65 protein-coding genes and 5 tRNA genes (2 of these 70 running past the window's edge) are annotated in these 54878 nt (G+C 60.2%); 59 read left to right on the top strand and 11 right to left on the bottom strand.

The annotated features are described in order from the left end of the window. From CFB17_RS06125 to CFB17_RS06070, 12 genes are all read left to right on the top strand, one after another. Positions 1-565 carry the 3' portion of a glutathione S-transferase family protein gene (locus CFB17_RS06125; protein WP_133063854.1) on the top strand. 212 nt of this gene lie to the left of the window's left edge, so 565 of the gene's 777 nt are visible here — the last part of the coding sequence; the start codon falls outside the window, past its left edge; it ends in the stop codon at positions 563-565. Positions 566-581: 16 nt separating this feature from the next. Then, positions 582-929: an outer membrane protein assembly factor BamE gene (locus tag CFB17_RS06120; protein ID WP_165769450.1), complete on the top strand. Its 348-nt coding sequence runs from the start codon at positions 582-584 to the stop codon at positions 927-929. Positions 930-942: 13 nt separating this feature from the next. Beyond that, on the top strand, positions 943-1683 hold the full coding sequence (locus tag CFB17_RS06115; protein ID WP_088560507.1) for a gamma-glutamyl-gamma-aminobutyrate hydrolase family protein: 741 nt from the start codon (positions 943-945) through the stop codon (positions 1681-1683). Positions 1684-1697: 14 nt separating this feature from the next. Beyond that, positions 1698-2513 (top strand): pseudouridine synthase, encoded by an 816-nt coding sequence (locus CFB17_RS06110; RefSeq protein ID WP_088560599.1) that lies wholly within the window; start codon positions 1698-1700, stop codon positions 2511-2513. Between the two features lie 6 nt (positions 2514-2519). Further along, positions 2520-3077 carry a 16S rRNA (guanine(966)-N(2))-methyltransferase RsmD gene (gene rsmD / locus CFB17_RS06105; protein WP_088560506.1) on the top strand — a complete coding sequence of 186 codons (558 nt, stop codon included), beginning with the start codon at positions 2520-2522 and terminating at the stop codon, positions 3075-3077. A 56-nt stretch (positions 3078-3133) separates the two neighbouring features. Then, positions 3134-3868 (top strand): gamma-glutamylcyclotransferase, encoded by a 735-nt coding sequence (locus CFB17_RS06100; RefSeq protein WP_088560505.1) that lies wholly within the window; start codon positions 3134-3136, stop codon positions 3866-3868. A 75-nt stretch (positions 3869-3943) separates the two neighbouring features. Further along, complete coding sequence (locus tag CFB17_RS06095) at positions 3944-4816, top strand: ATP-binding cassette domain-containing protein (RefSeq protein WP_243389759.1); 873 nt, start codon at positions 3944-3946, stop codon at positions 4814-4816. A 45-nt stretch (positions 4817-4861) separates the two neighbouring features. Then, positions 4862-5731, top strand: coding sequence for an ABC transporter permease (locus CFB17_RS06090; protein WP_407642387.1), 870 nt, complete (start codon positions 4862-4864; stop codon positions 5729-5731). 18 nt (positions 5732-5749) lie between these two features. Then, on the top strand, positions 5750-6652 hold the full coding sequence (locus CFB17_RS06085; protein WP_243389758.1) for a histone deacetylase family protein: 903 nt from the start codon (positions 5750-5752) through the stop codon (positions 6650-6652). 167 nt (positions 6653-6819) lie between these two features. After that, a complete protein-coding gene (locus CFB17_RS06080; protein ID WP_088560503.1) occupies positions 6820-7473 on the top strand; it encodes a DUF1345 domain-containing protein in 654 nt (217 codons plus the stop codon). Positions 7474-7984: 511 nt separating this feature from the next. Beyond that, positions 7985-9337, top strand: a complete 1353-nt coding sequence (locus CFB17_RS06075) for a polysaccharide pyruvyl transferase family protein (protein ID WP_088560502.1) — start codon at positions 7985-7987, stop codon at positions 9335-9337. A gap of 156 nt (positions 9338-9493) precedes the next feature. Then, positions 9494-9937 (top strand): hypothetical protein, encoded by a 444-nt coding sequence (locus CFB17_RS06070; protein ID WP_133063853.1) that lies wholly within the window; start codon positions 9494-9496, stop codon positions 9935-9937. Between the two features lie 52 nt (positions 9938-9989). Here CFB17_RS06070 and CFB17_RS06065 read toward each other — a convergent pair. Further along, a tRNA-Thr gene (locus CFB17_RS06065) sits at positions 9990-10065 on the bottom strand. A gap of 35 nt (positions 10066-10100) precedes the next feature. Continuing rightward, positions 10101-10832: a 23S rRNA (guanosine(2251)-2'-O)-methyltransferase RlmB gene (gene rlmB, locus CFB17_RS06060; RefSeq protein ID WP_165769449.1), complete on the bottom strand. Its 732-nt coding sequence runs from the start codon at positions 10830-10832 to the stop codon at positions 10101-10103. Positions 10833-10975: 143 nt separating this feature from the next. Here rlmB and CFB17_RS06055 point away from each other — a divergent pair. The 45 genes from CFB17_RS06055 to CFB17_RS05835 all read left to right on the top strand — a co-directional run bounded on the left by CFB17_RS06055 (position 10976) and on the right by CFB17_RS05835 (position 46598). Next, positions 10976-11061 (top strand) — tRNA-Tyr (locus tag CFB17_RS06055). 38 nt (positions 11062-11099) lie between these two features. After that, positions 11100-11173: transfer RNA gene (locus CFB17_RS06050), tRNA-Gly, on the top strand. 67 nt (positions 11174-11240) lie between these two features. Further along, positions 11241-12431, top strand: a complete 1191-nt coding sequence (gene tuf / locus CFB17_RS06045) for an elongation factor Tu (protein ID WP_088560488.1) — start codon at positions 11241-11243, stop codon at positions 12429-12431. A gap of 188 nt (positions 12432-12619) precedes the next feature. Continuing rightward, positions 12620-12695: transfer RNA gene (locus tag CFB17_RS06040), tRNA-Trp, on the top strand. A 65-nt stretch (positions 12696-12760) separates the two neighbouring features. Continuing rightward, on the top strand, positions 12761-12958 hold the full coding sequence (gene secE / locus CFB17_RS06035; RefSeq protein ID WP_088560499.1) for a preprotein translocase subunit SecE: 198 nt from the start codon (positions 12761-12763) through the stop codon (positions 12956-12958). Between the two features lie 15 nt (positions 12959-12973). Then, positions 12974-13504 carry a transcription termination/antitermination protein NusG gene (nusG, locus tag CFB17_RS06030; protein ID WP_088560498.1) on the top strand — a complete coding sequence of 177 codons (531 nt, stop codon included), beginning with the start codon at positions 12974-12976 and terminating at the stop codon, positions 13502-13504. Between the two features lie 120 nt (positions 13505-13624). Next, entirely contained in the window at positions 13625-14056 is a 432-nt protein-coding gene (gene rplK, locus CFB17_RS06025; RefSeq protein WP_088560497.1) for a 50S ribosomal protein L11, read from the top strand. A gap of 5 nt (positions 14057-14061) precedes the next feature. Then, positions 14062-14757 (top strand): 50S ribosomal protein L1, encoded by a 696-nt coding sequence (rplA, locus tag CFB17_RS06020; RefSeq protein ID WP_088560496.1) that lies wholly within the window; start codon positions 14062-14064, stop codon positions 14755-14757. A gap of 288 nt (positions 14758-15045) precedes the next feature. Further along, on the top strand, positions 15046-15561 hold the full coding sequence (gene rplJ / locus CFB17_RS06015) for a 50S ribosomal protein L10 (RefSeq protein WP_088560495.1): 516 nt from the start codon (positions 15046-15048) through the stop codon (positions 15559-15561). Positions 15562-15637: 76 nt separating this feature from the next. Next, entirely contained in the window at positions 15638-16021 is a 384-nt protein-coding gene (gene rplL, locus CFB17_RS06010; protein WP_088560494.1) for a 50S ribosomal protein L7/L12, read from the top strand. Positions 16022-16412: 391 nt separating this feature from the next. Next, on the top strand, positions 16413-20513 hold the full coding sequence (gene rpoB, locus CFB17_RS06005) for a DNA-directed RNA polymerase subunit beta (protein WP_088560493.1): 4101 nt from the start codon (positions 16413-16415) through the stop codon (positions 20511-20513). Positions 20514-20596: 83 nt separating this feature from the next. After that, a complete protein-coding gene (gene rpoC / locus CFB17_RS06000) occupies positions 20597-24778 on the top strand; it encodes a DNA-directed RNA polymerase subunit beta' (RefSeq protein ID WP_088560492.1) in 4182 nt (1393 codons plus the stop codon). A 300-nt stretch (positions 24779-25078) separates the two neighbouring features. Continuing rightward, on the top strand, positions 25079-25450 hold the full coding sequence (gene rpsL / locus CFB17_RS05995) for a 30S ribosomal protein S12 (protein ID WP_088560491.1): 372 nt from the start codon (positions 25079-25081) through the stop codon (positions 25448-25450). A 27-nt stretch (positions 25451-25477) separates the two neighbouring features. Continuing rightward, entirely contained in the window at positions 25478-25945 is a 468-nt protein-coding gene (gene rpsG / locus CFB17_RS05990) for a 30S ribosomal protein S7 (protein WP_088560490.1), read from the top strand. Between the two features lie 24 nt (positions 25946-25969). Continuing rightward, positions 25970-28060, top strand: a complete 2091-nt coding sequence (gene fusA / locus CFB17_RS05985; RefSeq protein WP_088560489.1) for an elongation factor G — start codon at positions 25970-25972, stop codon at positions 28058-28060. A 77-nt stretch (positions 28061-28137) separates the two neighbouring features. Continuing rightward, positions 28138-29328 carry an elongation factor Tu gene (gene tuf, locus CFB17_RS05980; RefSeq protein ID WP_088560488.1) on the top strand — a complete coding sequence of 397 codons (1191 nt, stop codon included), beginning with the start codon at positions 28138-28140 and terminating at the stop codon, positions 29326-29328. Between the two features lie 269 nt (positions 29329-29597). Further along, positions 29598-29906 (top strand): 30S ribosomal protein S10, encoded by a 309-nt coding sequence (gene rpsJ / locus CFB17_RS05975; RefSeq protein WP_088560487.1) that lies wholly within the window; start codon positions 29598-29600, stop codon positions 29904-29906. Positions 29907-29916: 10 nt separating this feature from the next. Beyond that, a complete protein-coding gene (rplC, locus tag CFB17_RS05970; RefSeq protein ID WP_088560486.1) occupies positions 29917-30636 on the top strand; it encodes a 50S ribosomal protein L3 in 720 nt (239 codons plus the stop codon). A 4-nt stretch (positions 30637-30640) separates the two neighbouring features. Continuing rightward, positions 30641-31264 carry a 50S ribosomal protein L4 gene (rplD, locus tag CFB17_RS05965; protein ID WP_088560485.1) on the top strand — a complete coding sequence of 208 codons (624 nt, stop codon included), beginning with the start codon at positions 30641-30643 and terminating at the stop codon, positions 31262-31264. Continuing rightward, entirely contained in the window at positions 31261-31554 is a 294-nt protein-coding gene (locus CFB17_RS05960) for a 50S ribosomal protein L23 (RefSeq protein WP_088560484.1), read from the top strand. Before rplD ends, CFB17_RS05960 begins: the two co-directional genes overlap by 4 nt. Positions 31555-31558: 4 nt before the next feature. After that, positions 31559-32404 carry a 50S ribosomal protein L2 gene (gene rplB / locus CFB17_RS05955; protein WP_088560483.1) on the top strand — a complete coding sequence of 282 codons (846 nt, stop codon included), beginning with the start codon at positions 31559-31561 and terminating at the stop codon, positions 32402-32404. Between the two features lie 2 nt (positions 32405-32406). Then, positions 32407-32685, top strand: a complete 279-nt coding sequence (gene rpsS, locus CFB17_RS05950) for a 30S ribosomal protein S19 (protein WP_088560482.1) — start codon at positions 32407-32409, stop codon at positions 32683-32685. Positions 32686-32688: 3 nt separating this feature from the next. Further along, positions 32689-33075, top strand: coding sequence for a 50S ribosomal protein L22 (gene rplV / locus CFB17_RS05945; RefSeq protein ID WP_088560481.1), 387 nt, complete (start codon positions 32689-32691; stop codon positions 33073-33075). Continuing rightward, positions 33075-33755, top strand: coding sequence for a 30S ribosomal protein S3 (rpsC, locus tag CFB17_RS05940; protein ID WP_088560480.1), 681 nt, complete (start codon positions 33075-33077; stop codon positions 33753-33755). Before rplV ends, rpsC begins: the two co-directional genes overlap by 1 nt. A gap of 18 nt (positions 33756-33773) precedes the next feature. Then, complete coding sequence (gene rplP, locus CFB17_RS05935) at positions 33774-34199, top strand: 50S ribosomal protein L16 (protein ID WP_088560479.1); 426 nt, start codon at positions 33774-33776, stop codon at positions 34197-34199. Then, the gene (gene rpmC, locus CFB17_RS05930; protein ID WP_088560478.1) at positions 34196-34408 is read left to right on the top strand and encodes a 50S ribosomal protein L29; all 213 of its coding nucleotides are present in this window, start codon (positions 34196-34198) and stop codon (positions 34406-34408) included. The genes rplP and rpmC overlap by 4 nt, the downstream gene beginning before the upstream one ends. A gap of 7 nt (positions 34409-34415) precedes the next feature. Then, entirely contained in the window at positions 34416-34685 is a 270-nt protein-coding gene (gene rpsQ / locus CFB17_RS05925) for a 30S ribosomal protein S17 (protein ID WP_088560477.1), read from the top strand. Between the two features lie 12 nt (positions 34686-34697). After that, positions 34698-35066 carry a 50S ribosomal protein L14 gene (gene rplN / locus CFB17_RS05920; RefSeq protein ID WP_088560476.1) on the top strand — a complete coding sequence of 123 codons (369 nt, stop codon included), beginning with the start codon at positions 34698-34700 and terminating at the stop codon, positions 35064-35066. Next, the gene (gene rplX / locus CFB17_RS05915; protein WP_243389770.1) at positions 35063-35383 is read left to right on the top strand and encodes a 50S ribosomal protein L24; all 321 of its coding nucleotides are present in this window, start codon (positions 35063-35065) and stop codon (positions 35381-35383) included. The genes rplN and rplX overlap by 4 nt, the downstream gene beginning before the upstream one ends. A gap of 12 nt (positions 35384-35395) precedes the next feature. Then, a complete protein-coding gene (gene rplE / locus CFB17_RS05910; RefSeq protein ID WP_088560474.1) occupies positions 35396-35935 on the top strand; it encodes a 50S ribosomal protein L5 in 540 nt (179 codons plus the stop codon). A 5-nt stretch (positions 35936-35940) separates the two neighbouring features. After that, positions 35941-36246 carry a 30S ribosomal protein S14 gene (gene rpsN, locus CFB17_RS05905; RefSeq protein WP_088560473.1) on the top strand — a complete coding sequence of 102 codons (306 nt, stop codon included), beginning with the start codon at positions 35941-35943 and terminating at the stop codon, positions 36244-36246. 16 nt (positions 36247-36262) lie between these two features. Then, positions 36263-36661 carry a 30S ribosomal protein S8 gene (gene rpsH, locus CFB17_RS05900; protein ID WP_088560472.1) on the top strand — a complete coding sequence of 133 codons (399 nt, stop codon included), beginning with the start codon at positions 36263-36265 and terminating at the stop codon, positions 36659-36661. Between the two features lie 2 nt (positions 36662-36663). Beyond that, the gene (gene rplF / locus CFB17_RS05895; RefSeq protein WP_088560471.1) at positions 36664-37200 is read left to right on the top strand and encodes a 50S ribosomal protein L6; all 537 of its coding nucleotides are present in this window, start codon (positions 36664-36666) and stop codon (positions 37198-37200) included. 2 nt (positions 37201-37202) lie between these two features. Beyond that, a complete protein-coding gene (rplR, locus tag CFB17_RS05890; protein ID WP_088560470.1) occupies positions 37203-37565 on the top strand; it encodes a 50S ribosomal protein L18 in 363 nt (120 codons plus the stop codon). A gap of 17 nt (positions 37566-37582) precedes the next feature. Next, positions 37583-38146, top strand: coding sequence for a 30S ribosomal protein S5 (gene rpsE / locus CFB17_RS05885; RefSeq protein WP_088560469.1), 564 nt, complete (start codon positions 37583-37585; stop codon positions 38144-38146). A 1-nt stretch (position 38147) separates the two neighbouring features. Next, complete coding sequence (gene rpmD, locus CFB17_RS05880) at positions 38148-38339, top strand: 50S ribosomal protein L30 (protein WP_088560468.1); 192 nt, start codon at positions 38148-38150, stop codon at positions 38337-38339. 115 nt (positions 38340-38454) lie between these two features. After that, positions 38455-38946, top strand: a complete 492-nt coding sequence (gene rplO / locus CFB17_RS05875) for a 50S ribosomal protein L15 (protein ID WP_088560467.1) — start codon at positions 38455-38457, stop codon at positions 38944-38946. 11 nt (positions 38947-38957) lie between these two features. Beyond that, positions 38958-40304, top strand: coding sequence for a preprotein translocase subunit SecY (gene secY, locus CFB17_RS05870; RefSeq protein WP_088560466.1), 1347 nt, complete (start codon positions 38958-38960; stop codon positions 40302-40304). After that, on the top strand, positions 40301-40972 hold the full coding sequence (locus CFB17_RS05865) for an adenylate kinase (RefSeq protein ID WP_088560465.1): 672 nt from the start codon (positions 40301-40303) through the stop codon (positions 40970-40972). The genes secY and CFB17_RS05865 overlap by 4 nt, the downstream gene beginning before the upstream one ends. Positions 40973-41115: 143 nt before the next feature. Then, entirely contained in the window at positions 41116-41496 is a 381-nt protein-coding gene (rpsM, locus tag CFB17_RS05860) for a 30S ribosomal protein S13 (RefSeq protein ID WP_088560464.1), read from the top strand. A gap of 4 nt (positions 41497-41500) precedes the next feature. Then, the gene (gene rpsK, locus CFB17_RS05855) at positions 41501-41893 is read left to right on the top strand and encodes a 30S ribosomal protein S11 (RefSeq protein ID WP_088560463.1); all 393 of its coding nucleotides are present in this window, start codon (positions 41501-41503) and stop codon (positions 41891-41893) included. A 174-nt stretch (positions 41894-42067) separates the two neighbouring features. Then, a complete protein-coding gene (locus CFB17_RS05850; RefSeq protein ID WP_088560596.1) occupies positions 42068-43084 on the top strand; it encodes a DNA-directed RNA polymerase subunit alpha in 1017 nt (338 codons plus the stop codon). A gap of 120 nt (positions 43085-43204) precedes the next feature. Next, positions 43205-43630, top strand: a complete 426-nt coding sequence (gene rplQ / locus CFB17_RS05845; protein ID WP_088560462.1) for a 50S ribosomal protein L17 — start codon at positions 43205-43207, stop codon at positions 43628-43630. 23 nt (positions 43631-43653) lie between these two features. Next, on the top strand, positions 43654-45162 hold the full coding sequence (locus CFB17_RS05840; protein WP_243389757.1) for a Do family serine endopeptidase: 1509 nt from the start codon (positions 43654-43656) through the stop codon (positions 45160-45162). After that, complete coding sequence (locus CFB17_RS05835) at positions 45159-46598, top strand: replication-associated recombination protein A (protein ID WP_088560460.1); 1440 nt, start codon at positions 45159-45161, stop codon at positions 46596-46598. The genes CFB17_RS05840 and CFB17_RS05835 overlap by 4 nt, the downstream gene beginning before the upstream one ends. Here CFB17_RS05835 and CFB17_RS05830 read toward each other — a convergent pair. The 8 genes from CFB17_RS05830 to CFB17_RS05795 form a co-directional block, all read right to left on the bottom strand. After that, complete coding sequence (locus tag CFB17_RS05830; RefSeq protein ID WP_088560459.1) at positions 46505-46939, bottom strand: DUF3775 domain-containing protein; 435 nt, start codon at positions 46937-46939, stop codon at positions 46505-46507. The two genes, CFB17_RS05835 and CFB17_RS05830, sit on opposite strands and share 94 nt — an antisense overlap. Positions 46940-46999: 60 nt before the next feature. Beyond that, a complete protein-coding gene (locus CFB17_RS05825; protein WP_088560458.1) occupies positions 47000-47446 on the bottom strand; it encodes an iron-sulfur cluster assembly scaffold protein in 447 nt (148 codons plus the stop codon). An 11-nt stretch (positions 47447-47457) separates the two neighbouring features. Next, complete coding sequence (locus tag CFB17_RS05820; protein WP_088560457.1) at positions 47458-48666, bottom strand: aminotransferase class V-fold PLP-dependent enzyme; 1209 nt, start codon at positions 48664-48666, stop codon at positions 47458-47460. Next, positions 48663-50294 (bottom strand): NTP transferase domain-containing protein, encoded by a 1632-nt coding sequence (locus CFB17_RS05815; RefSeq protein ID WP_088560456.1) that lies wholly within the window; start codon positions 50292-50294, stop codon positions 48663-48665. The genes CFB17_RS05820 and CFB17_RS05815 overlap by 4 nt, the downstream gene beginning before the upstream one ends. A 50-nt stretch (positions 50295-50344) precedes the next feature. Beyond that, a complete protein-coding gene (locus tag CFB17_RS05810) occupies positions 50345-51043 on the bottom strand; it encodes an XdhC family protein (protein ID WP_088560455.1) in 699 nt (232 codons plus the stop codon). Next, positions 51040-51357, bottom strand: a complete 318-nt coding sequence (locus CFB17_RS05805) for an XdhC family protein (RefSeq protein WP_088560454.1) — start codon at positions 51355-51357, stop codon at positions 51040-51042. The genes CFB17_RS05810 and CFB17_RS05805 overlap by 4 nt, the downstream gene beginning before the upstream one ends. 206 nt (positions 51358-51563) lie before the next feature. Next, on the bottom strand, positions 51564-52577 hold the full coding sequence (locus CFB17_RS05800) for a bile acid:sodium symporter family protein (RefSeq protein WP_088560453.1): 1014 nt from the start codon (positions 52575-52577) through the stop codon (positions 51564-51566). A 399-nt stretch (positions 52578-52976) separates the two neighbouring features. Continuing rightward, the gene (locus CFB17_RS05795) at positions 52977-53546 is read right to left on the bottom strand and encodes an SRPBCC family protein (RefSeq protein ID WP_243389756.1); all 570 of its coding nucleotides are present in this window, start codon (positions 53544-53546) and stop codon (positions 52977-52979) included. Between the two features lie 173 nt (positions 53547-53719). Here CFB17_RS05795 and CFB17_RS05790 point away from each other — a divergent pair, with 173 nt between their 5' ends. Beyond that, positions 53720-54376 carry an RluA family pseudouridine synthase gene (locus CFB17_RS05790; protein WP_243389755.1) on the top strand — a complete coding sequence of 219 codons (657 nt, stop codon included), beginning with the start codon at positions 53720-53722 and terminating at the stop codon, positions 54374-54376. A 105-nt stretch (positions 54377-54481) separates the two neighbouring features. Next, positions 54482-54569: transfer RNA gene (locus CFB17_RS05785), tRNA-Ser, on the top strand. Positions 54570-54651: 82 nt separating this feature from the next. Here the strand turns inward: CFB17_RS05785 and rfbB are convergent. Then, positions 54652-54878, bottom strand: the final stretch of a protein-coding gene (gene rfbB / locus CFB17_RS05780) for a dTDP-glucose 4,6-dehydratase (RefSeq protein WP_088560451.1). It continues 826 nt past the right edge of the window; the window shows 227 of its 1053 coding nt (coding positions 827-1053); the start codon falls outside the window, past its right edge — the gene reads right to left on this strand; it ends in the stop codon at positions 54652-54654.

Here is a 54878-nt window from a genome sequence, read left to right as displayed (position 1 = left end):
GGGCAAGCTGCCCTTCATCGTCGACGGCGGCCAGGAAATCGGTGATTCGACGCTTATCATCGAACATCTAAAGGCCACGCGCGGAATCGATCCCGACGCGGGATTGGATCGTCACGCATTGGCGACGGCTTGCGCGTTCCAGCGGCTGTTCGAGGATCATCTCTATTATATCATCGCCTATAGTCGCTGGGTTGATCCTGAAGGCTGGAGCGCCACCGCGCCGGCCTATTTCACGAGCCTGCCAGCGGCACTGCGTCCCTTCGGCAAACTCTTCATCCGCAACGCCATACGCCGTCAACTCTATGCCCAGGGTATCAGCCGGCATCGGCCGGACGAGGTCTACGACATGGCGCGCCGCGATTTCGAAGCGGTGGCGGCCCAGCTCAACACCCATACCTTCTTTCTAGGTGAACAGCTGACGACCATCGACGCCGTGGCCTATGGATTTCTCGCTAATATCGTGAAGGTGCCGGTCGAGACAGGTCTCAAGCGCGCTGCTCTGGAATTCCCCGAGCTCGTTCAATGGTGCGAGACCATGGAAGGTGGTCTTTACGGCGACCCTTGAACCGGCCATGCATCGATTGAGCATCGAACAGATCGGAGCCCGTTTGGAAAACTCCCGACTCGTGCGCCTTTTCGTCGTGGGCTTGGCCACGTCTACCGTTTCTGCCGGTTGCACCACCGCGCCCACCGGTCCGCTGACCTCGGCGACCGCGGCCGATATCAAGGTCGGCACGACACGAGAACAGGTTCTATCGACCGCCGGCCAGCCTCTGGCTGAAACGACACAATCCCCTGGCCGCTGCCTCGACTACCAGACGAAGGGCGCCGATGAGGCGCTCCAACCGTTTCACGTAGTGCTGACGCCGAATGAGCGTGTCTATGAGACGGGCGACGGCAATTGCGCCAGCGTCGCCGTGCACGGCTGAGGTTCCGACAATCATGCGCCCACGGATCGGGATCACGCTCGACGCCGAATTGCCGGGTGGCTATTCGAAGCTGCCCTGGTACGCGTTGCGCGAGAATTACTGCGATTCGATCAGTGAAGCGGGCGGTTTGCCCCTCCCACTGCCGCACGAGCCCGAACTCGTCGCCGAATACCTAGATCTCATTGACGGTTTGTTCGTCACCGGCGGCGCCTTTGATGTCGATCCCGCACTCTATGGGGAAGGAGAGAAGCACGAGACCGTTATTCTCAAACCCCGACGCACCCGATTCGAGCGGGCAATCATTGAGGGTGCGCTGGTTCGCGACCTCCCGATCCTTGGGATCTGCGGTGGTCAGCAACTCCTAAACGTCGTCTTGGGCGGCACGTTGATCCAGCATCTGCCGGACGCCGTTCAGAGCGATATCCAGCACGAACAGCCCAATCCGCGCACCGAGCCCGGCCATGACGTCCTGATCGAGCCACATTCGCTTCTAGCCCGCATCACAGGCGCCGATCGATTGCCCGTAAATAGCGCGCACCATCAAGCCGTGGCCCATGTGGGCCCGGGGGTGGAAGTGACCGCACGGGCACCAGATGGTGTCGTCGAGGCGATCGAGCATCCGGGCAAGAGCTTCTGCCTGGGCGTCGAGTGGCACCCCGAATACCATATCAGCTACGGCGATCGAGCAATCCTTAGATCCTTCGTGTTGGCGGCGTCCGAAGGACGTCGAAACACCCTTCGACCCCAGCAGTAGTGACAGGCAGCGATATGGCAACGGCCAGTGACCACAAGCCGGCCTCGGTGGAGGGATCCAAGGGATCGGGCGAGCGGATCGCCAAGCGCATCGCGCGGGCCGGGCTCTGTTCGCGGCGCGAGGCCGAGGCATGGATCAAGGATGGCCGGGTCAAGGTCGATAACCGCGTGATTAATAGCCCGGCTCTCGACGTCCGGGCGGGCCAGTTGATCATGGTCGACGGCAGGCTGCTTCCGGAAGCCGAGCCGCCTCGGCTCTTTCGCTACCACAAGCCGCGAGGTGTCCTGACGACAGCGCGTGACGAGATCGGGCGGCCAACCCTTTACGACACCTTGCCGCCGGGTCTGCCGAGGTTGATGCCGGTCGGGCGGCTTGACCTCAACTCGGAGGGCCTGCTCCTCCTTACCAACGATGGCGAGCTGAAGCGGCGGCTTGAGTTGCCGGTCACGGGCTGGGTGAGGCGCTACAAGGTCCGGGCCTATGGTCTGACCGACGACCAGACACTGGGCCGTCTTGCCAAGGGGATCGCAATCGAGGGCGTGGCGTATGGACCCATCGAGGCCAGGCTCGAGCGTTATCAAGGTGATAATGCGTGGATCACGATGTCGTTGCGAGAAGGCAAGAACCGCGAGATCCGCCGCGTGCTCGACTATCTGGGTCTTTCGGTCAATCGGCTCATTCGTCTGGCCTATGGGCCCTTTCAGCTGGGGGCTCTAGCCAAGCGTGGCATCGAGGAGGTGCCGCGCAAGGTGCTCAATGATCAACTCGGGCTCAACATCGAGTCGCCGCATCGCGCGCGGACGAGTGCCGCCAGTCGCGCAAAGGGCTAGAGGCGGATGCGAATCATTGCCGGCACGGCACGCGGACGGCGATTGGAGGCACCGCGCGATACGTTAGTGCGTCCAACCAGCGATCGAGCGCGCGAGGCGCTCTTCGGCATTCTCGCTCATGGAACGCCATCCCTTGACGGCGCGCGCTTTCTCGATCTTTTCGCCGGTACAGGCGCTGTCGGATTGGAGGCCTGGTCGCGAGGTGCTGCTGCCGTAACGCTCGTGGAGCAGGACCGCGCCGCGATCGACGTCATCCAGACAAACATTCGCGTGCTCGGGGCTGCAAGCGTCGATCTTCTGAGGCGCGATGCCACGCGGTTAGGGCGAGCCAGCGGCGACCCCTTCGATATCGTCTTCATGGACCCTCCCTACCATTCGGATCTAGCGGCCCGGGCGCTGACCGGGCTGATCGGGTCGGACTGGTTGGCGCCCTCCGCCAGGGTGATCGTCGAGTTGGCCGCGCGTGAAACGCTGGTATTGTCGCCCGAATGGGCGCTGCTTGACGAAAGACGCTACGGTGCCGCGCGCTTCCTCTTTATTGCCGCAGCGCGACAAGGAACCTGACGGCTGGCGGTTTTTGGGCTTAGGATCAATCAAACGATGGTGCTTGATCGCTGCCCATGTCCTTAACGCGCGAGAAAATTCTGAACGGCTGGATCGAGGCGCTGGTGGCGCGCTCGGGGGAGGGTAACGCCCTGGGCGACGCCGAGCGCCGGCGATCGATCGAGGCCACGCTCAGGGACTGCGACCCCGGTCGGGATCTCTGGCTCTTCGGCTACGGATCGCTGATCTGGAACCCCTGCATCGAATTCGCCGAACGGCGTCCCGTCCGCGTCCGCGGCTGGCATCGCAACTTCTGCCTCTGGACGCACGGCGGGCGCGGCACTCAGGAGCGGCCTGGCTTGGTTCTTGGTCTAGAGCAGGGCGGTTCCTGCCGTGGGCTCGCCTTTCGCATCGAGGCAGCGAAACTCGAGGTCGAGCTTGATATTGTCTGGCGGCGCGAGATGGTGACGGCTGCCTATCGTCCGACCTGGGTGGCCCTCTCCGATGGCGTCAATCGGTTTCGGGGCATAACCTTTACGATCAATCGGGCGCATGAGCGCTACACGGGCAAGATCGACGAGGCGCGGGTAATCGAGACCCTGGCACTGGCCGAGGGCGACATCGGGTCCAGCCGAGACTATCTTTTTTCAACGGTCGACCATCTACGCGTCCTTGGCATGGACGATAGCAGACTGGGCCGTCTGGCCGATGCGGTGCGTGACTATCGCCGCGCTCTTCTCGCCGAGGGGCGCCCCGGCAAAGGCGATGAAGAAGCTGCCGCTGCGCTTGTCGCGGCGTCGGCGGGGTCCTAAGAGGCGAAGCAAGATCGCAGGAGTGAGCCCCACGAGCGGGCGGAACAGGCAACCGACGTCGGTCAGGACGGGATAATGGAAGGACGCCATGCGGCGAACTCAGGCGAGGCGGCCATGCCCGGCTTGACGTCGGCAGATGGACCGGCGCCGGCCCTCGAGGACCGGCGTGTCTGCAAGGCCTCATCAAGCGCCCCGGTTCTGGCGATCGAGAATGTGAGCTTCGCCTACTCGCGTGAGCGGCTGGCCCTTGATCGGGCGAGCTTCACGGTTCCGCCCGGTCGCTTTACCGCCCTTCTGGGGCCGAATGGAGCCGGCAAGACGACGCTCATGTCGCTTGTGACCCGCTTGTTTACCGCACGGTCCGGGCGAATTCTCGTATCGGGTCGGGACCTTTCAAAAGACCCTCGTGCGGCACTGGCTGCCATGGGGGTCGTCTTTCAGCGGCCGACGGTCGATCCGGACCTCACGGTCGAGCAAAATCTGTTCTATGCAGCCCGACTCTACGGGTTGCGTCCGGCGGCAGCGCGGGCGCGTGTCAGTTGGGCGCTCAGCCGCCTGAACGTGACGGATCGATCGCGAAGCCCTGTACGTTCGCTTTCAGGCGGCCTCAGGCGGCGTGTCGAGCTGGCACGCGCCCTGGTCCACGATCCTGTCCTTCTAATTTTGGACGAGCCCACGGTCGGGCTCGATATCGACAGCCGGCGGGATATCGTTCTCCATGTGCATGACCTTTGTGCGCGGGAGAATCTGGCGGTCCTATGGACAACCCATCTGATTGACGAGATTCTGCCAATGGATCGGGTCGTCGTGATCGATCGTGGTAATGTCAAAGCGGAGGGCGATGTCGAGACAGTCGTGGCCAATGCCGGGGCTGCAGATCTCGCTGATGCCTATCGCCGGCTCACGGGCAAATCCGAGCCGACTAGCTTGCTTAGGGCGAAGGTCTGAGACCTATCCGGCAGGGCGGCTTTTGAGGAGATGGATGTGGGTGAGATCAGCTTGGCGGGGCGACAGCCGAAGCACACGGAGGCTCGCGCGCCGGAGGCGCCCGCGGTCGCGCGCGGAAATCCCTGGCTGATCTGCTTTAAGGGCATCCTTATTCGAGAAGCTCTCCGCTTTTTGTTGCAGCGCGGCCGTTTCTTCTCGGCTCTGGTTCGCCCGCTGGTTTGGCTCTTCATCTTCGCCGCCGGGTTTCGCTCCGTCCTCGGCGTCTCGATCCAGCCACCTTATGCCACCTATGTCCTCTACGAGGTGTATATCGCCCCAGGCCTGGCCGGCATGATTCTCCTCTTCGCCGGCATGCAGGGCTCGCTCTCCATGGTCTATGACCGCGAAGTGGGCTCGATGCGCGTCCTTTTGGTCAGCCCTCTGCCGCGGTGGTTCCTTCTTCTCTCCAAGCTCCTGGCGACTACGCTTGTCGCCTGCATCCAGGTCTATGTTTTCCTGGCCATCGCCTGGTTCTGGGACATCAAGGGGCCCGCACTCGGTTATTTCACAATTTTTCCAGCTTTAGTGCTCGCCGGCTTGATGCTGGGCTCGCTCGGCCTTTTTCTTTCCTCGATGGTCAAGCAACTTGAGAACTTTGCCGGCGTCATGAATTTCGTGATCTTTCCGATGTTCTTCGCATCATCGGCTCTCTACCCGCTCTGGCGCGTGCGTGAAGCCAGCTATCTTCTCTTTCAAGTCTGCACCTTCAACCCCTTTACACCGGCTGTCGAACTCATCCGTTTTGCTTTTTATGCCAAGCTGGATCCTAGCTCGACCCTTCTCACGCTTGGCTGGACCGCCTTGTTCCTCGGCTTGGCACTTTGGGGTTATAATCCCGCTAAAGGTTTCGTCGCTGCGACCGGCAAAGGCGAGTAGTGAAGGGACGGGCGAACCTTGCTCCCTATCGTCTTCCATCCCGACTACTCGATCCCCCTGCCTGCCGGGCACCGCTTTCCCATGCCCAAATTCGTTCGCCTTTTCGAACGGTTGCAAGAGCTAAATCTGGCCAGGCGCGAAACGCTTTTCACGCCCGAACCCGCGCCACGGGCATGGCTCGAGACGGTTCATGATCCCGCCTATGTCACTGCCATCCTCGAGCAGCGCTTATCGAGGCAGGCGGAACGAATTCTAGGCCTTCCTCTTTCGCCCATGCTCGCCCGTCGCAGCCAGGCGGCTGTGGCCGGTACGCTGCTGGCGGCACGTCTGGCTCTCGATCATCGGATTGCCTGCAATACGGCAGGCGGCAGTCATCATGCCTACCGGGATTTCGGTAGCGGCTATTGCGTCTTCAACGACGTGGCAGTCGCCGCCACGATGCTTTTGGACGAAGGTAGCGTGCGCCGCGTGCTCGTGATCGACCTCGACGTGCATCAGGGTGACGGCACGGCAGCCATTCTGGCGAGCGACCCCCGCGCCTGGACATTCTCCATTCATTGCCGCCAGAATTTTCCGGTCCACAAGCAGCAGAGCGATCTCGACGTCAGCCTGGATAAGGGCGCAGACGACGACTGCTATATGGCGACGCTCGAGGCCGTGCTGCCGGCGCTGCTGGCGCGGCTGCGCCCGGATCTTGCCTTCTACGTGGCGGGTGTCGATCCGCATGTCGAGGATCGACTGGGACGCCTGGCGCTGAGCGACGCGGGCCTGCGTCGTCGCGATCGTTTTGTCATCGAGAGCTGCCTGCGACAGGGCATCCCGCTGGCAGGCACGCTAGGTGGAGGCTACGCCACCGACATGCGGAGCCTGGCGGCTCGGCACGCCATCCTTTTCGAGGAAGCCGCAATGGCGGTGCGATAACTGGCCGTTCACGCAGCCTGACCATATAGCGCTCGACCATGACTGTCGTTGAACGTTCTGCCTTCATCGTGTTCCTGGCCTGCAAGATGAGGTAGCTATAGGTCGACCGATGGCAGTTCGCGCCGTCATCGCGCGAGAGCGGCAATCACGATAGCTGGAACGCGAGGATGATGCTCAAGATCCACGTCCGCAGCCACTGGCGGATCTTCGCGGCTCTCGGCTTTGGCATCGTCGTCTGGCTATTGACGTCACCGATGACGCATCCGTTTAGGATCGTGCTAGCATCGGACGCTTTCTTTGTCCTTTATCTGGCCTCCATTGCGGTGAGTGTCGGGCACAAGACGCCAGCATCAATGCGCAAGGTGGCCAAGCAGCAGGACGAGGGCGTTGCCGCTATTTTCCTGATCGTCCTGGCCGTCATCGCGTCCAGCGTCACGTCCATTTTTCTGATTCTGAATGGTGGGGGCGAACCGGCAGCACTCAACATCGTGCTCGCTATCGTCAGTGTCGTTCTCGGCTGGTTCACGTTTCACATCATCATGACGTCGCATTACGCTCACCGCTTCTATAATGGCGGGCGGGATATGGCAGGTATCTGGCAGGACGCGGGCGGGCTCGATATTCCCGGCGCCAAGGAGCCCGACTTCGCCGATTTTCTCTATCACTCGTTAGTCATCGGCATGACAGCCCAGGTTGCCGATATCGACACGACGACCAGCAAGATGCGCCGTCTGGTTCTCGCACATTCGGTCGTGGCTTTCTTTTACAATACATTGATCATTGCATTGGCGATCAATGTCGTGGCGGGTCAGGCGCACTGAACGACGCCACGCCCAAATTCATGCCTTGACCGTCTCTGAATTGAGTTTCGCTGCCGTTGCCAGCCCCGGTTATGGCGATCGATTGTCCGTTCAGCGGTCATCTTCGCAAGCATTTTTTATGAGACGAGTGTGTAGCGCCTGTCGGTCGGTAGAAATTTCAGAATAGAAACATAAACCGTCTGTAATAAATTCTCTCATTTCATAACCGATTAATAGAATTTCGCGTTAAGTGTCATGATGTGGAATGCTCAAGGGGCCGCACTAGAGGGCGCTTCTGAGTAAGGATGCCTAGCTTCCTTTCTTCCCATATTTTAACCCTGCTTTGGAATAAGCGATGGCAACTATGTAGAACTTCCCTCCCAGCGAAAATTCTGGCTTGCAACGGACGACGTATGATGGTTTCAATTTTACAAATCATTTATATGGATATTTAGGCAAATTTTCGCTCTCGGACCGTTCATGACGGGATCTGATCGGCACGTCGCAGACCCTTTATTAGGATGGATGCCTCATGATTGTGGTGAAGCGGCTCGCACGACGCATTGCCCCGCGATCAATGCTCGACAGCTGGAGTGGATGGGACGAGCAGCGCAGTTTCGATCGCCACGTCGCGGCCTGGGAAATGGCCAAATCCACCGCTCGGCGGTTCGCCACGAAATGGCCGCCGCGCCGCGTATTGCTTGTACCGGCTGATCCGCGAACCCTGGTAGGCTCGCGCGGCGAGGAGGCGATGATCGCTGTCTTTGCACAGACGGTCCTGGCCGCCATGCCTGATGCTATTATCACGGTCCTGACGCAAACGGAGGAAGCGTCGCTTGCCGCCGAGGCTCGCGGCTATGTACCATTGCGCCTATGGGGCCGCCCCGACTTCGTGCCCGCGATCACGGAGATGCTGGCTCAGCAGCGGCCCGATGCTGTTATGGTCCTGGGCGCCGACGTCCTGGATGGGCATTATGGCGCCCGCGGAGCTGCCAAGATGCTCATCGTCGCCGATCTGGCTGCGCGTTGCGGCATCCCTTCGACGGTCCTGGGATTCAGCTTCAACAATGCGCCAAGTCCGGCCTTGAAACCGATCTTCGACAACCTCCATGATGATGTCGTGATAAACCTCCGCGACCCGATTTCTCTCGAGCGTTTCAGGGCGTTCACTCGCGCCAAGCCGACGCTCGTTGCTGACACCGCATTTCTCATGCCGCCCGAGCCGAGCCCTGCACACGACAATGACGTGCGTTTCGTCGAAGAACGCCGGGCTGCGGGGCAAGCTGTGGTCGCCGTCAACCTGCATCCGACTTTGTTTAAAGGTCGGCCTGCGACCGACCTCACCGATTTCGTGGAGCGGATGGCCGAGGCCATGGCGATGGTCTCGGCCTCCCGACCCGTGACCTGGATACTCTTGCCTCACGACTTCCGAGAGAACGAAGGTGACGGTATCGTTCTCAACGCCGTCGGCGACGTGTTGCGCCAGAAATACCCCAATACCGAATTTCATGCCGTTCAGGGCGTGCATTCGGCCCCGGCAATCAAGGCGTTCGGCCACCATCTCGATGGCGTCGTCGCCGGGCGGATGCATCTGACCATCGGCTGCCTGGGCGGCGGCGTGCCGGTTATGGCGCTCATCTACCAGGACAAGTTCGAAGGGCTATACCGCCATTTCGACTTGCCCTCCTGGTTGCTGCTGGACCCGCATGCGGCCACTTTGGAATTCGCGCAGGCCATACAGCGCTTCGTCGACGAACTGCCTGCCTTGCGGGCCCAGATTTTGAGGATGCTCCCGCAAGTGATCGCCGACGCTCATGCCAACTACGCTGGGCTCGCAGAGCCGCAGCTGGATCAAGAGGGCATCGGGGCGCCGGTGGCCGCTTGACGCACGCCAGCATGGTATGGCGCGGTTATCCTCGATGCCACGCCGGCGACGGGAAGCGCATGCGTGCGGAAAACGTGCGTTGACGTCTATGTGGGACAGAGCCAGATAATATGCGACGGCCGGCATCGGGACGGCCTTGGAAGGACGAAGGCGGGATTGGGCGCGGCCCGATCATCGGGGCAGGTGATGACACACCTCAAATTCGATCGTCTCGGATGGACGTGGCTGCCGGTGGCCTTGCTGGCAGTATTTTTTTCCGCTGGCGCGGCGATGGCGGAAGCTCCCAGGTCGCTGTCTCGGCCGCCGCCCAAGCCGTCCAGGCTCTATCTCCAGGCTGATCCGGGTCTGTTCGGAGCCGAAGCCGCCAACAGGGATGCTGTACCCGATGCTGAAACGTCGACTGACGTCGCATCGGGGGAGGATCAACAGTCGACCGACGCACCGAGCGCCCTTTCTACCCGGATCGTGGTAGCCGACCGCAAGGACGATCCTGATTGGGCGCTCAAGTCACCTTATGAGTACAATTCGTCGCGTGTGACGAATCTCATGGACAATGTCGGACTCGACGAATTTCGCATCGAGATGAAGACCCGATTCTAGACTCTGATCTCCCGTTCCGGGCCAGTGGAGCGGCGCTGCCGGGTTCCTATTGTGGTGCCGGCGGAGGGACTCGAACCCCCGACCGCCTGTTTACAAAACAGATGCTCTACCAACTGAGCTACACCGGCACGAGGCGTGCTTTTACCGGGCGCACGCGGTAGCTTCAAGAGCGCCCCGGGTGGCGAAGCGTATAGAGAGCGATGCCGGCGGCTACCGAGACGTTCAAGCTTTCCATGCGCGGATCGATCGTGAGCTTCACCATCAGATCGCAATGCTCGCCGGTCAGGCGTCGGAGGCCTCTCCCTTCGGAGCCAACGACAAGCACCGTGCGCGGATAGCGCGGTGCGGCCTCGATCGCCAGATCCGCAGCGCCGTCCAGTCCCAAAGACCAGAAGCCTTCCTCCCGCAGCGTCAGCAGGCTCTGGGCGAGGTTGGCCACGCCGACCACCGGGACGATGTCGAGGCCGCCGCTTGCCGCTTTGGCGCAGAGAGGGCCGAGAAGCGCGGAGCCACGCTCGGGAATAATGACGGCATCAGCGCCCATCGCGGTGGCACTTCTGAGAATCGCACCGACATTGCGTGGATCTTCCACCTGATCCAACGCCAAGAGAACCGCTGGCGCTGGCTGGGCACTGATGACGTCGGTGAGCGCGCGCTGGGCCAGCGGCCCGACCTCGAGGACGAGGCCCTGATGCACCGAGTCCTGACCCACAAGTCGTTCGAGTTGCCGGGGCGATGCTTCCTCGATGTCGACGCCTCGTCGCGCCGCGGCATCGCCCAAGCGTTGCAGAGCGTTGCGGCTGGCGATCAGCCGATAGACAGGACGGGCGGGGTTCAAGAGCGCCGCCTGCACGGCATGCAGCCCATAGAACCTCATTCGATCGTGGGCGGGCATGCATTTTCTCCAGCAAGGAAGGGCGGATCGATGGTGCACCGGCATCAAAGCCAGTCGCGAGCGCTTTGCCGGGCTCGGCAAAGGTTGACAAGGGCCAGGGAGGACGATACTTCGCGCCCGGTTCGCAGCCCATCGGGGCCGGCGGAGGGGTGGCCGAGTGGTTAAAGGCAGCAGACTGTAAATCTGCCGGCGAACGTCTACGTAGGTTCGAATCCTACCCCCTCCACCATTCTCGATTTCAGGCAGCGGTGATAGGCTTCGGGTGTCGCGGGTGTAGCTCAATGGTAGAGCAACAGCCTTCCAAGCTGATGACGAGGGTTCGATTCCCTTCACCCGCTCCAGGCCACGCGGTCTGTCTGAATTTACCGTCTCAATCGCCCTCGAGCGCCAGTAAGGATATGTCAGTCGATGTCGAAGGAGAAGTTTTCGCGGACGAAGCCGCACGCGAATATTGGGACGATTGGCCATGTTGACCATGGCAAGACGACGTTGACGGCGGCGATCACGAAGGTGCTGGCTGAGACGGGCGGCGCGACGTTCCAGGCGTACGATTCGATTGACAAGGCTCCTGAGGAGAAGGCCCGGGGCATTACGATCAACACGGCGCATGTGGAATACGAGACGCAGGATCGTCACTATGCGCACGTGGACTGCCCAGGCCATGCGGACTACGTGAAGAACATGATCACGGGTGCAGCGCAGATGGATGGCGCGATCCTGGTTGTGTCGGCGGCTGACGGTCCGATGCCGCAGACGCGGGAGCACATTTTGCTGGCTCGGCAGGTTGGTGTTCCTGCGCTGGTGGTGTTCTTGAACAAGGTCGACATGGTCGACGACCCGGAGCTTTTGGAGCTGGTGGAGCTCGAGGTTCGCGAGCTGCTCTCGAAGTATGAGTTTCCAGGGGACGACATCCCGATCATCAAGGGCTCGGCGCTGGCGGCGCTTGAGGGCAAGGACGACGCGGTGGGCAAGGATCGCATCCTTGAGCTGATGACGGCGGTGGACACGTATATTCCGCAGCCGGAGCGGGCGGTGGACCAGCCGTTCCTGATGCCGATTGAGGATGTGTTCTCGATCTCGGGCCGTGGCACGGTTGTGACGGGTCGTGTTGAGCGTGGCATCATCAAGGTGGGCGACGAAGTCGAGATCGTCGGTATCCGGGCGACGCAGAAGACGACGTGCACGGGTGTGGAGATGTTCCGCAAGCTTCTGGACCGTGGCGAGGCTGGCGACAATGTCGGCATCCTGCTGCGCGGCACGAAGCGAGATGACGTTGAGCGCGGTCAGGTTCTCTGCAAGCCGGGCTCGATCACGCCGCACACGAAGTTCATGGCCGAGACGTATATCCTGAACAAGGAAGAGGGTGGTCGTCACACGCCGTTCTTCTCGAACTATCGTCCGCAGTTCTATTTCCGGACGACGGACGTGACGGGCTCGATCAAGCTACCCGAGGGCACCGAGATGGTGATGCCTGGGGACAATATCACGATGGAAGTCGAACTGATCGCACCGATTGCGATGGAGCAGGGCCTGCGGTTTGCCATCCGCGAGGGTGGCCGTACCGTCGGTGCCGGCGTCGTCGCATCCGTCATCGCTTGAGATAGCGCCCGCTTCTGCGTCTGTCGGAAGCGGATGGCACGAAAAGGAGCCGAGCCGGCTCCTTTTTGCGTCTCCAGTTCTTGCGTATCGGTAAGTGGTGACTTAAGAACGCCCGTCCGAAAGGGTAATCGTTCGGACGAATCCTGTCGCGACTGCGTTTCTTCGACTCGATCCGATGATCGCGTCCTAGGAGTGTAGCTCAATTGGTAGAGCACCGGTCTCCAAAACCGGGGGTTGGGGGTTCGATCCCCTCCACTCCTGCCAACGCAGCCGCCGTCCCGACCGTCCCTGATCGCAGGGCGTTGTTCTTTCTTTGGTAGCCAGGATTTATGTTCAAGACGTCACCGCTGCAGTTCTTTCGTGAAGTCCGCCAGGAACTCGGCCGGGTGACTTGGCCGACACGCAAGGAACTGACGTTCACGACCATCAGCGTGATCGCCATGTCAGCGGTGGCAGGCCTGTTTTTCTTTGCAGTCGATGAGATCATCGCCATAGCCGTACGCACGGTCCTTGGCGTTGGCATCTGACGGAGCCCAAGTTTCATGGCGATGCGCTGGTATATCATCCACGTCTATTCGGGCTTCGAGAAGAAGGTCAAAGAGAGCCTTGAGGAGCAGGCTGAGCAGAAGGGCCTGGCTCATCAGTTCGAGCAGATCATGGTGCCGGTCGAGGAAGTGACCGAGATCCGTCGCGGCAAGAAGGTTGCGGCGGAGCGGAAATTCTTCCCGGGCTATGTACTGGTGAAGATGGAGTTGAACGACGAGACTTGGTCGCTGGTGCGCAATACCGGCAAGGTGACTGGATTTCTGGGGCCGGGCGGCAAGCCTTCACCCATTCCGGATGCTGAGGCCGACCGTATCATCAATCAGGTTAAAGAAGGGGTCGAGCATCCCAAACCCTCGATTTCCTATTTGGTCGGCGAGCAGGTCCGGGTCTCCGATGGCCCATTCGCCTCGTTCAACGGTACGGTCGAGGAAGTCGACGACACGAAGAACAGGCTCAAGGTCCTGGTCTCGATCTTCGGCCGTGCGACGCCGGTCGATCTGGAATATTCGCAGGTCGAGAAGCTTTAACCTTTTCGTTATCGTCCTGGTCAGTGACGGCTCGGGCGGTGAGAATGGATGGCGGTCATCCGTCATCAGCCACGCGGGAGCGCCTGAAGGCGCGCATGCACCGCGAATCAGGAGTGGCCCATGGCCAAGAAAGTCCTCGGCTATATCAAGCTGCAGGTCCCAGCAGGTAAAGCCAATCCCAGCCCGCCGATCGGTCCGGCGCTGGGTCAGCGCGGCCTTAACATCATGGAGTTCTGCAAGGCGTTCAACGCCCAGACCCAGGGTCTCGAGGTCGGCATGCCGATTCCGGTTATCATCACCGCTTATGCGGACCGGACCTTCACCTTCATCACCAAGACACCGCCCGTTACTTATTTTCTGAAGAAGGCCGCCAATCTCAAGAGTGGCAGCCAGACGCCGGGCAAGGGCGCCATGGTGGGCAAGGTCACGATGGAGCAGATCCGTGAGATCGCCCTGGCGAAGATGACCGATCTCAATGCCAACGACGTCGATGCGGCGGCCAAGATGATCGCCGGCTCCGCCCGGTCGATGGGCATGGAAGTGGTGGGCTGAGGACGATGGCAAAGCAAGGCAAAAGGCTGAAGGCCGCTCTCTCGGCAATCGATCGGGACAAGTTCTACGACTTGGATGAGGCGGTGGCCTCCATCAAAGGTGCGTCCAAGGCCAAGTTCGACGAGACCATCGAAGTGGCACTCTCGTTGGGTGTCGATCCGCGACATGCAGACCAGATGGTGCGTGGCACCGTTAATCTGCCACACGGTACCGGCAAGACCCTTAAGGTGGCTGTCTTCGCTCGTGGCGATAAAGCCGAGGAAGCGAAGGCAGCCGGCGCTGATATTGTTGGCGCGGAGGACCTCGCCGAGACGATTCAGGGCGGGACGATCGACTTCGATCGTTGCATCGCCACGCCTGACATGATGGCTCTGGTGGGCCGTCTCGGCAGGGTGTTGGGCCCGCGTGGCTTGATGCCCAATCCCAAGCTCGGCACTGTGACCCCGAACGTCAGGGAGGCCGTCGAGGCGGCCAAGGGCGGTCAGGTCCAATTTCGTGTCGAGAAGGCGGGCATCGTCCATGCTGGTGTCGGCAAGGCTAGCTTTGGTCCGGCCGAGCTTGCCGCCAATGTCAGAGCTTTCGTTGATGCCGTGAACCGGGCAAAGCCTGCGGGCGCCAAGGGCACATATCTCAAGCGCGCGCATCTGAGCTCGACCATGGGCCCAGGCGTGAAGCTCGAGATTGCTTCACTGGTGGCCTGACCGGCAGGAGATACTTCTCCCGACTGAGCCAACTCGGCGGGAGAAAAATAGAGCCGGATGCCTTTTTTCGCGAATTAGACCTTGCATGACGGAGACGGATCGCTATGGTCCAGCTCTCGTTTTGGAACCGTCAAGTTCCGATGCAGGGTCCGCCTCAAATTGCCAGTGGCATGAGGCGGTTTTTTCGTGTCTGCGCATCTGGAATATCGATGGCGGGTCGGCGCTCCAGTCAGCGGCGCTTGGCAACCTTAGAGCCGCGGCTGACCGACCAGGGTTTCGGAGACCATCGTGCTTAGAGCCGAAAAAGCTCAATTCATCGACGACTTGCAGAGCGTGTTCGGTACGGCGGGCGTCGTCGTAGTCGCGCACTACAAGGGCCTGAGTGTGCCTGAGATCACCGAGCTGCGCGGCAATGTCCGTAAGGCCGGCGGGGCATTCAAGGTAACGAAGAACAGGCTGACCAAGCGAGCGCTGGAAGGCACGCCCTTCGAGAGCATCGCCGATCTTTTTGTCGGGCCAACGGCGATTGCCTATTCCAGTGACCCCGTCGCTGCGACCAAGGCCGTCGTCGACTATGCCAAGAAGAACGACAAGCTGAAGATCGTTGGCGGCGGTTTGGGCGCCAATGTGCTCGACGCGTCGGCGGTTCAGGCGCTTGCTTCGTTGCCGTCGCTCGACGAGCTGCGTGCCAAGATTATAGCCGTGCTCCAGACGCCGGCATCGCGTCTGGTCGGGGTTCTTCAGGCTCCTGCTGGTCAGGTGGCACGAGTTCTGGCCGCCAAGGCCGAAAAAGGTGAGGGCTGAGGCCGAAAGCCAGCCCTTGTTTAGCTAACTCCCGCCTTGATGGCGGCATAGAAGTTTCTTGTGGAGTGTGGGTGCGATGGCAAATCTCGAACAATTGGTCGAAGACCTCTCGAAGCTGACCGTCCTCGAGGCGGCTGAGCTCTCGAAGCTTCTAGAGGAGAAGTGGGGCGTGTCGGCTGCTGCGCCTGTGGCGGTGGCCGCCGTTGGTGGTGCCGCTGGTGGCGCCGCTGCTGCCCCGGCTGAAGAACAGACCGAGTTTGACGTCATTCTGGCGAGCGCGGGTGCTCAGAAGATTAACGTCATCAAGGAGGTCCGGGCGATTACCGGTTTGGGCTTGAAGGAAGCCAAGGACCTGGTCGAAGCCGCGCCGAAGGCTGTCAAAGAGGCGGTCAACAAGGAAGACGCTGCCAAGATCAAGGCGCAGCTCGAAGCCGCTGGCGCGACCGTCGAGGTTAAATAAGATCGCGGAGCCTGATGGCTCCCTCCCCAATCGGCTCGGCTTATCCGGGCAGGAGGGGGTTGAAAGGAGCTGTCTCTACCTATCTATCAGGTAGGACGACCGCGTGGTCGCGATCACGCGGTCAAATCCGTTTGTGCAGCGGGGCGTCGGAAGCAAGCCTGCAGCTTCCAACGGCCTGGCACCGTCCTTGTTGGACGGCATTTGAAAAGGCGGCTCTGCCTGATCAGTGGAGCCCCGGCGCGGTATCGCGCTGTTGCGCCAAGGGCCTCAGTATCGCGTCTAACGTCGAGGCCCGGCGTTTGTCACCATTGAAGTCGTGGATCGCTTCCAGCGTATCCGTCGTGCAGCCGGCGTGACGCGGAACGTGAACCACCAACGACGAGGACCAGTGATGGCTGAGAGGACGAGGGCTCGTAAGCGGATCCGCAAGAGCTTCGGCCGCATCCCCGAAGTTACGGTGATGCCAAACCTGATCGAGGTTCAGCGTCAATCCTATGAAGCCTTCTTGCAGCGCCTGACCGAACATACCCAGCGCGATCTTCTGGGCTTGCAGGAGGTGTTCAAGTCGGTCTTTCCGATCAAGGATTTCGCCGACCGAGCCGCACTCGATTTTGTTCGTTACGAGCTCGAAGAGCCGAAGTATGACGTCGAGGAATGCCACCAGCGTGGCATGACCTATGCTGCTCCGCTCCGCGTAACGCTCCGGTTGATCGTCTGGGACGTCGATGAGGAGACGGGTTCGCGTAGTGTGCGCGATATCAAGGAGCAGGACGTCTACATGGGCGACATGCCGCTCATGACGGACAATGGCACCTTCGTCGTCAATGGTACCGAACGCGTGATTGTCAGCCAGATGCACCGCAGTCCCGGTGTCTTCTTCGATCATGACCGTGGCAAGACTCATTCGTCAGGCAAATATCTCTACTCAGCCCGGATCATCCCTTATCGCGGCTCCTGGCTCGATTTCGAATTTGATGCCAAGGATCTCGTCTACGTTCGCATCGACCGCCGCCGCAAGCTGCCCGTAACAACGCTGCTGCTCGCGCTGGGACTGGACGGCGAAGCAATCCTGCGCACTTTCTATGACCAAGTGGCACATAGCCGCTCGGGGCAGGGCTGGAAGACGGCAATTCGCTTCGATCGGCTGCGCGGGCAGAAGATCACGACCGATCTCGTCGACGCGGCGACCGGCGAAACCCTGGCGGAGGCTGGCACCAAGCTCACGCCGCGATTGCTGAAGAAGATCGAAGAGCAAGGGGTCACCGACATGTTCCTCAGCAATGAGGAACTGGTCGGTCGCTTCGTAGCCGAGGATCTGATCGACGAGAGCAATGGCCTGGTCCTGATCGAAGCTGGCGACGAGCTCACTGGCGAGAGCGTTAAGAAGCTAGTCGAGAATGGGGTCGAGGAGTTGCCTCTGCTCGACATCGACCATGCGACGGTCGGGCCCTATATCCGCAACACGCTGATCCTCGACCGCTCGTCGACTCGCGAGGAAGCCCTTCTCGATATCTATCGCGTCCTGCGGCCAGGCGAGCCGCCGACGCTGGAAACTGCCGAGGGCCTCTTCAACGGGCTGTTCTTTGACATCGAGCGCTACGACCTCTCTCCGGTCGGTAGGGTGAAGATGAACATGCGCATGGGGCTTGAGACCGATGATACGGTGCGCGTTTTGCGTACCGAAGACATTGTCTCGGTCGTGCGCATGCTGGTCGAGATCAAGGACGGCCGTGGCGAGATCGACGATATCGACCATTTGGGCAACCGACGGGTGCGCTCGGTCGGCGAACTCATGGAAAACCAGTTTCGCGTTGGGCTTCTGCGCATGGAGCGCGCCGTACGCGAACGCATGAGTTCGGTTGAGATCGACGCGGCGATGCCGCACGATCTCGTCAATGCAAAGCCCGTGGCGGCGGCAGTGCGTGAGTTCTTCGGCTCGTCGCAGCTCAGCCAGTTCATGGACCAGACCAATCCATTGTCCGAGATCACGCACAAGCGGCGACTCTCGGCGCTTGGCCCTGGCGGTCTGACGCGCGAACGAGCGGGCTTCGAGGTGCGCGACGTCCATCCCACCCATTACGGCCGGATCTGCCCGATCGAGACGCCGGAAGGCCCGAACATCGGCTTGATCAACAGTCTTGCGACCTACGCCCGCATTAACAAATACGGGTTTATCGAAAGCCCTTATCGCCGGGTCGAGAACGGTAAGGTGTCGGACGAGGTTGTTTATCTTTCGGCAATGGAAGAGGGACGCTACACGGTCGCCCAGGCCAATTCGGACCTCGATGCCGAACGTCGCTTTACTTCGGATCTCGTTTCCTGCCGTCAGGCCGGTGAGTTTATTCTGGCGCGGCCTGACACGATCGACTTCATTGACGTTTCGCCCAAGCAGCTTGTGTCGGTGGCCGCCGCGCTGATTCCGTTCCTCGAGAACGACGACGCCAATCGCGCGCTCATGGGCTCGAACATGCAACGGCAGGCTGTTCCGCTCATTCGCGCCGAAGCTCCATTCGTGGGCACGGGCATGGAAGATGTCGTGGCCCGCGACAGCGGTGCTGCGATCACGGCCAAGCGCGCCGGCGTCATCGACCAGGTGGATGGCTCACGCATCGTCGTTCGCGTGACCGACGAATCGGCGCGTGCCGACAAGGTTGTCGATATCTACACGCTCAGGAAATTCCAGCGTTCCAACCAGAATACCTGCATCAATCAGCGCCCGCTGGTGAAGGTGGGCGATGTCGTTGCCGCCGGCGACATCGTCGCCGACGGTCCGTCGACCCAGCTGGGCGAACTAGCTTTGGGGCGGAACGTGCTCGTCGCTTTCATGCCCTGGAACGGCTACAACTACGAGGATTCGATCCTCATTTCCGAGCGCATCGTCCGCGACGACGTCTTCACCTCGATCCATATCGACGAGTTCGAGGTGATGGCGCGCGACACCAAGCTCGGGCCGGAGGCAATCACGCGCGATATTCCGAATGTGTCGGAAGAAGCGCTGCGCAATCTGGACGAGGCTGGCATCGTCTATATCGGCGCTGAGGTTAAGGCCGGCGACATCCTGGTCGGCAAGGTGACGCCCAAGGGCGAGACACCGATGACCCCCGAAGAGAAGCTCTTGCGTGCGATCTTCGGCGAAAAGGCAGCGGATGTTCGCGATACGTCGTTGAAGGTGCCGCCGGGTGTGCAGGGCACCATCGTCGAAGTGCGCGTCTTCAATCGACGCGGCGTCGACAAAGACGAGCGCGCCATCGCCATCGAGCGATCCGAGATCGAGCGTCTCGCCAAGGACCGCGATGACGAGAAGGCCATTCTCGAGCGCAATATCTATGGTCGCTTGCGCGAGATCCTCGAGGACCAGACGGCAACCGTCGGGCCCAAGGGCCTGAAGGCCGGCACGGCAATCACGGCTAGCTATCTGGCGGAGACCCCGCGTCGCCTTTGGTGGGATCTCGGCATCGACGACGCCGAGCGGATGAGCGAGATTCAAGCTCTTAAGCGGCAGCTCGATGATGGGCTGAAAGCGTTGCAGGACCGCTTCGAAAACAAGGTCGAGAAGCTGCAGCGTGGCGACGAATTGCCACCCGGCGTGCTCAAGATGGTCAAGGTCTTTGTCGCCGTGAAGCGTAAGCTGCAGCCTGGCGATAAGATGGCGGGCCGGCATGGCAATAAGGGTGTCATTTCCCGTATCGCGCCGATCGAAGACATGCCGCATCTCGAAAACGGTCAGTCTGTCGATATTGTCCTCAATCCCCTGGGCGTGCCTTCGCGCATGAACGTCGGGCAGATCCTTGAGACGCATCTGGGTTGGGCCTGCGCCAATCTCGGTCAGCAGGTCGGCAAGCTGCTGGACAGCTTTGCCTATGATAAGGAGCGTGAAGGTCTCGAGGCTAAGCTTGGCGAGATCTTCGGTACTGATGTCGGCAAGGAAGTCGCGACCTACGCCGACGAAGACCTTCTCGAACTCGGGCGCAATCTTACACCCGGCGTGCCGATTGCGACCCCGGTTTTCGACGGCGCACACGAAGACGATATCGTCCGCATGCTCGAGGAAGCCGGCTGCCACTCATCCGGTCAGGTGACACTGATCGATGGGCGAACAGGCGAGGTCTTCGATCGTCAGGTGACTGTGGGCTATATTTATATGCTCAAGCTCGGGCATTTGGTCGATGACAAGATCCATGCCCGCTCGGTTGGTCCCTACAGCCTCGTCACCCAACAGCCGTTGGGCGGCAAGGCTCAGTTCGGCGGTCAGCGTTTCGGCGAGATGGAGTGCTGGGCTCTTCAGGCCTACGGCGCTGCCTATTCGTTGCAGGAGATGTTGACGGTCAAGTCGGACGACGTGTCCGGCCGGACCAAGATCTACGAGGCGATCGTGCGTGGCGAGGAAAACTTCGAAGCCGGCGTGCCCGAGAGCTTCAACGTCCTCGTCAAGGAGCTCCAGGCCTTGGGCCTGAATGTGGAGCTGCAGCAGGAGATGGCTGGCGACGACTGAGTATCCTGTGGGCGCGGCGGTCTCCCGCGACCGGCGCCCACGCCTCAGTTTCCCGGTGACGGTCTTTAGTTGAGAAGGTTCTGATGAACGACCTTATGTATCTCTTCGGTCAGCCGCCCGGCGCCCAGAAGTTCGACCAGATCCAGATCAGCATCGCCAGCCCCGAGCAGATCCGTGAATGGTCGTTCGGTGAGGTCCGCAAGCCTGAGACGATCAACTACCGTACGTTCAAGCCCGAGCGCGATGGCTTGTTCTGCGCCAAGATTTTCGGACCGATCAAGGACTACGAGTGCTTGTGCGGCAAGTACAAGCGGATGAAGTACAAGGGCATCGTCTGCGAAAAGTGCGGTGTCGAGGTCATCCAGTCGAAGGTCCGGCGCGAGCGCATGGGTCATATCGAGCTGGCTGCGCCGGTCGCCCATATCTGGTTCTTGAAATCTGTCCCGACCCGTATTGGCGTCCTCTTGGACATCACGCTCCGCGATCTTGAGCGCGTGCTCTATTTCGAAAACTGGGTTGTCATCGAGCCGGGTCTTACGACCCTGAAGCCGAATGAACTGCTCAACGAGGAGCAGGTACAGCGTTATAAGGATGAGTTCGGCGACGACAGCTTCACGTGCGGTATTGGCGCTGAAGCTGTACGGGACATGCTCAAAAAGCTGGACCTGCCGCGTGAGCGCGAACAGATGCGCGGCGAACTTCTGGAGACCACCTCCGAGGCCAAGCGCAAGAAGCTCGTCAAGCGTTTGAAGATGGTCGAGACCTTCCTGGAATCGGGCAATAAGCCTGAATGGATGGTGCTCGAGGTGGTGCCGGTCATTCCGCCGGAACTTCGACCGCTGGTACCACTGGACGGCGGCCGCTTCGCGACTTCGGACCTCAACGATCTCTACCGCCGCGTCATCAACCGAAATAACCGCCTTAAGCGTCTTATCGAGCTGCGGGCGCCCGACATCATCGTGCGCAACGAGAAGCGCATGCTGCAAGAGGCGGTGGACGCACTGTTCGATAATGGCCGTCGTGGTCGCGTCATCACTGGAGCGAATAAGCGCCCTTTGAAGTCGCTATCCGATATGCTCAAGGGCAAACAGGGTCGTTTCCGGCAAAATCTGCTGGGCAAGCGCGTCGACTATTCGGGCCGCTCGGTCATCGTGGTAGGCCCGGAGCTCAAGCTCCATCAATGCGGTCTGCCGAAGAAGATGGCTCTCGAGCTCTTCAAGCCTTTCGTCTATGCCAAGCTCGAGCTTTACGGTAAGGCGCAGACGATCAAGGCCGCCAAGCGGATGGTCGAGAAGGAGCGTCCCGAGGTCTGGGATATCCTGGAGCAGGTCATCCGCGAGCATCCGGTCATGTTGAATCGGGCGCCGACGCTGCACCGTCTAGGTATCCAGGCGTTCGAGCCGACCCTGATCGAGGGAAAGGCGATCCAGCTGCATCCGCTGGTATGCACAGCGTTCAACGCCGACTTCGACGGTGACCAGATGGCGGTGCACGTACCGCTTTCTCTGGAAGCCCAGCTCGAAGCTCGGGTGCTCATGATGTCGACCAACAACATCCTGAGCCCCGCCAACGGCAAGCCCATCATCGTGCCGACCCAGGACATCGTTCTCGGCCTCTATTACCTCTCGCTCGAGGCCGATAATGAGCCTGGCCAAGGGATGATCTTCGGCGGCCTGGAAGAAGTACATCACGCCCTGGCATCGCACATCGTCACCCTGCATTCGAAGATCAAATGCAGGGTGAAGACCGTCAATGCCGATGGTGAGATCGAATATAAGGTGGTGGCAACCACGCCGGGCCGCGTGCTCCTGGGTGACGTTCTCCCCGAGCATCCGGCGATTCGCTTCGAGACGCTCATCAACCGGACGCTCACGAAGAAGGAGGTCGGTGGCGTTATCGACGAGGTCTATCGTCATTGCGGGCAGAAGGAGACGGTGATCTTCGCTGACCGGATGATGAATCTCGGCTTCACGTATGCCTGCCGGGCCGGCATTTCGTTCGGTAAGGACGATATGATCATCCCGCAGAGCAAGCAGAAGCTTGTCGGCGAGACGCAGGATCTGGTTAAGCAGTACGAGCAGCAATATGCCGATGGCCTGATCACCAAGGGTGAGAAGTACAATAAGGTCGTCGACGCTTGGCAGGCCTGCTCGGACAAGGTCGCCGACGAGATGATGGCCGCCATCCAGAACGTGCAGAACACCAAGCGGGAAGATGGCCGCCACAAGCAGCATAATGCGATCTGGATGATGGCGCATTCCGGCGCCCGTGGCTCCGCCGCGCAGATCAAGCAGCTTGCCGGCATGCGCGGCCTCATGGCCAAGCCTTCGGGCGAGATCATCGAGACGCCGATCATCTCGAACTTTAAGGAAGGCCTGTCCGTGCTCGAGTACTTCAACTCGACGCACGGGGCCCGAAAGGGCTTGGCGGATACAGCCCTGAAGACGGCCAACTCAGGCTACCTGACAAGGCGTCTGGTCGACGTCGCGCAGGACTGCATCATCATGCAGGAGGATTGCGGCTCCGAGCGCTTCATCACGATCACGGCAGCAGCGGCGACAGACGATCTAGGCGAGCGTGTTCTTGGCCGTACGGTGGCCGCCGATGTTCTCGATCCCAAGTCCGGCGAAGTCATCGTCGAACGCAATACGTTGGTCGACGAATCCTTGGCACGACGCGTTGATAAGGCCGGCGTCGATACGGTTCGCGTTCGCTCCGTCCTGACATGCGATACCAAGATCGGTGTCTGTGCCGCTTGCTATGGCCGAGACCTCGCCCGGGGTACGCCGGTCAATATCGGTGAGGCGGTGGGCGTTATCGCGGCCCAGTCGATTGGCGAGCCCGGTACGCAGCTTACGATGCGCACCTTCCATATTGGCGGCGCGGCTCAGGGGTCGGCCGAGCAGTCGATGGTCGAATCGCCTGTGGCCGGCACGGTCAAGTTCCTCAATCCTCGCCTACTGCGTGACAGCCAGGATCGGTTGGTCATTCTGGGTCGAAACACCGAACTCGTCGTCTATGACGAGGTCGGTCGGGAGAAACTGCGGCAAAAGCTCCCGAACGGCACTAGGCTTCTTGTCGAGCCAGATCAGAAGGTCGAGCGCGAGCAGAAGCTGGCCGAATGGGATCCGCATACCCTTCCGGTGGTCACCGAGCTATCCGGTCGAGCGGTATTCGTCGACTTGGTCGAGGGACTCTCCTTCCGCGAAGTCATCGATGAAAGTACCGGCAAGTCCTCCAAGGAGGTTATCGACTGGCGCCAGTCGGCGCGCGCGGGCAATTTGCGTCCTTCGATCCTCCTCCAGGACGATGCCGGCAACCCGCTGATGCTGCCATCCGGTGCGGAGGCGCGCTACTATCTGCCGGTCAGTGCCATTCTCTCGATCGAGAACGGCGCGTCGGTCAGTGCAGGTGACATCGTGGCTAGGCTGCCGCGTGAAGCGTCTAAGACGCGCGACATCACTGGCGGTCTGCCGCGCGTCGCTGAGCTGTTCGAGGCGAGGAAACCTAAGGACCCAGCGATCATTGCCGAGATCGAGGGCCGGATCGAGTTTGGTAAGGACTACAAGAACAAGCGTCGCTTGAAGATCGTCCCGGCCGACGAGGATCTGGATCCGGTCGAGTACCTGATCCCGAAGGGGCGTGTGGTTGTGGTCCAAGATGCCGACCTGGTTAAGCCGGGCGACCTCATCGTCGACGGCAATCCGGTCCCGCACGATATTCTGCGCGTGTTGGGTATCGAGGCCTTGGCGCAGTTCCTCGTTAACGAGATCCAAGACGTGTACATGCTGCAAGGCGTGAAGATTAACGACAAGCATGTCGAGGTGATCGTTCGCCAGATGTTGCAGAAGGTCGAGATTGTCGACCCGGGCGAATCGACGTTCCTCGTGGGCGAGCAGGTGGACAGGTCCGAGTTCGAGGACACGAATGCCCGCCTCGTCGCCGAGGGCCGACGTCCAGCCACCTACTACTCGGTCCTCCAGGGCATCACCAAGGCGAGCTTGCAGACGCAGTCTTTCGTCTCGGCTGCGTCTTTCCAGGAAACGACGCGCGTCCTTACCGAAGCGGCGTTCATGGGCAAGGTGGACCGGTTGGCGGGCCTTAAAGAGAACGTCATCGTCGGCCGTCTCATTCCAGCGGGTACCGGTGGCGTAATGCAACGGCTGCGGCGTCTTAAGGCCAACGATCCAGCCTTTGCGGCTGGCCTTGAGAATTTCGGCGCCGACTTCGAATTGCCGGAGATGCAGGACGCGGGCGACGACTGACTAGCCAACGTCGGATTGACGGCGATGCGCGTCTTCTGAACGCGCATCGCCGTCTCGTTGAAGGGGCGCGAGCCAGGCTTCTGTTGACAAACAGGTACCGCTGTCCTAGGGAACCTGCCGCGTTCATGGCGGCGTGACGGTTCCTGGAACGGGGCAGTCAAAGGGCCGTAAACCTTCGGCGCATGATTTAGCTGGAAACGGGATAAGCCAGGGCCAGTGACGGCCGTCTGGTCGATATCCTCGTCTCTAGCCGGTTTTGATGCCAATTTTTTTGCTTGTGGAACTGGGAACAGCCGCACGATGCCGACGATCAACCAGCTGGTGACGCAAGGGCGCACCTCGAAGCGGGCCCGTAACAAGGTCCCGGCCCTCGAGGCATGCCCGCAGAAGCGCGGAGTCTGCACTCGCGTTTACACGACCACGCCGAAGAAGCCGAATTCGGCGCTGCGTAAGGTCGCACGTGTCCGGCTGACCAATGGCTTCGAGGTCACGAGCTATATTCCGGGCGAAGGCCATAACCTGCAGGAGCACTCGGTCGTGCTCATCCGAGGTGGTCGCGTGAAGGATCTTCCCGGCGTTCGCTACCACACGATCCGCGGCACGCTCGACACGCAGGGTGTTCAGGGCCGTAAGCAGAGCCGCTCGAAGTACGGCGTGAAGCGGCCGAAATAGGCTGCGGTGAGAGTTTAGGAGAGTTCCATGCGTCGTCGTGCCGCCGAGAAGCGCGAAGTCCTTCCCGATCCGAAATTCGGGGATATCGTCCTGACGAAGTTCGTCAACTGCCTGATGCGAGACGGCAAGAAATCCGTTGCCGAGCGCATTGTCTATAACGCGTTCGATCGGATGGAGAAGCGGACCGGCAAGGATCCGATCCAGCTCTTCCACGACGCGCTCGAAAACGTGAAGCCCACTCTTGAAGTACGGTCGCGTCGCGTTGGCGGCGCCACCTATCAGGTGCCGGTCGAGGTGCGCCCCGAGCGTCGGCAGGCTCTCGCCATTCGCTGGTTGATCTCGACGGCCACGGCGCGCTCCGAAAAGACGATGATGGAGCGTCTCGCTGGTGAATTGCTTGACGCAGCCAATAGTCGAGGCGCCGCCTTCAAGAAGCGTGAAGACACGTTGAAGATGGCGGAAGCCAATCGCGCATTCTCGCATTATCGCTGGTAAACGGCGGACTCTAAGAGGCTCTCCATGCCCCGCGAAATTCCTATTGAGCGCTACCGCAACATCGGCATCATGGCCCACATTGATGCCGGCAAGACGACGACGACGGAGCGCGTCCTCTACTACACCGGCAAGTCCTACAAGATCGGCGAAGTGCATGAAGGCACTGCGACGATGGACTGGATGGAGCAGGAGCAGGAGCGGGGCATCACGATCACGTCTGCGGCCACGACCACCTTCTGGCCGGGTCGTGATGGCGAACGCTGCCGCATCAACATCATCGACACTCCGGGCCACGTCGACTTCACGATTGAGGTCGAGCGTTCGCTCCGGGTCCTGGACGGGGCCGTCGCGGTGTTCGACGGCGTTGCTGGTGTTGAGCCGCAGTCCGAGACCGTCTGGCGCCAGGCCGACAAGTACAAGGTGCCGCGGATCTGTTTTGCCAACAAGATGGATCGCACGGGCGCGAATTTTGATCGATGTGTGTCGATGATACGCGAGCGCCTCGGTGCGCCCGGTGTCATCGTCAATTTCCCGATCGGGCTTGAAGCCGATTTTCGCGGCGTCGTCGACTTGGTTCGTAACCAGGCGATCGTCTGGCACGAGGAGACATTGGGCGCCAAGTTCTCCTATGAACCTGTTCCGGCCGATCTCGCTGAGAAAGCAGCCGAACTGCGTACAGCGCTGATCGAGGCGGCCGTCGAACTCGATGACGAGGCGCTGGACGCTTATCTCGGAGGCAATGAACCCGACGAGGCCACGCTGATCCGTTGTATTCGCAAAGGCGCGATTAGCGGCAAGCTGGTGCCGATTCTTTGCGGTTCCGCCTTCAAGAACAAGGGCGTGCAGCCGCTGTTGGACGCTGTGGTCGACTATCTTCCATCGCCATTGGACGTGCCGCCGACCGAGGGCGTTAAGCCGGGCACCGATGAGGTCCTGATCCGCAATCCCGACGATAGCGAGCCTATGTCGGGCCTGGCGTTCAAGATTATGAGCGATCCATTCGTTGGCTCGCTGACTTTCGTTCGTCTCTATTCGGGCAAGGTTGAGAGCGGCACGTTCCTGCTAAATTCGGTAAAGGATCAGCGCGAGCGCGTCGGCCGGATCTTGCTCATGCATGCCAACGATCGTCAGGAGATCAAGGAAGCCTATGCTGGTGACATCGTCGCATTGGCAGGTCTGAAAAATTCCACGACCGGCGATACGCTCTGCGACCCAGCGAAGCCTATCATTCTCGAGCGGATGGAATTCCCTGATCCCGTGATCGAGGTGGCCGTCGAGCCGAAATCGAAGGCTGACCAGGAAAAGATGGGCCTGGCGCTCAATCGTCTGGCGCAGGAGGACCCCTCGTTCCGCGTGAGCACAGACCAGGAATCCGGCCAGACGGTCATCAAGGGAATGGGTGAACTCCACCTTGAGATCCTGGTCGACCGCATGCGCCGGGAGTTCAAGGTCGAGGCTAATGTGGGCGCGCCGCAGGTTGCCTATCGCGAGACGATCACGCGCAAGGCCGACGTGGACTACACGCACAAGAAGCAGACAGGCGGCTCGGGCCAGTTCGCCCGCGTCAAGCTCACCTTTGAACCCAGTGAGAAGGGCGAAGGCTTCAAATTCGAGAGTAAGGTCGTTGGCGGCAACGTCCCCAAGGAATACATCCCTGGAGTCGAAAAGGGCCTGACCTCCTCAATGCAGTCGGGCACGATCGCGGGCTTTCCATTGACCGACGTCAAGGTGACGCTCACCGATGGCGCCTATCATGATGTCGACAGCTCGGTGCTGGCCTTCGAAATCGCAGCCCGCGCTGCGTTCAAGGAGGGGATTGCCAAATCTGGTCCGATCCTCCTCGAGCCAATGATGAAGGTCGAGGCGGTGACGCCTGATGAGTATATGGGCGACATCATCGGTGACCTGAACAGCCGCCGTGGCCAAATCACCGGCATGGAGCCGCGCGGTAACGCGCAGGTTGTCAGTGCTATGGTGCCGTTGGCCAACATGTTCGGTTACGTCAACACGTTGCGTTCGCTCTCTCAAGGCCGTGCGCAATTCACGATGGTATTCGACCATTACGAGCCGGTGCCGCAGATGGTAGCCGACGAGATCCGCGCAAAATACGCCTAATTTCGCGTCATTTAGTTCAACATCCGGCACTGCCTTCAAGGCCGCCCTAAGCCGTCGGAACACGGAGAGACAGATCGATGTCGAAGGAGAAGTTTTCGCGGACGAAGCCGCACGCGAATATTGGGACGATTGGCCATGTTGACCATGGCAAGACGACGTTGACGGCGGCGATCACGAAGGTGCTGGCTGAGACGGGCGGCGCGACGTTCCAGGCGTACGATTCGATTGACAAGGCTCCTGAGGAGAAGGCCCGGGGCATTACGATCAACACGGCGCATGTGGAATACGAGACGCAGGATCGTCACTATGCGCACGTGGACTGCCCAGGCCATGCGGACTACGTGAAGAACATGATCACGGGTGCAGCGCAGATGGATGGCGCGATCCTGGTTGTGTCGGCGGCTGACGGTCCGATGCCGCAGACGCGGGAGCACATTTTGCTGGCTCGGCAGGTTGGTGTTCCTGCGCTGGTGGTGTTCTTGAACAAGGTCGACATGGTCGACGACCCGGAGCTTTTGGAGCTGGTGGAGCTCGAGGTTCGCGAGCTGCTCTCGAAGTATGAGTTTCCAGGGGACGACATCCCGATCATCAAGGGCTCGGCGCTGGCGGCGCTTGAGGGCAAGGACGACGCGGTGGGCAAGGATCGCATCCTTGAGCTGATGACGGCGGTGGACACGTATATTCCGCAGCCGGAGCGGGCGGTGGACCAGCCGTTCCTGATGCCGATTGAGGATGTGTTCTCGATCTCGGGCCGTGGCACGGTTGTGACGGGTCGTGTTGAGCGTGGCATCATCAAGGTGGGCGACGAAGTCGAGATCGTCGGTATCCGGGCGACGCAGAAGACGACGTGCACGGGTGTGGAGATGTTCCGCAAGCTTCTGGACCGTGGCGAGGCTGGCGACAATGTCGGCATCCTGCTGCGCGGCACGAAGCGAGATGACGTTGAGCGCGGTCAGGTTCTCTGCAAGCCGGGCTCGATCACGCCGCACACGAAGTTCATGGCCGAGACGTATATCCTGAACAAGGAAGAGGGTGGTCGTCACACGCCGTTCTTCTCGAACTATCGTCCGCAGTTCTATTTCCGGACGACGGACGTGACGGGCTCGATCAAGCTACCCGAGGGCACCGAGATGGTGATGCCTGGGGACAATATCACGATGGAAGTCGAACTGATCGCACCGATTGCGATGGAGCAGGGCCTGCGGTTTGCCATCCGCGAGGGTGGCCGTACCGTCGGTGCCGGCGTCGTCGCATCCGTCATCGCTTGAGATAGATCGACAGTGCCGCGGTTTTTTTTCCTGCGGCACTGCATGCTCTTTGGCGAAGCCATCGCCTCGGCGATGGGCGGCTTGTGAAAAGGGGCTTTACCTTTTTGCCCAGCTTGGCTAAAAGGCGCCTCCCCATCGCAAGATGATGAGCAGCGGAGCGGTCCTTCGGGCCCGCTCCCGAAGTTATGGGTGGCGAGCCCGAAACCCTCGCCACACCCTGACCCGAGCGGTCGGGGCGGTAAACTATTGGGATGAGCGGTCGAACGACCATGGATACGCAAAACATTCGCATTCGCCTCAAGGCGTTCGATCATCGTGTGCTGGACCAGTCCGTGCGTGAGATCGTGGGTACGGCGAAGCGCACGGGAGCTCGGGTGCGCGGCCCGATCCCGCTCCCTAATCGGATCGAGAAGTTCACGGTTAATCGGTCGCCCCATGTTGACAAGAAAAGCCGTGAGCAATTCGAGATTCGGACTCACAAGCGCCTGCTCGACATCGTCGACCCGACGCCGCAGACGGTCGACGCGCTTATGAAGCTCGACCTCGCAGCGGGCGTCGACGTCGAGATCAAGCTCTGAGGCGGGAACGATGCGTACAGGTTTGATCGCTCAAAAAGTCGGTATGACGCGGCTGTTCGGTGACGATGGAAGCCATATTCCGGTTACCGTCCTGAAAGTTGAGGAATGCCAGGTCGTTGCTGTTCGGACGGTCGAGAATGACGGCTATGAGGCCGTCCAGCTTGGCGTCGGTCGCGCCAAGGCCAAGAACGTGAGTCAGGGTGAGCGCGGGCACTTCGCTAAGGCGAAGGTCGAGCCCAAGCGGAACGTCCAGGAATTTCGTGTGTCTGGCGATGCACTCCTTGAGGTAGGCGCCGAGATCCACGTAGGTCATTTTGTGGCTGGTCAATATGTCGACGTGGCTGGTGTCACGATCGGTAAAGGCTTTGCCGGCGTCATGAAGCGCCACAATTTTGGCGGCCTGCGCGCCAGCCATGGTGTGTCGATCTCGCATCGAAGCCATGGTTCGACCGGCAATCGCCAAGATCCGGGTCGCGTCTTCAAAGGCAAGAAGATGGCCGGCCACATGGGCGCCCATCGGGCGACCGTGCAGAACCTGGAGGTGTTCGGCGTTGATCCTCAGCGTGGCGTGATTCTGGTCAAGGGCGCCGTGCCCGGGGCCAAGGGCACCTACCTGCGCGTGACCGACGCCGTGAAGAAGGCACTCCCCAAAAGCGCCCCTTATCCGGCAGCGATCTTACGGGCAGGCCAAGAGGCCGAGGCGGTGGTGGCCGATGAGGGTGAGGTCTGATCCCATGCAGGCAAGTATTAAGAACCTAGCCGGCAGCGAAGTAGGGTCCGTCGAACTGAACGATGCGGTCTTCGGCGTCGAGGTCCGGGCGGACATCCTGCAGCGCGTTGTTCTCTGGCAGTTGGCCAAGCGGCGCGCCGGCACGCATAAAGTGAAGAGCCGGGCGGAGATCGCCCGTACCGGCGCAAAGCTTTACAAACAGAAGGGCACCGGTCGCGCCCGTCACGGTTCGCGGCGCGTAAACGTGTTTCGCGGTGGTGGCGTCGTATTTGGTCCGGTCCTCCGCGACCACGCGACCGACCTCCCGAAGAAGGTCCGAGCGTTAGGTTTGCGGTGCGCGCTTTCGAGCAAGGCCAAAGAAGGCAAGCTCGTAATTCTCGATTCGTTGAAGATCGACGCGGCCAAGACCAAGCTCCTGGCGGAGCAGTTGGGCAAGCAGGGATTTGGTGATGTGCTTTTCGTCGACGGCGGCGATGAGCTAGAGACCAATTTCGCGCTGGCGTCGCGCAATTTGCCGTTGGTGGACCTTCTGCCGGTGGCCGGTGCCAACGTCTACGACATCCTGCGCCGCGATAAGCTGGTGCTGACGGCCGAGGCGGTTCGCCGTCTCGAAGAGAGGCTCGCATGAGCGAAGCACGTCATTACGACACGGTGCTGGCACCGGTCATCACGGAAAAGGCGACCATGCTCTCTGAGCATAATCAGGTTGTCTTTAAGGTGCGCAAGAACGCGACCAAGCCTGAGATCAAGGCGGCCGTCGAGGCGGTGTTCGGCGTTAAGGTCACTGGCGTCAATACGCTCAACGTGAAGGGCAAGACAAAGCGCTTCAAGGGTCGTGTGGGCGTGCGGTCCGACGTCAAGAAGGCGATCGTCACGCTGGCCGAAGGCTCGCGTATCGACGTGACGACGGGGGTCTGATCCGATGGCGTTGAAGAATTTCAATCCTACGAGCCCATCCCGGCGTGAGCTCGTCTTGGTCGACAAGAGCGATCTCTATAAGGGAAAGCCGGTCAAGACCTTGACCGAGGGTCTGACCAAGTCGGGCGGCCGCAATAATCAGGGGCGCACCACGGTGCGATTCCGTGGCGGCGGTCACAAGCGGACTTATCGGGTCATCGACTTTAAGCGTCGTGGCAAGTTCGGTGTCGTCGGTACGGTCGAGCGGCTCGAATACGACCCCAACCGGACGGCTTTCATCGCACTTATCAATTACGGCGATAACGACGTTGCCTATATTCTAGCGCCACAGCGCCTGGCCGTCGGCGACAAGGTCGTGGCTGATGAGAAGGTCGACGTGAAGCCGGGTAACGCAGCGCCATTGCGGGCGATCCCCGTCGGCACTGTGGTCCACAATGTCGAGCTCAAGCCAGGCAAGGGCGGGCAGATCGCCCGCTCTGCCGGCACCTTCGCCCAGCTTGTCGGGCGGGATGGGGATTACGCCCAGATTCGTCTGGGCTCCGGCGAGATCCGCCTGATCCACGCGACCTGCATGGCTTCGATCGGTGCAGTCTCCAACGCCGACCACCAGAACGAGAACTCCGGCAAGGCTGGGCGGTCTCGCTGGCAGGGTCGCCGTCCACATAATCGTGGTGTGACGATGAATCCCGTCGACCATCCGCATGGCGGTGGCGAGGGCAGGACGTCTGGCGGCCGTCATCCGGTGACGCCGTGGGGCAAGCCGACCAAGGGTCGAAAGACGAGGAACAACAAACGGACGGACACGATGATCGTGCGCAGCCGCCATCAAGCCAAGAAGCGGGGTAGCTGACCATGCCGCGTTCAGTCTGGAAGGGCCCATTCGTTGACGGTTATCTTTTCGACAAGGTCGAAAAGGTCCGTGGTTCCGGGCGCAATGACATCATCAAAACATGGTCGCGGCGCTCGACGGTCATGCCCGATTTCGTGGGTCTTACGTTTGCCGTTTATAACGGCAAGAAGTTTGTGCCGGTCTACGTTACGGAGAACATGGTCGGGCACAAGCTCGGCGAGTTCTCGCCCACCCGCACCTATTTTGGTCATGGGGCCGACAAGAAGGCCAAGAGGAAGTAGGCGATGAGCAAGCCAAAGAGTGAGCGTCGCCAGGCCGACAACGAGGCCCTAGCCGTGGGCACGCTGATGCGGGTCAGCCCGCGCAAGCTTGGCCTGGTTGCGGACATGATCAGCGGGATGGAAGCGGGGAAGGCCGTTACCGCGCTGCAATTTTCGCGCAAGCGCATTTCGCAGGACGTAAAGAAAGTGTTGGAATCGGCGATCGCGAACGCCGAGAACAATCACAATCTCGACGTCGACCGCCTCGTGGTGGTTGAGGCCAGTGTTGGAAAGCAGGTGCTGATGCGCCGCTTCCATGCGCGAGCCCGCGGCCGGTCCGGGACCATCGAAAAGTTCTTTTCGCGGCTGCGCATCGTCGTCCGCGAGCGTGACGAGAGGGAAGCCGCCTGATGGGTCAAAAGGTCAATCCGATCGGCCTTCGGGTCGGGATCAATCGTACCTGGGACTCCCGGTGGTACGATGATCGCAATTACGCCAAGTTGTTGGCTGAAGACATGGCCATTCGGCGCTATCTGCAAAAGCGTCTCGGTCAGGCCGGCATCAGTCGGATCGTGATCGAGCGCCAGGCAAAGAAAGCGCGCGTCTCGATCCATACCGCGCGTCCCGGTGTCGTCATCGGCAAGAAGGGGCAGGAGATCGATAATCTCCGCCGCGATGTTTCCAAGCTTTGCTCGGGTGAAATTCACCTGAACATCGTCGAGGTTCGTAAGCCCGAGATCGATGCGAAGTTGGTAGCTGAGAATATTGCTCAGCAGCTGCAAAAACGCGTCACGTTTCGGCGTGCGATGAAGCGCGCGGTGCAGTCAGCCATGCGTCTGGGCGCTCAGGGCATCCGGGTCGCCTGCGCCGGTCGACTCGGTGGCGCGGAAATCGCCCGCAGCGAGTGGTATCGAGAGGGTCGTGTTCCCTTGCATACTTTGCGGGCGAATATCGATTATGGGACGGAGACGGCGCATACGCCCTACGGCACATGCGGAATCAAGGTCTGGGTGTTTAAGGGCGAGATCCTGGATCACGACCCGATGGCTTTTGACAAGCGCGCTGGCGAGACGCCGGCACGCGCGGCCTGATGGCCGGAGTAGACTGACATGATGCAGCCAAAGCGAACCAAGTTCAGGAAGGCCTTCAAAGGTCGTATCCATGGGCTTGCGAAGGGAGGCTCCGATCTGAACTTCGGAGCCTATGGCATGAAAGCCCTCGAGCCGGAACGTATTACCGCGCGCCAGATCGAGGCCTGTCGGCGAGCGATCACCCGCCATCTCAAGCGCGCAGGTCGCGTTTGGATTCGGGTATTCCCCGACAAGCCGGTGTCGAAAAAGCCCGCCGAGGTCCGCATGGGCAAGGGCAAGGGCTCTGTCGAACTCTGGGTGGCCAGTGTCAAACCAGGGCGCGTACTTTTCGAGATCGACGGCGTGCCGCATGACTTGGCAGCTGAGGCGATCAAGCTCGGTGCCGCCAAATTGCCGATCAGGACCAAATTTATCGCCCGCCTGCAGGAGGATGTCGCAGCATGAGTGCCAACGATTTCCGCGGGCAGACGGGTGCACAGCTCAACGATCAACTCGTTCAGCTGAAGAAGGAAGCGTTCAATCTACGCTTTCAGAAGGCCACGGGTCAGCTCGAGAACACCAAGCGTGTTCGCGAGGTACGTCGTGATATTGCACGGATCATGACGGTCCTGGGTGAGCAGACCCGGGCCGACGCTGCCGGTGCCAGGAGTTAATTGAGCGATGCCGAAGCGCGTCTTGCAGGGCACGGTCGTCAGCGACAAGGCGGAGAAAACCGTCATCGTCCGTGTCGAGCGTCGGGTCCAGCACCCGATCTATAAGAAGTTTATTCGCCATTCGAAGCGTTACATGGCGCACGACGAGAACAACCAGTTCAAGATCGGCGACTTCGTCCGCATTGAAGAATGTCGCCCACTCTCGGCGCGCAAGCGCTGGCAGGTGGTGACCGACAACAGCCCCGTCGACGCCGCCCAGGCGCCGGTCCAGGGTTAAGGAGCATCACCCATGATCATGCCCGAAACTGACCTCGAGGTCGCAGATAATTCAGGCGCGCGTCGCGTTTCCTGTATCCGCGTCCTGGGCGGCTCGCACCGCAAATGGGGATCGGTCGGCGATGTGATCGTCGTCGCCATTAAGGAAGCCATTCCGCGAGGGAAGGTAAAAAAAGGCGACGTGGCACAAGCCGTCATCGTCCGTACCGCCAAGGAGATTTTCCGTGCGGACGGCACTTCCATCAGGTTTGACAAGAACGCCGCCGTATTGATCAACAAGGCAGGCGAGCCGATCGGCACGCGTATCTTCGGACCGGTTACGCGCGAACTGCGCGCGCGCCGCTTCATGAAGATCATCAGCTTGGCTCCGGAGGTTCTCTGATGGCGGCGCGCATTCGTAAAGGCGACAAGGTCGTCGTCATCAGTGGCAAGTACGAACGTACCGAGGGCGAGGTCCTTCGCGTGATCCCTTCGGAGGATCGCGTCGTGGTGCAGGGCGTCAATCTGATTAAGCGGCATACGAAGCCCTCGATGCAGGGCGAAGGCGGGATCATTACGCGAGAAGCGCCGATCCACGTCTCAAACGTCGCTCATATCGATCCGAAGGACGGCAAGCCGACCCGCGTCGGCTTCAAGGTCCAAGAAGACGGTCGCAAGGTACGGGTCGCCAAGCGCTCCGGCGAAGTGCTGGACCGCTAGAGGTAGATGACGATGGCAAGGTTAAAAAAGCATTACGACGAGGTTGTCACCAAACAACTCGTCGAGAAGTTCGGGTACAAGAACCCGATGCAGGTGCCCAAGATCGACAAGATCGTCTTGAACATGGGCGTCGGCGAGGCCGTCAACGACAGCAAGAAGCTCACGAACGCAGTCGGCGATATGACGAAGATCGCGGGGCAGAAGCCGGTTGTTTGCCGAGCCAAGCGGTCGGTCGCGAATTTCAAGTTGCGCGAAGGGCAGCCGATCGGCTGCAAGGTCACGCTGCGTCGGGAGCGTATGTACGAATTTCTCGATCGGCTGGTGAACATTGCTTTGCCCCGAGTTCGTGATTTTCGGGGTGTGTCGGACAAGAGCTTCGATGGTCGTGGTAATTATGCCATGGGCATCAAGGAGCAGTTGATCTTTCCGGAAATCAATTTCGATGAGATCGACGAGACCCGCGGCATGGACATCGTTATCTGCACGACCGCCCGGAGCAACGAGGAAGCCAAGGCGCTTCTCGAAGGCTTCGCTTTGCCCTTCAGGAAGTAAGCGCTATGGCCAAGAAAAGCTCAGTTGAGAAGAATGAGCACCGTCGCGATCTGGTGCAGCGCTTCAAGGCGAGGCGGAGCGAGCTCAAGAAGCTCATTATGAGCAAGGAAGTCGATCCTGAGGAGCGCTTCGAGGCGACACTCAAGCTCGCGACCTTGCCTCGAAATGGGTCCAAGGTGCGCATTCGTAATCGTTGTGCGCTGACTGGTCGTCCGCGTGCTTATTATCGTAAGTTCGGTCTCTCGCGCATTGCGCTCCGTGAACTGGCTAGCAATGGTCAGATTCCCGGTTGCGTGAAGTCGAGCTGGTAAGGATTGGGAGAGAAAGATGGCACTGAGCGACCCGCTCGGCGACATGCTCACCCGGATCCGCAACGGCCAGCGGGCACAGCTCGGCTCGGTGCGGTCTCCGGCGTCTAACCTTCGGAAGAATGTCCTCGAAGTGCTTCAGCGCGAGGGCTACATCCGAGGCTACAATGTGAGCGAGCTTGATCCTGGGAAGAGCGAGATCTCGATCGAGCTCAAGTACCAGAACGGCGAGCCTGTTATTAAGGAACTCAAGCGGGTGTCGAAGCCTGGCCGGCGCATATATGCCGGTGTGCGCGAGCTCCCCACGGTCTATAACGGGCTCGGTATCGCCATTCTGTCGACGCCGCGAGGCGTGCTTTCGGATAACGAAGCACGCGAAGCGAGGGTCGGTGGCGAAATCCTCTGCACGGTGTTCTGATCATGTCGCGTATCGGAAAACATGCGGTAGCGGTGCCATCCGGCGTCGATATCGCCGTCCAGGGCCAGGTTGTGACAGCCAAGGGCAAGCAGGGTGCGCTCAAAGTAGCCTTGCCGCCTGAGATCCTGATTACGCATGCCGACGGCAAGATAGCTGTTGAGCCGCGTAGCAAGGACGAGAAGCGGGATCGCGCGATGTGGGGCATGTCCCGCACACTGGTCGCGAACCTTGTCAAAGGTGTCTCGGATGGCTTTACGGAAAAGCTCGAGATCACTGGCGTCGGATTTCGTGCCGCTATGGACGGTAAGCTGCTCAATCTGCAGCTTGGGTACAGTCACGACATCAAGATTGCCATCCCCGACGATCTGAAGGTTGTCTGTGAGACACCGACGGCGATTGCGATCAGCGGCGCTGATCGTCAGAAGGTCGGACAGCTCGCGGCCGAGATTCGGCGGTTCCGCCGTCCCGAACCCTATAAGGGCAAAGGCATCAAATATGCGGGGGAGAAGATCCTCCGTAAGGAAGGCAAGAAGAAGTAGCCATGTTAAAGCCATCTGTTCGCTTTGCACGGCGGAAGACGCGTACGCGCTTCGCTCTGCAGTTGAAGAGTGGTGGTCGGCCGCGTCTTTCGGTTTTCCGGTCGGGTCGCCATATCTACGGTCAGATCATTGACGACGTTGCGGGCCGTACGCTCGCGGCAGCATCGTCGCTGGACAAGGACCTTCGGACCGAGTCCAAATTGGGCGCCGATAAGGAGGCAGCCAAGCGCGTTGGACAACTCCTTGCGGAGCGCGCCAAGGCGGTGGGTGTCGAAGCCGTCGTCTTCGATCGCGGCGGTTATAAGTATCATGGTCGTGTGCAAGCCTTGGCAGATGGTGCCAGGGAAGCCGGCCTGTCGTTCTAAGAGACGAGGGACATCGAATGGCACGTCCACCCCGCGGTAACGAAGACCGCCAGGACAGCGAGCTCGTCGACAAACTCGTCGCCGTTAATCGCGTTGCTAAAGTCGTCAAGGGCGGCCGGCGTTTCGGCTTCTCGGCGCTGGTTGTCATCGGTGATGGCAAGGGTCGCGTAGGTTACGGTAGCGGCAAGGCACGAGAAGTACCCGAGGCGGTGCGCAAGGCTACCGAACAGGCCAAGCGTGGCATGGTAAGAGTGCCGCTGCGCCAGGGCCGTACGCTACACCACGACGTTCAAGGTCATTTCGGTTCCGGCCGGGTTTTGTTGCGCGCTGCCCCTCCGGGCACGGGTATCATTGCCGGCGGCCCGATGCGCGCGGTGTTCGAAGCGCTTGGGATTGGAGACGTTGTCGCCAAATCCATGGGTTCAGCCAATCCGCACAACATGATCAAGGCAACTTTTGCCGCCCTGGCCAATGTTAATTCGCCGCGTTCGATTGCCGCCAAGAGAGGCAAAAAGGTGAGCGATATCATCGGCCGTCGCGAGACGACTGAGGGCGCCGGATTTGTTGAGGTTGGAGCGTGATATGGCGGTCGAACGGAAAAGCCTTAGGGTCACGCAGACCGGCAGCCCAATCGGTCGCCCCGATTACCAGCGCGATACGCTGATTTCGCTGGGGCTCAACAAGCTGCGTCGGACGAAGGTCATCGTGGACACGCCCGAGAATCGCGGTCGGATCACACGCGTGCAGCATCTCGTTAAGGTCGAAGAGGCCTGACTCTCGGGAGGGTCGCGCCGTGGCAAGGCCCTGGTTAAACAAGTCGATATTGCCCTAAGCGACCAGCTTCTTTAGAAGCCGGTCGCTAGGCTGTTTTTATTGAGGATCGAGGACGATGCGGCTCAACGAGCTCAGCGACAATCCGGGGGCGAAGCATGCCCGCAAGCGTCTCGGGCGCGGCATCGGCTCCGGCCTGGGCAAGACGTCGGGTAAGGGCCATAAGGGCGCCAAGGCCAGAAAGTCCAATCCGAAGCCGCAGAGCTTCGAGGGTGGTCAGATGCCCATCTACCGGCGGCTGCCCAAACGTGGCTTTAAGAACGTCAACCGCCCAGATTACGTCGCGGTCAATCTTGATCGGCTGCAGTCGGCGATTGACGCCGGCAAGCTGGCGACCGACGGCACGATTGACAGCGTGCGGCTCATTGAAGCTGGTGTTCTTCGCCGGTCGCTGGACGGCGTCCGTCTTCTTGCCCGAGGTGAACTGAAGACCGCTCTGACCATCGAGGTCGTGGGTGCGTCCAAGGCTGCCGTCGAGGCAGTTGAGAAGGCGGGCGGCAAGGTCGTGATTCTAGGCGGCGCCGATACGGCTGCAGAGCCAGCCGTCTAAGGAGAGACCGCATGGCCTCCATGGCCGAGCAGCTCGCTTCTAGTATGAATTTCGCGGCTTTCGCGAAGGCCACCGAACTCAAGAAGCGGATCTGGTTCACTCTCGGCTGCCTGATTGTCTGCCGCTTGGGAACGTACATCCCACTGCCTGGGATCGACCCCGCTGTGATGGCGCACGTCTTCAGCCAGCAATCGGGCGGCATCCTTGGCATGTTCAACATGTTCTCGGGTGGCGCCTTGCAGCGGATGTCGATCTTCGCGCTCGGCATTCTTCCCTATATTTCAGCTTCGATCATCCTTCAGCTCATGACCGCTGTGTCGCCGACGCTTGAGGCTCTGAAGAAAGAGGGTGAGTCGGGCCGTAAGAAGATCAACCAGTGGACGCGTTATTTGACGGTCGTCCTTGGTGTGTTTCAGGCCTATGGTATGGCGGTCGGCCTAGAGTCGCTGCAGGGACCCACCGGTTCTGGTGTGATCGATCCCGGCTGGTTTTTTCGAGCGTCCACGGTAGTAACAATTGTAGGCGGTACCGTGTTTCTGATGTGGCTTGGTGAGCAGATCACCGCCCGCGGGATCGGCAATGGTATTTCGCTCATTATTTTTACCGGTATCATCGCAGGCTTACCGAATGCGCTTGCGTCGCTCTTCGAGCTCGGGCGAACCGGTGCTGTGTCGACCTTTTTTATTCTTTTTCTGCTGGTCTTCGCAGTTGCGGTGATTGCTTTCATCGTGTTCGTCGAGCGTGCCCAGCGACGCCTTCTTGTACAGTATCCCAAGCGTATGATCGGCGGGAATCGCATGGTTGGGGGCGAGAGCACTCACATGCCTCTCAAACTCAATACCTCGGGCGTTATCCCTGCGATTTTCGCTAGCTCGTTACTTTTGCTACCGACGACGATTGGTGGCCTGGCTGGGGCCGGCGGGCCAAGTTGGCTGATGACGATCACGCAGGAGCTGGGTTACGGGAAGCCCCTGCACATGGCGATATACATTCTGCTGATCGTCTTCTTTGCGTTTTTCTACACATCGATCGTCTTTAATCCTGCGGAGACAGCCGACAATCTCAAGAAGAATGGCGGTTTCATCCCCGGCATTCGGCCTGGACAGCGTACGGCTGAGTATCTCGACTTCGTACTGACGCGTCTGACGGTAGTGGGTGCAATTTATCTCGCTATCGTCTGCGTGATTCCCGAGATATTGACGTCGGAATATGCGGTCCCCTTCTATTTCGGCGGCACATCGCTTCTCATCGTAGTCTCGGTGACGATGGATACGGTCGGTCAGATACAGGCCCATTTGTGGGCTCATCAATATGAGGGACTGATCAAGCGGTCCCGCCTACGAGGCAAGCGAGGATGAGACTCGTCCTATTGGGCCCCCCCGGCGCGGGTAAAGGCACCCAGGCCGGGTGGATCGCAGCGGACTATAGCATCCCGCAACTCTCGACAGGCGACATGTTGCGCCAAGCGGTTGCGAACGGAACCGACATAGGCAAGCAGGCAAAAGCGGTGATGGACGCGGGCCAACTCGTCTCCGATTCGATCATCAATGCGATTGTCGCTGCCCGCGTTCAGGAGGCGGATTGCGCCCGAGGTTTCATCTTGGACGGGTTTCCTCGTACCGTCGCCCAGGCTGAGGCGCTCGACGACATGTTGGCGGGACTCGATAAACCGCTGGATGCCGTGCTGGAGTTCAAAGTTGATGCGAAGGCGCTCGTGGAACGAATCTCCGGGCGTTATGCATGCGCTAAATGTGGCGCCGGCTATCACGACGTTTTCAAACAGCCGAAAGTTTTAGGTATCTGCGACGTCTGTGGCAGTACTGAATTCGTGCGGCGCAAAGATGACAATGCGGAGACCGTACGCGCGCGGCTCGACGCGTACGAGACGCAGACGGCACCGCTCTTGCCGTTCTATCGATCGCGGGGCTTGGTTCATTCGGTGGACGGCATGGGAGCCATGGCAGACGTCAGGGCGAAGATCGCCGAAATCCTCGCAAGTCTGACAAGCTCGTCAAAGAGCAATTGACAAGGGGGGCGGCTTCTTATAGTCCTGCGGCCCCTGGATGCGCCGTCAGAGGTTGCGTCCCGAACTGCCGTGCGCCCGCCTCTCTCACGGTCGAGGCTTGTGTTCGTCTTTAAACCCATATTCGTGTCTTAGGAGAGTGTGACGTGGCGCGTATCGCCGGTGTCAACATTCCAAGCCAAAAGCAGGCTTGGGTCGCGCTGACCTATATCTACGGGATCGGCAACACGCATGCGCGCCAGATCCTGGACAAGGTCGGCATTGCGCATGAGCGCAAGGTCAATGAGCTCAGCGATGCCGAAGTGGTTCGCATTCGTGAGTGCATCGATCGCGAGTACAAGGTCGAAGGTGATCTCCGTCGCGAGACGGCGATGAACATCAAGCGACTCATGGATTTGGGCTGTTATCGAGGCCTGCGTCACCGCCGTGGTCTCCCGGTCCGCGGTCAGCGGACGCACACCAACGCTCGTACCCGTAAGGGTCCGGCGCGCGCGATAGCGGGCAAGAAGAAGGCGACGAAGAAGTAAGACCATGGCAACTGATAATTCGTCCCGTTTGCGCCGCCGTGAGCGCAAGAACATTAGTTCGGGGATCGCTCACGTGAGCGCTTCCTTCAACAATACGATGATCACGATTGCAGATGCGCAGGGCAACGTGATCGCCTGGTCGAGTGCAGGGTCTCAGGGCTTCAAGGGCTCGCGGAAATCGACGCCCTTCGCTGCGCAGATTGCTGCTGAATCCGCTGGCCGTAAGGCGATGGATCACGGAATGCGTACGCTGGAGATCCAGGTGCGTGGTCCCGGTTCGGGTCGAGAGTCGGCCCTTCGTGCTTTGCAGTCGGTGGGCTTCGCTGTCACCTCGATCCGCGATGTGACGCCTATTCCGCACAATGGCTGCCGTCCGCGTAAGCGGCGGCGCGTTTAATTGATGCTGCAAGGCGCGTCCGAACCGACGTAGCCTTTAGATTTCCGGCCGAGTTCGCGCGATCCGATTTGGAGATTGCGAGCTCGGCTATCGGCGGTTTGCAGGTTGAAGGCACTTTTGATGTCGTCAGCTTGCTAGTTGAAGCGTTAGATCAAGAGAAGCGAGGTGGTCCCCGTGATCCAAAGGAACTGGCAGGACCTCATCAAGCCGCAAAAGCCCGTTGTCCAGCACGGGCGTAAGCCCGATCGCGAGGCCACTATCGTGGTCGAGCCATTGGAGCGGGGCTTTGGTATTACGCTGGGCAATGCCTTGCGGCGGATTCTGCTCTCGTCGCTGCAGGGCTCGGCGATTTCTGCCATTCAAGTCGAAGGCGTGCTGCACGAGTTCTCGACGATTCCGGGTGTCCGCGAGGACATGACGGATATCGTCTTAAACTTGAAGGCGCTTGGCCTCCGGTTGCATAGCGAAGGTCCCAAAAGGGCTTCTTTGCGTGCGGATGGTCCGATGATCGTCACGGCCGGAATGATCGAGGTTGGACATGACATTGAGATCATGGATCCCGACCAGGTGATCTGCCACGTCGATCAAGGCGGCAAGCTCGCCATGGAACTGACGATCAATACCGGCAAGGGGTATGTCCCTGCAGCGTTGAATAAGGCCGAGGATGCGCCGATCGGGCTGATTGCCATCGATGCTATTTATAGCCCGGTGCGCAAGGTGGCCTATAAGGTCGACAATGCGCGTGTGGGTCAGCAGACCGACTATGATCGGTTGACCATGCAAATCGAAACCGATGGCTCCGTAACGCCGGAAGACGCGCTGGCCTATGCCGCGCGCATTCTTCAAGACCAGCTGCAACTCTTCATCAATTTCGAGGAGCCACATCTCGCCACCGCTGCGGAACGTCGACCCGAACTGCCGTTCAATCCTAATCTGCTCCGTAAGGTTGACGAACTCGAGCTGTCGGTGCGTTCTGCGAACTGTCTGAAGAACGATAATATCGTCTATATTGGCGATCTCGTGCAGAAGACAGAGGGCGAAATGTTGCGTACGCCCAATTTTGGCCGGAAATCCTTGAATGAGATCAAGGAGGTCTTGACGCAGATGGGCCTGCATCTCGGGATGGAAGTGACGGGGTGGCCGCCCGAGAATATTGAGGAACTGGCTCGCAAGGTTGAAGAGCCGTTCTGATCTAGGTATGCGGCCGAAGCCGCGCTTGAACGGACGAAGTCGGGGGTTGAAACCTGCGTCGTCCTTGTAGCATGAATGGATGCGCCCGCCACTAAGTGGGCGAGAGTAGGGAAGAAGGCGATGCGCCACGGCAATCGCGGCAGGAAGTTCGGACGCACCTGGGAGCATCGCAAGTCGATGCTGGCCAACCTTGCGAGCTCGTTGGTCAAGCATGAGCAAATTGTCACGACATTGCCGAAGGCCAAAGAACTTCGTCCCGTGGTGGAAAAGCTCATCACGACGGGAAAGGCCGGCGATTTGCACTCGCGTCGGCTGCTGATCGCAAGGACCGGTGATGAGGCCACGGCATCGAAGATCCTGGACGTGCTTGCACCCCGCTATAAAGAGCGCCCAGGTGGCTATCTGAGAATCATGAAGGCGGGGTTTCGCTATGGGGATAATGCTCCTCTAGCTGTCATCGAGTTCGTCGACCGAGACGTTGATGCCAAAGGCAAGGATTCAGGGCCGGTCGTTGTTGTCGGTGAGAGCGAGGCTGCAGCCGCCTGATCATGCACCGGGTAATATCCCGCGTGAATTTTGAGTGTCCTGATCTCTTCAGGAAAGAGCGTCGCTGGTCGGCGCTTTTTTCGCGATTCTTCCTGTTCGTTAGTTTGACGTCGATCCTCCACCTGGTTGGGTGCGCGGGGACTGGTAACTCGGGAGCTTCTGCTGATCTTGCAGCCGCTCGAGCTGTGCCAAATGCTCGCAGTGAGATCATGCTTTCCTTCGCGCCGATCGTGCGGAAGGTCGCACCGGCGGTCGTCAGTGTAACGACGAGGCGAACAGCGTTGGAGAGCGGGCCACTCTCCAACGATCCTCTTTTCCAATATTTTTTTAAGCAGTTCGGTGTTGCTCCCAGTCGGCCTCAGCCACGTACCGAAACATCGCTCGGTTCGGGCGTGATTGTCCGTTCGGACGGCGTGATCGTCACCAATCACCACGTTATCGACGGCGCAGACGATATTCAGGTCGTACTTGCAGACCGACGAGTCTTTCCCGCCCGCGTATTGACGTCGGATCAGGGGTCGGATCTCGCTTTTCTCAAGATTGATGCAGGTGCCGAGTCGTTACCGGTCATCGAACTAGGTGATTCGGATCAGTTGGAGGTTGGCGATCTCGTTTTGGCCATTGGCAATCCCTTCGGCATTGGCCAGACGGTCACGAGTGGCATCGTCTCTGCCATCGGTCGCAGTGCGCCGACGTTGGACCGAAACAGCTCGTTCATTCAAACCGACGCGGCAATTAATCCTGGCAATTCCGGCGGTGCACTGGTGACGATGGATGGCCGTCTCATTGGCATCAACACGGCGATATTCACTCGTGGGGGCGGCTCAATCGGGATCGGCTTCGCCATTCCCTCCAATCTCGTTCGAATTCGTGAACAGACCTTGACGAGTGGCCTCGCCGTCAGCCGTCCCTGGCTGGGCGCAGATATGCAGGATATCGACCCAGACAAATACCGTTCTTATGGCTTGGATCGGCCAGAGGGCGTGCTGCTGGCGAGAATCTATCCTGGGAGCCCGGCGGACAAAGCAGGGCTGAAGCCCGATGACGTCGTGACCGCCATTGACGGCGTCGAAGTCGATGATCCACTAGGGCTCGACTTTCGCCTTGCTCTCAAGGCAGCGGGATCGGCTGCCCGGCTTACCGTAATTCGGGGAGGCGCCCAAAGCGGCGCCACCGTAGCGATCCTTCCGGCTAGCGCAGAACCGCCGGCCGACCTTGCCAAGCTCGCCGACGACACTCCACTGGGGGGCATGCAAGTGGCCAACATGTCGCCTGCCTTCAACGAGGAACAGGGGTTCGACATGTTCGGGCGAGGCGTGGTCGTCCTGGGTATAGCGCCAAGGAGCCCGGCAACGCAGCTTGAACTTCGCCGGGGCGATGTTATCGAGACAATCAACGGCCAGGACGTGCGGAGTGTGGAGGACTTGCAGCGGATAACCAGGACGCCGGTGAAAGATTGGGTGATCGACATCCGGCGAGATGGTGAGCGAGGTACGATTGCTGTTCAGGCTGTAGAAGAAAATCGCGCATGAACGACCTGTTCGGCGCTGCCGGGGTGAGGACTGGTGAGGTACCATGTCGTCTGCCGGAGGCCTCTGTCGAGGGCAGACCGCTTGCCGATCGGCTGAGACCGCGCCGAATTGAGGACGTTGTAGGTCAGGATGCGGCGTTGGGCGTCGAGGCGCCTCTTGGCCGTATGCTCGAGCGGGGCAGGCTGTCGTCGCTGATTCTTTGGGGGCCGCCAGGCTGTGGCAAGACGACGTTGGCCCGCCTGATTGCCCAGCGCATCGGCGAGCCGATGATCGCCCTATCAGCGGTGATGTCCGGCGTCGCCGATCTCCGCAAAGCATTTGATGAAGCGCGTCGGCTGCGGCCAAGAGGTCGCCGCCCCGTCCTCTTTATCGATGAAATTCACCGCTTCAACCGCGCGCAGCAGGATGGTCTCCTGCACGAAGTCGAAGACGGCACGGTCACACTGATCGGCGCTACGACAGAAAATCCGTCTTTTGCACTTAATCCAGCCGTGATTTCTCGCTGCCATGTCGTAGTGCTGCAGCGTTTGGATGACGCGGCGATGGATATCCTTATCGACCGCGCAGAAGCGGCTTTAGACCGGAAGCTCCCGATCGATGACATAGCGCGCAGCCGTTTGACCGAACTGGCGGACGGCGATGGGCGTTATTTGCTCAACATGATTGAAACGCTGGCCGACCTGCCAAGTGAGCCGCTTCTCGATTCCGAAGGTCTCGGTCACCTGCTGCAACGACGCCTGCCAGTCTACGACAAGCAACAGGAGGCGCACTACAATCTCATTAGCGCGCTTCACAAGTCGGTACGTGGGTCGGATCCGGACGCTTCCCTCTATTGGTTCTGCCGAATGATCGCCGGCGGTGAGGATCCACGCTACATAGCTCGCCGCCTGGTTCGCATGGCTGCGGAAGACATCGGCTTGGCGGAGCCCGACGCGCTGTCAAGGGCGATGGCTGCTGCCGAAGCCTTTGAGAGGTTGGGCAGTCCCGAGGGCGAGTTGATGCTTGCGCAAACGGTGGTGGAGTTGGCTTTGGCGCCGAAATCCAATGCCGTCTATCTTGCATATAAGGCAGCAATGGCGGCTGCTCGTGACAATGGCTCGCTCATGCCCCCGCTGCATATTACGAATGCACCCACCAAATTGATGCGGCAGCAGGGCTATGGGGAAGGATACGTCTATGATCATGACGCTCCAGAGCGCTTTTCGGGCCAGAACTATTTTCCAGAGGCTCTAGGCAGGCAGTCCTTCTACGTCCCGACGCGCGAAGGTAAGGAGGCCGCCTATGCAGAGCGGCATGAACGGCTGGCTAAGTTGCGCATGGATCGCGAAGCCGATGCAGCGGCTCAAGGCTCGTCTGCGACATCGCCAGGGCCGACGGCTTCAAGACCGTCTCCCACACAGGATAATCCAAAGGCACCCAAGCCCTCGGCCAAATAATCACCCAAAATGGGAATGCCCAAAAGGTAGCGCGACGTCTTGCTGCTTTGGCGGTCGGTCGCCGTCTCGCGTGCCTCGTCCCATTCGTCTACGGTGAAGTCTCCACGACCGACCCATGTCAAAGCCACCAGATCGAGCTGTTCGTCGACATTCAGGTCGTCAATGAAGGTGGTTAGTTCCTCTTCGGTCGGATCGTCACCGTGATCCTCGAGAACGTCGATTTCATCGTCGTCCATAGGATCGGAGCCGCTGTCCTCATCCACCACCACGTCCTTAACGTCGAGTTCCCGGGCCTTGACGATGATGTAGCAAACTTTGTCGATTTCGATTTCAGGCGGCATGAGCGGCTCCCTCGCTTATCAATCACCGCACTGCAACACGAAAGATCGCCCAAGGTGCCTTCATGGGTTCGAAGTTTTGCCTAGCTTCGCGAGTGCCAGGGAAAGTGCCTGCAACGGTAGTCTTACGCAGTCCTGACGGCTGCGCACTGAGGCCACTGGCCGAAAGATCGCCAGTTCCGGCCAGACTTCCTTTAGGGGTTTGTTGCCGCTGAGGAGTTCATCGAGCTGCTGCAAGGCAGCCTCTATGCCGGCCGTGTCCAGATTTCGCGCATGACGCGCGGCAATGCTGGCTGCGGCGCGTGTAAGAAGGCATCCGCGTGTCCGATGCGCCACCTCGGCGAGATGGCCATTATTTCCCAAGGCTTCCAGGGTAATACGGTCGCCGCAGAGGGGGTTGTCGCAGCGGACGCTGACATGAGGTGTCTCGATCGTGCCGCTGCCGACGGCGGCCTTAGCCTCCTCGATAATCGCTTGATTATAGAGTGAGTTGCTTGCCATTCCGGTCATGGAAGCGAGTCCTAACGCAGTAGACGCACGGCCGATTCGAGGCCCTCAAGCAAGGCATCAATATCGGCGTCGTCATTGTAGAGCGCGAGGCTGGCGCGTGTTGTAGCCGCGAGATTGAAGCGTTCCATCAGCGGCTGGGCACAATGGTGCCCACCACGAAGGGCGATCCCGCGATCTCCGAGGAACTGACATAGATCATGCGGGTGGACGCCATCCACGTCGAAGGAGATTATGCCACGGCGGTGGCAAAATCCGGCTGGACCGAGGACAGTCGTGTGCGCCGTTGCCGACAATCCGTCCAGCAGGCGACGGGTGAGCCGCCGTTCTTCGCTCTCAATAGCCGTCCAGTCGAGGCTGGCCAACCACTCGGCTGCAGCTCCCATAGCGAGGCAGGCGCCAATGGGCGGCGTCCCTGCCTCGAAGCGGTGTGGCGGCGGCGCATAAGTTGAGCCTTTGAGCGAGACCGTTCGGATCATTTCGCCGCCGCTCAGGAAGGGCGGTAATCGATGCGCTAGTTCCTTGTTCATCCAGACAATGCCAGCGCCAGTGGCGCTGAACATCTTATGACCGGAAGCCGCGAAAGCGTCACAACCCAGTCGCTTCAGGTCGACAGGTCCGTGTGGCAGTGCCTGTGCACCGTCCAGTACAAAGTAAGCGCCGGCCGCCCGAGCCGCCTCCGCAATACGGCTCGTATCGCTAATGGCGCCCGTGACGTTCGATGTATGCGCTACGGCGATGATCCGCGTGCGTGCGCTCAGGAGTCCTTCGATCGCGGCGAGTTCAAGCGTGCCGTCTTTCTTGACCGGGATCGCCCTGACAATCAGGCTGCGTCTGGCAGCTGCTATCTGCCAGGGAACGATATTGCTGTGGTGCTCGAGTTCACTCAGCAGAATTTCATCGCCAGGCGCTAATTCCGCTGTCAGGCAATGGGCCAGGAGATTGAGACCCATCGTCGTGCCGCTCGTGAAGATAACCTCGTTTGCGTCGTCGATGCCGATATAACGTGCAATGCTGGCCCTGGCCGCGTCGAAGGCATTACTTGCGGCATCTGCCAGCGGATAGACGCCCCGTTTGACGTTGGCACGGGCTGTCGTCTCGTAGCCCAATAGCGCCGCCGCTGCCGCCGCACAGATCTGACCGGTAGCCGCGCTATCGAGATAGTGAAAGCGCTCCGTTCTACTGGCAAAGATGGGAAAGGCCTTCTTGAGGGTTGAACTCACGCCGAAACTCGCAAGCGGCCGATGAGTTCATCCAGTGCTTCGGGCGTGTCTATGTCGAGCAAGGTGCCGTTATCCTCAGTCGGCAGTTCGATCACGGCCTCAGGATGCGCGGCGATAAGGTTACGCGCGCCAACATCGCCGGAGATTGTAAGAATCTCGTTAAAATGTCGACGTCCTAAGAGGATAGGATTCCCACGTTGGCCAGCATATGTCGGCACGACGATCGTGTGGCCAGCCTTAACATCGAAGGCAGCGATCAGCCTTTCCAGCAAGCTTTCCGTCACTAACGGCATGTCGCCGAGCATGACGATGATCGCCTCGATATCGGCCGAGAGTGCGTTGATTGCCGCCTGAAGGGAGGTGCTTAGACCCGACCGATAGTGTGAATTGTGAACAAAGCCCGGTCTGAGGTCGAGCAGGGCGTCGCGGACAGCCTGTTCGTCATGCCCGGTGACAACGAGCACCTCGTCGGCCGGACTGGCCAGAGCGGCCTGAACCGCATGACGTACCATGGGCACGCCATTTACTGTCGCCAATAGCTTGTTGGGGCCGCCCATGCGTGTTGACCTACCGGCGGCCAGCACAACCGCGGCGATATCGGATCGTGGCGGAGCCGATGATTCTGAGGGCATGCTGTCACGCGGCTGCGGCCGCGACGGAATCTCCATCAAAAGGCCTCCCACGCCCATGCGGGTAAAATCCTGGGCCGAAACAGGCAGGTCTGCGGCCACTCGCTCGAGAATCCAGTCGAACCCATTAAGTTTGGGCGACCTCGCACAGCCTGGCAGTCCAATTACCGGATGGCTGTCCAGTTGACCAAGCACCAGGAGATTGCCGGGGTCGACGGGCATGCCGAACCGCTCAATGCTGCCGCCGACCGCGCATATGGAAGCCGGCAGAACGTCGTGCCGGTCCGTAGTGGCGGAGGCGCCAGCTATCAGCAGAAGGTCAAAGCCTATTCCTTGTGCCGCCTTGATGGCCGATATCAAGGCGACTTCCTCATGGGCGCAACGGCTTTCACCCACTAGTGTAGCGTTCACGGCCACGAGTCGTTCGTTCGTGATTCGTACCGTCTTGTCCAGCATCTTGGTCGATGTGCCGGGCAATACCGTCTGGATCAGCCAAGCCCTTTTGGGGACAAAGGAGGCGATGCGGCAAAGGGGACGCCGTAGCAATGCGAGAGCTGTCTCAATGGCCGCCTTAGGTACGGCAAAAGGGATGATCTTGATCGTTGCCAGCATTGTTTCGTCCGGCACCAGGGAGAACGGCGGCAGCGTCGCTAGTGTGATCGCCTCGTCGATCGCATTCAGCGCGTTGATGCGATCCTCATCGAGGACGAGGAGGCCACGGGTTGTCGAAAACAGGTTTGCGCGTCCGGTTGTCGCGGGGTGCCATGCAGTTCCGCTGCCCCCGATTTTCTGAACGAGCCGCTCGGCTGCCACGTCCTCAGCCAGATCACCGGGCTCGAGCGTGGCCGCGATAACGGTTCTGATGCCGGCGTCGGCGATCGACCGCAAATCCTCGACCCCGAGCCTCTGGCCTTTCTTGAAGCGCGTAGCGCCGGCAACGAGCGCATGCGCCAAAATGGCATTCTCCGCGTCTTCGATAGCTAGCGGTCCGAAGCGCAACTTCTACTCCCGAGAGACGTAGGTGGGCGAAGAATGGATATGCACTGCCATCAGGGAGTGAAGCGTAGGTGCGGCTGACGCAAGCACTGAGTGATCTGCGAGAGGATCGCAACGGCAATTTCCGGTGGACTGACGGCGCCGATATCGAGACCCGCCGGGCCGTGAATTCGCTTCAAGGTCACGTCATCGTGGCCCTCGGCGCGCAGTCGTTCGCAGCGCGCGGCATGGTTCTTCCGGCTGCCCAGCGCCGCGATGTAGAAAGCGTCAGACCGCAAGGCTTGATCGAGGGCCGGGTCGTCTAGCTTTGGATCATGCGTAAGAGCCACGACGGCCGTTCGCCGGTTGAGTTTCAGTTCAGCCAGGGCTTCGTCCGGCCATTCCACCTCAAGGGCGATCTCCGGAAATCGCTCCGGCGTGGCAAAGGCACCCCGCGGGTCGACAACGGTCACATGATATCCGCAGAGTTGTGCCATGGGTGCCAAAAACTGTGCGATATGCACCGCGCCGACGATTATCAGCCGCAAGGGCGGGTTGAAGACCTGGACAAAGACGGCCCCCTCCTCGCTTTGCACGCTTACAGAGCGATCCTCGCGATAAGCTTTTTCGACTGACGGCCGAATGGCTGCAGGCACTTTCGCCAAATCGTCGGTGACGAGGATCGCTTCATCACGGTCGACATACCGGACCAGGCAGCAACGGTCTCCCGAGGCGCGGACGATGTTGAGATGCTGTAGGAGATCGAGCTTCACGTGACCGCCTCGACGAAAACGCGAACCCGCCCACCACAGGCAAGGCCTACCTCCCAAGCCTGCTCGTCCGACACGCCAAATTCAAGAAGCTTGGATGGCGCTCCCTCCATGATGTCGAGCGCCTCACGGACAACAGCACCCTCAATACAGCCACCCGATACGGAACCGACCATATTGCCGGCATCATCGATGATCAGATGACTGCCAGGTCGCCTTGGTGAGCTGCCCCAGGTTTCGATCACCGTCGCGATGGCAACTTTGCGACCATTGGCTTTCCAGGTGGCAGCCGTGTCGAGAAGCCGATCATCGTCCATCTTGGTGCCTTTGATCCAATTGCTGAAAGACGGGGCGTCCGAGCTTAAGCGCCGGGAACGGCGTCGTGGCCAGCGACCGTTCTGGGACATAGTCGCCAGCTAGCAGGAGATCGATCGATGCCTGGATCGACGAGAGCAGGGAGGTCATGGAGACCCAACGGGACCGGCTGGCCAGGCCCGGCGTGGAATTGGCGGAGATCCGTCCCTCATGCGCGCAGACTGGCCTGGGCCGGGGCGACTGGTGTTTCCTCGGTCGGCCGCCGGCTGGCATAGCGACGGGCGATGGCCGCGCAAGCAAAGAGTTGAAGCTGATGGAAGAGCATGAGGGGAAGAACGATCAGCCCGACGGGCATGCCCTGGAAGAGGATGTTTGCCATGGGAATGCCGCTGGCCATGCTCTTCTTCGAGCCGCAGAAGACGATGGCGATCTCGTCCTCCTTCTCAAACCCGAATCGCCGGCTGAGATAGGCGCTGGCGGACAGGACGATCGCGAGGAGGAGAGAGTCCAAAAGGATGATCACCCCCAAATCCTCGAGTCCGACCTGCTGCCAGACTCCGCTCACGACACCGTGGCTGAATGCGCCATAGACAACCAGCAGGATGGAGCCGCGGTCGACATAGCCAAGGATACCCCGATGGCGCGACAGCCAAGAATTGATCCAGGGCCGCAGGAGTTGGCCAGCAGCGAATGGCGCTACGAGTTGCAGCGCTATGTCCTTCAGCGAATCAAGCGATAGAGCGGCTCCATGCGCGTTCATCAGAAGACCGACCAGGAGCGGCGTGAGCACGACTCCAAGCAGGTTTGACACGGAGGCGCTACAGAGGGCCGCTGCAACGTTGCCTCGGGCAATCGACGTGAAGGCGATCGACGACTGCACGGTCGAAGGTAGGACGCAGACAAACATCAGGCCCATCAAGAGGGTGCCATCGACCACGTTGCGGAGAGCCAGCGTCAGTATCAGGCCCAAGACTGGGAACAACACGAAGCTCAGCAGAAGAACAAAACCCTGGAGCCGCCAGTGGCTGATTCCTTGAACAACGTTCGTAGGGGAAAGCCGGGCGCCATACAGGAAGAAGAGCAGAACAATGGCGGCATAGGTCACCACGTCGGCAACCTCCGCTCCCCGATCGCGCGCCGGAAAAAGGAATGCCGCGCCCACTGTCGCCAGCAGTCCGAGGAGGTAGGGGTCGATCGGTAGGCGGGTCAGGAGGCGCCTCATGGCAGAACCTCGATTGTCAAAGAGAGCGTTGCGCTCATCATAGAGAGCGAAGCGCGTTTTGGTGAAGCACCCGTATGGAAAAGGATGGTCCCACGAAATAAGGAGGCGGACCGACGATCTCCTTTCTACACTGGGGCCGGTAGTTGTCCTGGCCGGCAAAGCTTTGCAAGTTTGCGCCTGGCCATCCCTTAATCGATCGCCCCGATCGTTTGTGGCGGCGTAGCCTCAGGTGTCTGGCTTGCGCGTCAAAACTCGGCCATCAGCGTTCGCGGCTCGACGTCGCTAATTTCCAGCATGCGGCTCGCCGTCATCGGGTCGCTCGTGTTGGCTCATTTCCAGATGCCGCCGTCGGCTGCAGATAATCACCAGACAGGCCAATGAAGCGCCTGTGCACCGATATCAGCCGGCGTTCTGCTGTTCGCAAACAATCTTGGCAAAACGGCCAAAAAAATCATCGGCTATTTTCTTTGCTGAGCCTTTGACGAAGCGTGAGCCGATCTGGGCGAGCTTGCCGCCAATATCCGCGCTGGCCGTATAGCGCAGTATTGTTCCGTCGCCGTCCTCGGAGAGCGTCACGTTCGCGCCTCCCTTGGCAAATCCGGCAACACCGCCCTTGCCCTCGCCACCGATCCGATAGCTCTCGGGCGGATTGAGGTCACTCAACGTGATCTTCCCGGCGAACCTGGCATTGATCGGGCCTATTCGGGCTTTGACCTTCGCCTCCAATTCGTTTTCGCCTGTTCTCTCGAACGATTCGCATCCAGGAATAGCTTGCTTGAGGATATTGGGGTCGTTGAGCGCTGCCCATACCTGGCCCCTTGGGGCTTGAATGCGATATTCGCCGCTCACGTCCACTATCTTCTCCTTCGGATCGTCATCTGGCGACATGCTCTGTCTGATGGCAGGATCTAGCGTGCCGGTCACCAGCTGAACATGGCTAGATCGTATCCCGGCCGCTCCGGCGCGCATGGGGCCTGGCCTGCTACCGCTTGTTGTCATGTGGCGACGCTTGTTCGGGAAGAGTTGAAGGTATGGTTCAAGAACGCGAACGGTCCGCTGGTTTTAACCGGCAATCGGTCAAAGGGACGCCCGGTCTTAGCGCCGCTGCCATTCTCCAACGCGTTCTCTTCCGAGACGCGCTCATGCTCATTATCGACAAGCCGGCGGGTCTGCCGGTTCACGCTGGCCCCAAAGGTGGTCCCAATCTTGAGGCCTCCTTTGAGGCGCTCTCCTTCGGCCTCCCTCAGCCCCCGGCACTGGCGCACAGGCTCGATCGTGATACGAGCGGCTGTCTCATCTTGGGTCGGCATCGCCGTGCACTGGCGAAACTCGGTCGACAGTTCGCGGCCGGTCGGATCGGCAAGACATATTGGGCTGTCACCATCGGCGTGCCGCCCAAGCCCTCTGGCAGGATCGAACTGGCACTTGCCAAGCGTTCGACGGCGGCAAGGGGGTGGTGGATGAAGGTGGACCCGGATGGGCAGCGTGCCGTAACGGACTATCAGGTTCGAGGCGAGAGCAATGGGCTGACGTGGCTGGAGTTGCATCCTCATACGGGGCGCACTCATCAATTGAGGGTACACCTGGAGGCACTGGGCTGTCCCATTCTGGGCGACCCGGTTTATGGGCGCGACTGCCAGCCTCAGGATGTGTTGCCATTGATGCTGCATAGCAGGTCAATCAGCGTGCCGCTCTACGAGAAGAGACCGCCGATTACGGCGATGGCGCCGGTCCCGGCGCACATGCGGTCGATCTTGTCCGACTGCGGGTTGGTCGACGATGCGGCCGCCGGGCCATGAGGTCACCCGGGGTTTGACGCATCTGAGGTCTCAGCCTGTTGCGTCAGGCTCGTCGGCTGACTATGGTCCGCGCGCTCGTGGCGCGTGATGAACGCGTAGCCCTGCGGAGGGATGGCCGAGTGGTTTAAGGCGCACGCCTGGAAAGCGTGTTGGGGGCAACTCCTCGCGGGTTCAAATCCCGCTCCCTCCGCCATTCGTGCGGCCAGTCTGTTGCTTCCATGCGCGGTCTGACCGTTCTGAAGCGAGGCGCTATAGATTTCCCGGCAGCCACAGGATCATCGGGCGCCCTTTCGACTGATAGGGTCGGGTCGCTTCATCAAGGGTTGCCACCAAGTTTCGTGCTCCAGGTACCAGTCGATGATGTCGTCGAGGCTGGACTTGAGCCGCCGAGTGGGCTGCCAGCCGAGGTCTTGTCTCAGCCGTTCGGCAGAGAGGCCGTAACGCCGGTCATGTCCGGGGCGGTCCGCAACATGGCGTACGAGTTCCAGACGGGGAAGTCCGG

The organism is Arboricoccus pini (genome assembly GCF_900187945.1).
Taxonomy (GTDB): Bacteria; Pseudomonadota; Alphaproteobacteria; order Geminicoccales; family Geminicoccaceae; genus Arboricoccus; species Arboricoccus pini.
This window is presented reverse-complemented; position numbering and strand designations above follow the sequence as displayed.

Bases quoted from the DNA above. Each gene is read 5' to 3' on its own strand.
- CFB17_RS06115 (WP_088560507.1), top strand. From the start codon at position 943: ATGCGCCCACGGATCGGGATCACGCTCGACGCCGAATTGCCGGGTGGC.
- rplO (WP_088560467.1), top strand. From the start codon at position 38,455: ATGCGGCTCAACGAGCTCAGCGACAATCCGGGGGCGAAGCATGCCCGC.
- rpsG (WP_088560490.1), top strand. From the start codon at position 25,478: ATGCGTCGTCGTGCCGCCGAGAAGCGCGAAGTCCTTCCCGATCCGAAA.
- rpoB (WP_088560493.1), top strand. From the start codon at position 16,413: ATGGCTGAGAGGACGAGGGCTCGTAAGCGGATCCGCAAGAGCTTCGGC.
- CFB17_RS06095 (WP_243389759.1), top strand. From the start codon at position 3,944: ATGGAAGGACGCCATGCGGCGAACTCAGGCGAGGCGGCCATGCCCGGC.
- CFB17_RS06075 (WP_088560502.1), top strand. From the start codon at position 7,985: ATGATTGTGGTGAAGCGGCTCGCACGACGCATTGCCCCGCGATCAATG.
- rlmB (WP_165769449.1), bottom strand. From the start codon at position 10,832: ATGCCCGCCCACGATCGAATGAGGTTCTATGGGCTGCATGCCGTGCAG.
- rplL (WP_088560494.1), top strand. From the start codon at position 15,638: ATGGCAAATCTCGAACAATTGGTCGAAGACCTCTCGAAGCTGACCGTC.
- rpsL (WP_088560491.1), top strand. From the start codon at position 25,079: ATGCCGACGATCAACCAGCTGGTGACGCAAGGGCGCACCTCGAAGCGG.
- CFB17_RS06110 (WP_088560599.1), top strand. From the start codon at position 1,698: ATGGCAACGGCCAGTGACCACAAGCCGGCCTCGGTGGAGGGATCCAAG.
- CFB17_RS05795 (WP_243389756.1), bottom strand. From the start codon at position 53,546: ATGCGCGCCGGAGCGGCCGGGATACGATCTAGCCATGTTCAGCTGGTG.
- rplF (WP_088560471.1), top strand. From the start codon at position 36,664: ATGTCGCGTATCGGAAAACATGCGGTAGCGGTGCCATCCGGCGTCGAT.
- rplQ (WP_088560462.1), top strand. From the start codon at position 43,205: ATGCGCCACGGCAATCGCGGCAGGAAGTTCGGACGCACCTGGGAGCAT.
- CFB17_RS05830 (WP_088560459.1), bottom strand. From the start codon at position 46,939: ATGCCGCCTGAAATCGAAATCGACAAAGTTTGCTACATCATCGTCAAG.
- rpsQ (WP_088560477.1), top strand. From the start codon at position 34,416: ATGCCGAAGCGCGTCTTGCAGGGCACGGTCGTCAGCGACAAGGCGGAG.
- rpsC (WP_088560480.1), top strand. From the start codon at position 33,075: ATGGGTCAAAAGGTCAATCCGATCGGCCTTCGGGTCGGGATCAATCGT.
- rplK (WP_088560497.1), top strand. From the start codon at position 13,625: ATGGCCAAGAAAGTCCTCGGCTATATCAAGCTGCAGGTCCCAGCAGGT.
- rplE (WP_088560474.1), top strand. From the start codon at position 35,396: ATGGCAAGGTTAAAAAAGCATTACGACGAGGTTGTCACCAAACAACTC.
- rplB (WP_088560483.1), top strand. From the start codon at position 31,559: ATGGCGTTGAAGAATTTCAATCCTACGAGCCCATCCCGGCGTGAGCTC.
- CFB17_RS05960 (WP_088560484.1), top strand. From the start codon at position 31,261: ATGAGCGAAGCACGTCATTACGACACGGTGCTGGCACCGGTCATCACG.
- rplP (WP_088560479.1), top strand. From the start codon at position 33,774: ATGATGCAGCCAAAGCGAACCAAGTTCAGGAAGGCCTTCAAAGGTCGT.
- CFB17_RS05825 (WP_088560458.1), bottom strand. From the start codon at position 47,446: ATGACCGGAATGGCAAGCAACTCACTCTATAATCAAGCGATTATCGAG.
- rpsJ (WP_088560487.1), top strand. From the start codon at position 29,598: ATGGATACGCAAAACATTCGCATTCGCCTCAAGGCGTTCGATCATCGT.
- rplD (WP_088560485.1), top strand. From the start codon at position 30,641: ATGCAGGCAAGTATTAAGAACCTAGCCGGCAGCGAAGTAGGGTCCGTC.
- rplC (WP_088560486.1), top strand. From the start codon at position 29,917: ATGCGTACAGGTTTGATCGCTCAAAAAGTCGGTATGACGCGGCTGTTC.
- rpsE (WP_088560469.1), top strand. From the start codon at position 37,583: ATGGCACGTCCACCCCGCGGTAACGAAGACCGCCAGGACAGCGAGCTC.
- rpsH (WP_088560472.1), top strand. From the start codon at position 36,263: ATGGCACTGAGCGACCCGCTCGGCGACATGCTCACCCGGATCCGCAAC.
- rpmD (WP_088560468.1), top strand. From the start codon at position 38,148: ATGGCGGTCGAACGGAAAAGCCTTAGGGTCACGCAGACCGGCAGCCCA.
- rplV (WP_088560481.1), top strand. From the start codon at position 32,689: ATGAGCAAGCCAAAGAGTGAGCGTCGCCAGGCCGACAACGAGGCCCTA.
- rplA (WP_088560496.1), top strand. From the start codon at position 14,062: ATGGCAAAGCAAGGCAAAAGGCTGAAGGCCGCTCTCTCGGCAATCGAT.
- tuf (WP_088560488.1), top strand. From the start codon at position 28,138: ATGTCGAAGGAGAAGTTTTCGCGGACGAAGCCGCACGCGAATATTGGG.
- rpoC (WP_088560492.1), top strand. From the start codon at position 20,597: ATGAACGACCTTATGTATCTCTTCGGTCAGCCGCCCGGCGCCCAGAAG.
- rpsN (WP_088560473.1), top strand. From the start codon at position 35,941: ATGGCCAAGAAAAGCTCAGTTGAGAAGAATGAGCACCGTCGCGATCTG.
- CFB17_RS05865 (WP_088560465.1), top strand. From the start codon at position 40,301: ATGAGACTCGTCCTATTGGGCCCCCCCGGCGCGGGTAAAGGCACCCAG.
- CFB17_RS05800 (WP_088560453.1), bottom strand. From the start codon at position 52,577: ATGAGGCGCCTCCTGACCCGCCTACCGATCGACCCCTACCTCCTCGGA.
- rpsS (WP_088560482.1), top strand. From the start codon at position 32,407: ATGCCGCGTTCAGTCTGGAAGGGCCCATTCGTTGACGGTTATCTTTTC.
- secY (WP_088560466.1), top strand. From the start codon at position 38,958: ATGGCCTCCATGGCCGAGCAGCTCGCTTCTAGTATGAATTTCGCGGCT.
- CFB17_RS06080 (WP_088560503.1), top strand. From the start codon at position 6,820: ATGATGCTCAAGATCCACGTCCGCAGCCACTGGCGGATCTTCGCGGCT.
- rplR (WP_088560470.1), top strand. From the start codon at position 37,203: ATGTTAAAGCCATCTGTTCGCTTTGCACGGCGGAAGACGCGTACGCGC.
- fusA (WP_088560489.1), top strand. From the start codon at position 25,970: ATGCCCCGCGAAATTCCTATTGAGCGCTACCGCAACATCGGCATCATG.
- rplN (WP_088560476.1), top strand. From the start codon at position 34,698: ATGATCATGCCCGAAACTGACCTCGAGGTCGCAGATAATTCAGGCGCG.
- CFB17_RS05835 (WP_088560460.1), top strand. From the start codon at position 45,159: ATGAACGACCTGTTCGGCGCTGCCGGGGTGAGGACTGGTGAGGTACCA.
- CFB17_RS05805 (WP_088560454.1), bottom strand. From the start codon at position 51,357: ATGGACGATGATCGGCTTCTCGACACGGCTGCCACCTGGAAAGCCAAT.
- CFB17_RS05790 (WP_243389755.1), top strand. From the start codon at position 53,720: ATGCTCATTATCGACAAGCCGGCGGGTCTGCCGGTTCACGCTGGCCCC.
- nusG (WP_088560498.1), top strand. From the start codon at position 12,974: ATGGCGATGCGCTGGTATATCATCCACGTCTATTCGGGCTTCGAGAAG.
- CFB17_RS06100 (WP_088560505.1), top strand. From the start codon at position 3,134: ATGTCCTTAACGCGCGAGAAAATTCTGAACGGCTGGATCGAGGCGCTG.
- secE (WP_088560499.1), top strand. From the start codon at position 12,761: ATGTTCAAGACGTCACCGCTGCAGTTCTTTCGTGAAGTCCGCCAGGAA.
- rpmC (WP_088560478.1), top strand. From the start codon at position 34,196: ATGAGTGCCAACGATTTCCGCGGGCAGACGGGTGCACAGCTCAACGAT.
- rpsK (WP_088560463.1), top strand. From the start codon at position 41,501: ATGGCAACTGATAATTCGTCCCGTTTGCGCCGCCGTGAGCGCAAGAAC.
- rsmD (WP_088560506.1), top strand. From the start codon at position 2,520: ATGCGAATCATTGCCGGCACGGCACGCGGACGGCGATTGGAGGCACCG.
- tuf (WP_088560488.1), top strand. From the start codon at position 11,241: ATGTCGAAGGAGAAGTTTTCGCGGACGAAGCCGCACGCGAATATTGGG.